The organism is Streptomyces sp. NPDC017993, assembly GCF_044328065.1.
GTDB lineage: Bacteria > Actinomycetota > Actinomycetes > Streptomycetales > Streptomycetaceae > Streptomyces.
On record NZ_JBIRGO010000002.1, the window covers coordinates 400,329 to 457,999 of the forward strand.

The 57,671-nt window shown below is 71.2% G+C and carries 46 protein-coding genes, 1 tRNA gene and 2 pseudogenes (1 of these 49 only partly in view); 30 read left to right on the plus strand and 19 right to left on the minus strand.

Annotated features, from left to right (window positions below):
• Positions 1-405: 405 nt before the first annotated feature.
• The 5 genes from ACH4FH_RS04800 (at position 406) to ACH4FH_RS04820 (ending at position 3,539) form a co-directional block, all read left to right on the plus strand.
• On the plus strand, positions 406-660 hold the full coding sequence (locus ACH4FH_RS04800; protein WP_398554287.1) for a hypothetical protein: 255 nt from the start codon (positions 406-408) through the stop codon (positions 658-660).
• A gap of 3 nt (positions 661-663) precedes the next feature.
• A complete protein-coding gene (locus ACH4FH_RS04805) occupies positions 664-1,035 on the plus strand; it encodes a hypothetical protein (protein ID WP_398554288.1) in 372 nt (123 codons plus the stop codon).
• 297 nt (positions 1,036-1,332) lie between these two features.
• Positions 1,333-2,220, plus strand: a complete 888-nt coding sequence (locus ACH4FH_RS04810; RefSeq protein ID WP_398554412.1) for an acyl-CoA desaturase — start codon at positions 1,333-1,335, stop codon at positions 2,218-2,220.
• Between the two features lie 96 nt (positions 2,221-2,316).
• On the plus strand, positions 2,317-2,736 hold the full coding sequence (locus ACH4FH_RS04815) for a DUF5994 family protein (protein ID WP_398554289.1): 420 nt from the start codon (positions 2,317-2,319) through the stop codon (positions 2,734-2,736).
• A 329-nt stretch (positions 2,737-3,065) separates the two neighbouring features.
• Positions 3,066-3,539: a DUF6344 domain-containing protein gene (locus ACH4FH_RS04820; protein WP_398554290.1), complete on the plus strand. Its 474-nt coding sequence runs from the start codon at positions 3,066-3,068 to the stop codon at positions 3,537-3,539.
• 429 nt (positions 3,540-3,968) lie between these two features.
• On the opposite strand, the pseudogene ACH4FH_RS04825 reads toward ACH4FH_RS04820, so the two are convergent.
• Positions 3,969-5,278: pseudogene (locus tag ACH4FH_RS04825) on the minus strand (phosphoribosyltransferase family protein).
• A gap of 132 nt (positions 5,279-5,410) precedes the next feature.
• On the opposite strand from ACH4FH_RS04825, the pseudogene ACH4FH_RS04830 reads away from it, so the two are divergent.
• Positions 5,411-6,200 (plus strand): annotated as a pseudogene (locus ACH4FH_RS04830) (TIGR01458 family HAD-type hydrolase).
• A 60-nt stretch (positions 6,201-6,260) separates the two neighbouring features.
• On the opposite strand, the gene ACH4FH_RS04835 reads toward ACH4FH_RS04830, so the two are convergent.
• The gene (locus ACH4FH_RS04835) at positions 6,261-6,974 is read right to left on the minus strand and encodes a histone deacetylase (RefSeq protein WP_398554291.1); all 714 of its coding nucleotides are present in this window, start codon (positions 6,972-6,974) and stop codon (positions 6,261-6,263) included.
• A 238-nt stretch (positions 6,975-7,212) separates the two neighbouring features.
• Here ACH4FH_RS04835 and ACH4FH_RS04840 point away from each other — a divergent pair, with 238 nt between their 5' ends.
• Positions 7,213-8,811, plus strand: a complete 1,599-nt coding sequence (locus ACH4FH_RS04840; protein ID WP_398554292.1) for an alpha/beta hydrolase — start codon at positions 7,213-7,215, stop codon at positions 8,809-8,811.
• Positions 8,812-8,874: 63 nt separating this feature from the next.
• Here ACH4FH_RS04840 and ACH4FH_RS04845 read toward each other — a convergent pair whose 3' ends face one another.
• The gene (locus tag ACH4FH_RS04845; protein WP_398554293.1) at positions 8,875-9,405 is read right to left on the minus strand and encodes a DUF5994 family protein; all 531 of its coding nucleotides are present in this window, start codon (positions 9,403-9,405) and stop codon (positions 8,875-8,877) included.
• Positions 9,406-9,902: 497 nt separating this feature from the next.
• The gene (locus tag ACH4FH_RS04850; RefSeq protein WP_398554294.1) at positions 9,903-10,847 is read right to left on the minus strand and encodes an endonuclease/exonuclease/phosphatase family protein; all 945 of its coding nucleotides are present in this window, start codon (positions 10,845-10,847) and stop codon (positions 9,903-9,905) included.
• 382 nt (positions 10,848-11,229) lie between these two features.
• On the opposite strand from ACH4FH_RS04850, the gene ACH4FH_RS04855 reads away from it, so the two are divergent.
• Complete coding sequence (locus ACH4FH_RS04855; protein WP_398554295.1) at positions 11,230-12,789, plus strand: serine/threonine-protein kinase; 1,560 nt, start codon at positions 11,230-11,232, stop codon at positions 12,787-12,789.
• Positions 12,790-12,872: 83 nt separating this feature from the next.
• Here ACH4FH_RS04855 and ACH4FH_RS04860 read toward each other — a convergent pair whose 3' ends face one another.
• Positions 12,873-13,277 (minus strand): MerR family transcriptional regulator, encoded by a 405-nt coding sequence (locus tag ACH4FH_RS04860; RefSeq protein ID WP_398554296.1) that lies wholly within the window; start codon positions 13,275-13,277, stop codon positions 12,873-12,875.
• A gap of 345 nt (positions 13,278-13,622) precedes the next feature.
• On the opposite strand from ACH4FH_RS04860, the gene ACH4FH_RS04865 reads away from it, so the two are divergent.
• On the plus strand, positions 13,623-15,122 hold the full coding sequence (locus tag ACH4FH_RS04865; RefSeq protein ID WP_398554297.1) for a SulP family inorganic anion transporter: 1,500 nt from the start codon (positions 13,623-13,625) through the stop codon (positions 15,120-15,122).
• Positions 15,123-15,443: 321 nt separating this feature from the next.
• Positions 15,444-16,127, plus strand: a complete 684-nt coding sequence (locus ACH4FH_RS04870) for a TetR/AcrR family transcriptional regulator (RefSeq protein WP_398554298.1) — start codon at positions 15,444-15,446, stop codon at positions 16,125-16,127.
• Between the two features lie 139 nt (positions 16,128-16,266).
• Here ACH4FH_RS04870 and ACH4FH_RS04875 read toward each other — a convergent pair whose 3' ends face one another.
• Together ACH4FH_RS04875 and ACH4FH_RS04880 are read right to left on the minus strand one after the other, a co-directional pair.
• Positions 16,267-16,698, minus strand: coding sequence for a DUF6640 family protein (locus ACH4FH_RS04875; protein ID WP_398554299.1), 432 nt, complete (start codon positions 16,696-16,698; stop codon positions 16,267-16,269).
• Between the two features lie 212 nt (positions 16,699-16,910).
• Complete coding sequence (locus ACH4FH_RS04880; protein ID WP_398554300.1) at positions 16,911-17,399, minus strand: luciferase family protein; 489 nt, start codon at positions 17,397-17,399, stop codon at positions 16,911-16,913.
• A 178-nt stretch (positions 17,400-17,577) separates the two neighbouring features.
• Between ACH4FH_RS04880 and ACH4FH_RS04885 the strand changes: the two genes are divergently transcribed.
• The 3 genes from ACH4FH_RS04885 (at position 17,578) to ACH4FH_RS04895 (ending at position 20,068) form a co-directional block, all read left to right on the plus strand.
• Complete coding sequence (locus ACH4FH_RS04885) at positions 17,578-17,961, plus strand: winged helix-turn-helix transcriptional regulator (RefSeq protein WP_398554301.1); 384 nt, start codon at positions 17,578-17,580, stop codon at positions 17,959-17,961.
• 453 nt (positions 17,962-18,414) lie between these two features.
• Positions 18,415-19,188 carry a LamG domain-containing protein gene (locus ACH4FH_RS04890; RefSeq protein WP_398554302.1) on the plus strand — a complete coding sequence of 258 codons (774 nt, stop codon included), beginning with the start codon at positions 18,415-18,417 and terminating at the stop codon, positions 19,186-19,188.
• A gap of 295 nt (positions 19,189-19,483) precedes the next feature.
• Positions 19,484-20,068 (plus strand): sigma-70 family RNA polymerase sigma factor, encoded by a 585-nt coding sequence (locus ACH4FH_RS04895; protein WP_398554303.1) that lies wholly within the window; start codon positions 19,484-19,486, stop codon positions 20,066-20,068.
• 3 nt (positions 20,069-20,071) lie between these two features.
• On the opposite strand, the gene ACH4FH_RS04900 is transcribed toward ACH4FH_RS04895, so the two are convergent.
• Positions 20,072-21,013 (minus strand): hypothetical protein, encoded by a 942-nt coding sequence (locus ACH4FH_RS04900; RefSeq protein WP_398554304.1) that lies wholly within the window; start codon positions 21,011-21,013, stop codon positions 20,072-20,074.
• Positions 21,014-21,273: 260 nt separating this feature from the next.
• Between ACH4FH_RS04900 and ACH4FH_RS04905 the strand changes: the two genes are divergently transcribed.
• On the plus strand, positions 21,274-25,668 hold the full coding sequence (locus ACH4FH_RS04905; protein WP_398554413.1) for an FtsK/SpoIIIE domain-containing protein: 4,395 nt from the start codon (positions 21,274-21,276) through the stop codon (positions 25,666-25,668).
• 95 nt (positions 25,669-25,763) lie between these two features.
• Here ACH4FH_RS04905 and ACH4FH_RS04910 read toward each other — a convergent pair whose 3' ends face one another.
• The 5 genes from ACH4FH_RS04910 to ACH4FH_RS04930 form a co-directional block, all read right to left on the minus strand.
• Positions 25,764-27,122, minus strand: a complete 1,359-nt coding sequence (locus ACH4FH_RS04910; RefSeq protein ID WP_398554305.1) for a putative T7SS-secreted protein — start codon at positions 27,120-27,122, stop codon at positions 25,764-25,766.
• Between the two features lie 10 nt (positions 27,123-27,132).
• A complete protein-coding gene (locus ACH4FH_RS04915; protein ID WP_398554306.1) occupies positions 27,133-27,801 on the minus strand; it encodes a hypothetical protein in 669 nt (222 codons plus the stop codon).
• A complete protein-coding gene (locus tag ACH4FH_RS04920; protein WP_398554307.1) occupies positions 27,801-28,115 on the minus strand; it encodes a hypothetical protein in 315 nt (104 codons plus the stop codon). Before ACH4FH_RS04920 ends, ACH4FH_RS04915 begins: the two co-directional genes overlap by 1 nt.
• Before the next feature lie 75 nt (positions 28,116-28,190).
• Positions 28,191-28,490 (minus strand): WXG100 family type VII secretion target, encoded by a 300-nt coding sequence (locus ACH4FH_RS04925; RefSeq protein WP_398554308.1) that lies wholly within the window; start codon positions 28,488-28,490, stop codon positions 28,191-28,193.
• Positions 28,491-28,880: 390 nt separating this feature from the next.
• Positions 28,881-28,954, minus strand: a tRNA-Gly gene (locus ACH4FH_RS04930).
• A 546-nt stretch (positions 28,955-29,500) separates the two neighbouring features.
• Between ACH4FH_RS04930 and dcd the strand changes: the two genes are divergently transcribed.
• The 3 genes from dcd (at position 29,501) to ACH4FH_RS04945 (ending at position 32,574) form a co-directional block, all read left to right on the plus strand.
• Positions 29,501-30,076: a dCTP deaminase gene (gene dcd / locus ACH4FH_RS04935; protein ID WP_393893181.1), complete on the plus strand. Its 576-nt coding sequence runs from the start codon at positions 29,501-29,503 to the stop codon at positions 30,074-30,076.
• Between the two features lie 112 nt (positions 30,077-30,188).
• Entirely contained in the window at positions 30,189-30,686 is a 498-nt protein-coding gene (locus ACH4FH_RS04940; RefSeq protein ID WP_398554309.1) for a phosphoribosyltransferase, read from the plus strand.
• A gap of 304 nt (positions 30,687-30,990) precedes the next feature.
• Positions 30,991-32,574: a ricin-type beta-trefoil lectin domain protein gene (locus ACH4FH_RS04945; protein ID WP_398554310.1), complete on the plus strand. Its 1,584-nt coding sequence runs from the start codon at positions 30,991-30,993 to the stop codon at positions 32,572-32,574.
• Between the two features lie 158 nt (positions 32,575-32,732).
• Here ACH4FH_RS04945 and ACH4FH_RS04950 read toward each other — a convergent pair whose 3' ends face one another.
• Together ACH4FH_RS04950 and ACH4FH_RS04955 are read right to left on the minus strand one after the other, a co-directional pair.
• Positions 32,733-33,677 (minus strand): Yip1 family protein, encoded by a 945-nt coding sequence (locus ACH4FH_RS04950; RefSeq protein WP_398554414.1) that lies wholly within the window; start codon positions 33,675-33,677, stop codon positions 32,733-32,735.
• A 479-nt stretch (positions 33,678-34,156) separates the two neighbouring features.
• On the minus strand, positions 34,157-36,439 hold the full coding sequence (locus tag ACH4FH_RS04955; protein ID WP_398554311.1) for a heterodisulfide reductase-related iron-sulfur binding cluster: 2,283 nt from the start codon (positions 36,437-36,439) through the stop codon (positions 34,157-34,159).
• Between the two features lie 320 nt (positions 36,440-36,759).
• On the opposite strand from ACH4FH_RS04955, the gene dnaK reads away from it, so the two are divergent.
• The 4 genes from dnaK to ACH4FH_RS04975 are packed head-to-tail and all read left to right on the plus strand — an operon-like array spanning position 36,760 to position 40,968.
• On the plus strand, positions 36,760-38,619 hold the full coding sequence (gene dnaK, locus ACH4FH_RS04960) for a molecular chaperone DnaK (protein ID WP_398554312.1): 1,860 nt from the start codon (positions 36,760-36,762) through the stop codon (positions 38,617-38,619).
• The gene (grpE, locus tag ACH4FH_RS04965; protein ID WP_398554313.1) at positions 38,616-39,284 is read left to right on the plus strand and encodes a nucleotide exchange factor GrpE; all 669 of its coding nucleotides are present in this window, start codon (positions 38,616-38,618) and stop codon (positions 39,282-39,284) included. The genes dnaK and grpE overlap by 4 nt, the downstream gene beginning before the upstream one ends.
• A gap of 45 nt (positions 39,285-39,329) precedes the next feature.
• Positions 39,330-40,514, plus strand: a complete 1,185-nt coding sequence (gene dnaJ, locus ACH4FH_RS04970; RefSeq protein ID WP_398554314.1) for a molecular chaperone DnaJ — start codon at positions 39,330-39,332, stop codon at positions 40,512-40,514.
• Position 40,515: 1 nt separating this feature from the next.
• Positions 40,516-40,968 carry a heat shock protein transcriptional repressor HspR gene (locus ACH4FH_RS04975; RefSeq protein ID WP_398554315.1) on the plus strand — a complete coding sequence of 151 codons (453 nt, stop codon included), beginning with the start codon at positions 40,516-40,518 and terminating at the stop codon, positions 40,966-40,968.
• Between the two features lie 101 nt (positions 40,969-41,069).
• Here the strand turns inward: ACH4FH_RS04975 and ACH4FH_RS04980 are convergent, their stop codons facing one another.
• Positions 41,070-41,474 carry a hypothetical protein gene (locus ACH4FH_RS04980; protein WP_398554316.1) on the minus strand — a complete coding sequence of 135 codons (405 nt, stop codon included), beginning with the start codon at positions 41,472-41,474 and terminating at the stop codon, positions 41,070-41,072.
• A gap of 451 nt (positions 41,475-41,925) precedes the next feature.
• Positions 41,926-42,330, minus strand: coding sequence for a pyridoxamine 5'-phosphate oxidase family protein (locus ACH4FH_RS04985; protein WP_398554317.1), 405 nt, complete (start codon positions 42,328-42,330; stop codon positions 41,926-41,928).
• A 383-nt stretch (positions 42,331-42,713) separates the two neighbouring features.
• On the opposite strand from ACH4FH_RS04985, the gene clpB reads away from it, so the two are divergent.
• Complete coding sequence (gene clpB / locus ACH4FH_RS04990) at positions 42,714-45,359, plus strand: ATP-dependent chaperone ClpB (protein WP_398554318.1); 2,646 nt, start codon at positions 42,714-42,716, stop codon at positions 45,357-45,359.
• Positions 45,360-45,476: 117 nt separating this feature from the next.
• Positions 45,477-46,007 (plus strand): YbjN domain-containing protein, encoded by a 531-nt coding sequence (locus ACH4FH_RS04995; protein WP_398554319.1) that lies wholly within the window; start codon positions 45,477-45,479, stop codon positions 46,005-46,007.
• A gap of 121 nt (positions 46,008-46,128) precedes the next feature.
• On the opposite strand, the gene ACH4FH_RS05000 is transcribed toward ACH4FH_RS04995, so the two are convergent.
• The gene (locus tag ACH4FH_RS05000; protein WP_398554320.1) at positions 46,129-47,340 is read right to left on the minus strand and encodes a hypothetical protein; all 1,212 of its coding nucleotides are present in this window, start codon (positions 47,338-47,340) and stop codon (positions 46,129-46,131) included.
• 279 nt (positions 47,341-47,619) lie between these two features.
• Positions 47,620-48,798 (minus strand): pyridoxal phosphate-dependent aminotransferase, encoded by a 1,179-nt coding sequence (locus tag ACH4FH_RS05005; protein WP_398554321.1) that lies wholly within the window; start codon positions 48,796-48,798, stop codon positions 47,620-47,622.
• A gap of 832 nt (positions 48,799-49,630) precedes the next feature.
• Here ACH4FH_RS05005 and ACH4FH_RS05010 point away from each other — a divergent pair.
• From ACH4FH_RS05010 to ACH4FH_RS05040, 7 genes are all read left to right on the plus strand, one after another.
• The gene (locus ACH4FH_RS05010; protein WP_398554322.1) at positions 49,631-50,152 is read left to right on the plus strand and encodes a DUF2617 family protein; all 522 of its coding nucleotides are present in this window, start codon (positions 49,631-49,633) and stop codon (positions 50,150-50,152) included.
• A 115-nt stretch (positions 50,153-50,267) separates the two neighbouring features.
• Positions 50,268-52,001 (plus strand): polyamine aminopropyltransferase, encoded by a 1,734-nt coding sequence (locus ACH4FH_RS05015; protein ID WP_398554323.1) that lies wholly within the window; start codon positions 50,268-50,270, stop codon positions 51,999-52,001.
• Between the two features lie 129 nt (positions 52,002-52,130).
• A complete protein-coding gene (locus tag ACH4FH_RS05020; protein WP_398554324.1) occupies positions 52,131-53,183 on the plus strand; it encodes an SRPBCC domain-containing protein in 1,053 nt (350 codons plus the stop codon).
• Between the two features lie 123 nt (positions 53,184-53,306).
• The gene (locus tag ACH4FH_RS05025; protein WP_398554325.1) at positions 53,307-54,209 is read left to right on the plus strand and encodes an aldose 1-epimerase; all 903 of its coding nucleotides are present in this window, start codon (positions 53,307-53,309) and stop codon (positions 54,207-54,209) included.
• A 152-nt stretch (positions 54,210-54,361) separates the two neighbouring features.
• Positions 54,362-54,904, plus strand: coding sequence for an orotate phosphoribosyltransferase (gene pyrE, locus ACH4FH_RS05030; RefSeq protein WP_398554415.1), 543 nt, complete (start codon positions 54,362-54,364; stop codon positions 54,902-54,904).
• Positions 54,905-55,182: 278 nt separating this feature from the next.
• Positions 55,183-56,205, plus strand: coding sequence for a class II fructose-bisphosphate aldolase (gene fbaA, locus ACH4FH_RS05035; protein ID WP_398554326.1), 1,023 nt, complete (start codon positions 55,183-55,185; stop codon positions 56,203-56,205).
• A 151-nt stretch (positions 56,206-56,356) separates the two neighbouring features.
• Positions 56,357-57,671, plus strand: the 5' portion of a protein-coding gene (locus tag ACH4FH_RS05040) for an MFS transporter (protein ID WP_398554327.1). Its footprint extends 212 nt past the window's final position; 1,315 of the gene's 1,527 nt are visible here — the first part of the coding sequence; the start codon lies at positions 56,357-56,359; its stop codon lies off the right edge, out of view.

Sequence of the window (57,671 nt, forward strand, 5' to 3'; positions counted from 1 at the left end):
GGGCTTCCCGCCCATGCCGTCGTCTCCCGTCGCGCCAGGTGCCCCGCTGCCGGGACGTCGGGGCATCCTACTGAGCGTCCGGGCCCCGGCTAAGGGCCCGGACGCGGGGTGTTCGGGGCGCTCGGCGCGGAGGGCCCGGCCGCGGGTGGGCCGGGCGCCGACCGGGCTCGGCCGGGCCCTGGAGGGTTTCCATGCACCTGTAGGGCTTCGTCCCTTCATCGCCGCCTACGAGCAAGTTCATCCGCTATCACCCTCTCGGGCGGATTTCCGGGCCGGGTGCGGAGTACGGTGGAGGAAACCGAGGGGACCCCGTATGTCGGCAGTCACGCCGTCCTCGGCCTCGGATCTCCACAACACCGGGCGCGCAAGGGACCTGCAGCGATCCGCCCGAGTGAGGTGAGCACCATGCAGACTTTGCTGACCGTGATCGTGCTGCTCGCGCTGGTCGCCATGGGGGCACTGTTCCTCATCAAGCTCAACGGCCAGCAGGCCGGACGGCTCGCGACGCACAGGCATCCCGCCCCGCCCCCGCACCGGACCCGCCCGGTCCGCCGCACCTCCCACCGCTTCTGGGTGTCCAAGCCCCCGCAGGGAGACGATTCCGCCCGCCCGGGCAGCCACCCGGCACAGCAACCACCGGGCCCCCAAGACGGACGATGACCTGTGAACACCTATGCCGATCCGCGACCGGCCGCCGACGCGAGCACCCCCCGCTACGACGCGCGGCACCCCGCCCCGCACACCGACCGCCCGCTGCCGGCGCCGGGCCTGGCCGAGGTCCGGATCGTCTCGGCCACACCCGATGCCGCCCGGCAGGTCGCCGAGGTCATCCACCGCGCCTTCACCGGTGAGGAGCCGAGCAGCTACCCCGTCGGTGACGACGGCAGCGGCACGCTGCTGTCCCTCACCGTCGACACCCTGCGCGAGGCCGACGCCTCGCGCGGCCCCGAAACGTCCGCGCCGCAGCGCCGTGTCCCGCCCGGTACCCGGCCCGGCACCCTCAACGGTCGCGTGCACCACAGCGAGCCGGGCTGAGCTCGCGGGCGGCCGTCGCCGCCCTTGCCTCCACCGGCCGACCGACCCACTCACCCCTCCGTCCCCGCCCTCCGTCCGCCCTCGTCCCCGCCCACGGAAGCAGGTCGGCGCCCCGGCCGACGCTCCACCATCCCCGAGGCACCTGGAGTGTCTGTGTCAGCGCATCTCCCCGGATCCACCACCAGCACCGGCCCGGCACAGGGCCCGCGGAAGCAGTCGCCGCGCAAGCAGGAGTACGACGGCACCTCGCCGTTTCCCTCCGACGGCCCCGAGCCCCCGCCCAGTAGCGGGCGGCGGATGTATGTGACGGTGACCGGCATCATCGTCCTCGCCCCGTTCGTCGGCCTGGCCATCGCCATCCCGCTGCTGTGGGGCAAGGTCGTCGGCCCCACCGACCTCGTGCTCGCGGCGGTGTTCTACCTCATCAGCGGCCTGGGAGTCACCGTCGGATTCCACCGCGGCCTGACCCACGGCAGCTACACCGCGAAGCCCGCGCTGCGTGTCGCTCTCGCCCTCGCCGGGTCGCTGAGCTTCCAGGGCGATGTCATCGACTGGGTCGCCACCCACCGTCGCCACCACGCCTTCACCGACCGGCCGGGCGACCCGCACTCCCCCTACCGCTACGGCACCAGCCTGGGCGGGCAGCTGCGCGGCCTGGTGCACTCGCACATCGGCTGGCTGTTCGGCAACGACCCCACCTCGCACGAGCACTACGCACCCGACCTGCTCGCCGACCGCGGGATCCGTGCGGTGGACCGGGCGTTCCCCGTGCTGTGCCTGGTCACCCTCGGCCTGCCGTTCCTGCTGGGCTGGGCCATCGGCGGCTCCTGGGTCGCCGGTCTTACGGCCCTGCTGTGGGCGGGCTTCCTGCGTATCGCCCTGCTGCACCACGTCACCTGGAGCGTCAACTCGCTCTGCCACCTGATCGGCGAGCGGCCGTTCCGCACCCGGCGGCACGACCGGGCGACGAACCTGTGGCCGCTGGCGCTGCTCTCGTTCGGCGAGAGCTGGCACAACCTGCACCACGCCGACCCGACCTGTGCCCGGCACGGCGTCGACCGCGGGCAGATCGATCTCTCCGCCGGACTCATCCGGCTCTTCGAACGCCTCGGCTGGGTGTACGACGTCCGGTGGCCGGACCCGGCACGGGTCGCGGCCCGCCGCATCGAGGCGAGCAGCGCCTAGGAGTCCGGCCATGTGCCGTCCTCTGCTGTGCGGCGACCCGGCACCACGCCACGGCGCCGGGTCGCCGCACCCGTCGCCATCTGTCAGGAGCACACCATGACCACCACCCTCGGGGCCTGGCCGGACCACCACGCCCCGCCGCCCGTGTCCCGGCTGACCATCGCGCCGCCCAGCGGGCTCCCGCGCCGGATAGACGGCGCGTGGTGGCCGCACTCGGCCGACCTGGTCACCGAACTGCCGGAACTGCTGGCCGCGCTCCCCTTCAACTGGCCGCAGATCACCCACGCGACGGTGAGCGGTCCCCTCTGGCCCGCGCTGCCCGGCCGGCTGCTCGTCGCCGGCCACGTCGTCCGGTTGCGCAGAATCGCCGACCGCCCCGGCCCCGACACCATCTGCCTGGTCTCCCACGGCAACGGCCGCTGGGACCTGCTGGTCATCCCGCCCGCGGCACCGGAACCCGAGGCCATACGGATCATGGCCGAGGTGGCGGCGACCACCGACCTCACGTCGGCCTGACCTACACCGGGGCCGCCCGACCCGCCACCGGGCGGCCCGGTCCACCGGCGGGCCGCCCGATCCGACGTCGCGCCGCCCGATGCACCGGGCCCCGGATATCCGGCACGATGCCGGCCGCCGCAACGCGACGCCCGCGGCACGTACTGCGGACGGGTGGCCGACTACTGCGTACGAGTGCTGTTCATCCGAAGAACGCCGATCCAGCGGCGTCGCTCCACGATTCCTCGCATTGCGTACTCATCATAAGAAAACGCAACAGATCCCCCATGGATCCGGTGCCGACCCACCCGTGGATCTCCCGGAGAGATCCCCACCGAAAGCGAGGGACCATGGCTGCGACCAAGGTCATGAAGTTCTGGGCGGTGTGCCTGGCCTTCCTGGGCAAGCTGCTGGCCTCACTGGGGGTCTCCGCCCCGGCCGCGGCGGCCCGCAGAGAAGCCGCGCTGCACGAGGCCACGCCGCGCCCGGCGATCCCCTTCACCCCGGCACAGCGCGGCCCGGACACCCCGCGGGACCCCGGCCCCGGGAACGCGGGCGTTCCCGCGAAGCCCGCGACGCCGCTGTGCGGCCAAGGGAGTTCCATGGTGCGGATGCTCAGCCACCCGCAGCTGCCGCCCACGATCAAGCAGCGCATCCGCGCCGAGGCCCACGGCGCCTCACCGACCTCGCGCACCCGCCTGGCCAAGGGCATCGAGCCGCTGTCCACGCTCTCCGCGGAGGCCGCGCTGCACACCGGCGCCCAGGCGGTTCCCGTGGCCATCCCGGCGCCCCGCCGCCGCGAACACACCCCCTGTGCGCTCTGAGCCCCGACCGCACGCGGCAACAAGCTCGGCGTGACCACGGAGGCGTAGCCACACAGGCACGGCCGGGCACGATCGCGCAGGCGTGACCCACGGAGACGCGACGCGCAGGAGGCCGGACCGCGCACAGTCACAGTCCGGCAGCGGGACACAAAGACGCAGAGCAGCACGGAAGACGCCGAAGCAAGCAAAGACGCCGTAGTCATCAGTCATCAGTAATCAGAGACGCAACAGGACACGGGTAGGTACACGGGCACCAGGAACCAGTCGCAGAGCCCCCGGAGCCGCATCGCCGCAGCGACGCTGAGCCCCAGAGCCACAGAGCCACAGAGACTTCTTCGGCGAGTGCCCAGGGCCCGGCCCTGCCGGCCCGCCGTGCACGACGTGCACCCAGGAGCCGCCCTGCCGCCCGCGCCGCCGCCGGTCGACCCGCTACCGCGCCACCGCCACGAGGTGCCGCGTGAACCAGTCCCGGGCCAGGTCGGCGACCTCGTCCAGGGCTCCCGGCTCCTCGAAGAGGTGAGTCGCGTCCTCGACGACCTCCAGCCGGTTCTCGCAGCGCAGCTCCGCCTGCGCCTGCCGGTTGAGGTCCAGCACCGTCGTGTCGCTGCCGCCCACGATGAGCAGCGTCGGCGCGCGTACGTCGGCGAGCCGTGCCCCGGCGAGGTCGGGGCGGCCGCCGCGCGAGACCACCGCGCCGACATCCGTGTCCGGGTACGTGGCGGCCCGTAGTGCCGCCGCCGCGCCGGTGCTCGCGCCGAAATAGCCGACCGGGACGGCCTGCTGATCGCGCAGCCACCGGGTCGCGCCGGCGAGCCGCTGCGCCAGGGTGCCGATGTCGAAGACGTTCGCCCGGTCCGCTTCCTCCGCGGGCGTGAGCAGGTCGAAGAGCAGCGTGCCCAGACCCGCCCGGTTCAGGGCCGTGGCCACCGCGCGGTTGCGCGGGCTGTGCCGGCTGCTGCCCGAGCCGTGCGCGAACATCACGACCGCCCCGGCGCCTTCCGGCAGGGTCAGGTCACCGGCAAGCCGTACGCCGCCCGCGTCCACGTCCACCGCCGTCACCTCCCTCGTCAGCCCGGCTGCCGGTGGGGGCCGCGCGGGCCCGGCTCGACCTCGGCCCGGGCGAGCAGGGAGACGACCTCCTCATCGGGCGTCTGGGAGAAGTCCGCGTACCACTCGCCGACGGCGGCGAATCCCAGCGGCGTGGACAGGCAGACGACCTCATCCACCTTGGTGCGCAGCCAGGCCACCGCGTCAGGAGGCGCCACGGGGACGGCGAGCACCACGCGCGCCGCGCCCTGCGCCCGCACCACCTCGCACGCGGCGGCGGCCGTGGAGCCGGTCGCGATCCCGTCGTCCACCACGATCGCCGTCCGGCCGTCGAGCGGCAGTCGCGGCCGCCCGGCCCGGAACCGCTGCGCCTGCCGGGCAAGCTCCGCTTCCTCGATCCGCTGGACGGACTCCAGATCCTCGGGGCGGACCCCGCCACGCCGTACGACGTCGTCGCTGATCACCCGCACGCCGCCCTCGCCGATGGCGCCGAAGCCCAGCTCCCGGTGGTAGGGCACGCCGAGCTTGCGGACCACGATCACATCGAGGGGGGCGCGGAGCGCTCTCGCGACCTGGAAAGCCACCGGGACGCCGCCGCGAGGCAGCCCGAGCACCACAGGGTCGTCGCCCGCCAGCCCTTGCAGCGCCTCGGCGAGGCGGCGGCCGGCGTCCGCGCGGTCAGTGAACAACACGGTGGTTCACCCCCTGAGACGGGAGACGGAAACCACGTTCACACCTCCTTCGAAACAACCTCATGTACGGAAATTTTGCAAGTCGGGTCGGCGACGGCGACCTGGTCGGCCCGGCGGGCTACGGTCGCCCGTATGGAACGAATCGGCGCGGTCCTGATCGACATCGACGGCGTGCTCACGATCTCCTGGAAGCCCCTGCCCGGCGCCGTCGAGGCGATGGAACGGCTGCGCGCCGCGGACCTGCCGCTGGCGCTGGTCACCAACCACCTCGCGCAGCCGGGCCGCGATCGCCGAGCAGCTCTCCCGGGCGGGTTTCCCCATCGGCGCCGACGACATCCTGACGGCCCCCGCCGTGACCGCCGGGTATCTGCGGGAGCACCACCCGGGTGCCCGCTGCCTGGTCCTCAGCAGCGGTGACGTCCGCGAGGACCTGGTGGGCGTGACGCTCGTCGAGGACACGGACGCCGGGACACCGGACGTGGTCGTGCTGGGCGGCGCGGGCGAGGAATTCAGCTATCCGGCGCTCAACTCCGTCTTCCGGCATCTCCAACGCGGTGCCCGGCTGGTCGCCATGCACCGCAACCTCTACTGGCGTACGGCGGACGGGCTCGACCTCGACACGGGCGCTTTTCTCCCCGGCCTGGAGCGGGCGGCGCGGGTGGCGGCCGCGGTCACCGGCAAGCCCTCCGCGGAGTTTTTCGCCACGGCGCTGGCGCACCTCGGCGCCTCGCCCGACACCACGCTCATGGTGGGCGACGACATCGAGTCCGACGTGCTGGCGGCCCAACGCAGCGGCATCACCGGCGTCCTCGTCAGGACCGGCAAGTACCGGCCGGAGACCCACGAAGCGGCCGACGGCACTCCCGATCACGTCCTCGACAGCTTCGCCGACCTCCCTGACCTGCTGGAAGGCCGGACGTAAGCGCGGACACCGCCCTGCCGCCCCGGACGCGTCCCGCCCCGCATTCGCCTTGCCCCGGACTCATCCGTGCCCCGCCGGCGGCGCCTCGCCCGCTCCGTCTCCGGCCGTCCCGCCGTCCTCTGCCAACGCGGCGATGCGGGCGGCGGTCCACCGCCCGTCGGCCCCCGGGCAGCTGGCCACGTACTCGGCGGCCCGCCGCACGCTCCAGCCGTGTGCGGCGGTGATCCCGGCGAGGAGGTGTCGCAGATACGCCCCGGAGGGCGCGTTGACCGCGACGTCCGACCGCTGCCAGGGGCAGGTGAAGGTCAGCACCGGGTAGCCGTCCAACTGCCCGGGGCACACCAGCGTTTCGTACCGCCCCGGACCCATCCGCGCCCGGCCCCGCGCGAGCACCTCCGTCAGGTCGAGGTCCTCCCCGGGCTCGCGGTACATCTCCTGAGCGACGATGTCGGAGAACTGCTGGGTGGTCAGCAGGTAGGCACGGCCGGGTACTTCGCCGGCGGATCCGGGATCGTAGAAGGCCCGGCCGCCGGTCCACACCTCCGACTCGGTGGCGAAGTAGATCAGCCCCGGCAGCAGGACCGCCTCCGTACGAGCCGGGCCGCGCGGATCCCGACAGCCGGGAGAGGCCAGCCGCCCGCCCGCCGGCCGGCCCCCGGTGAGGTAGGCGGACAGCCGGTCCAGATGCATGTTGGACCCGTACGCCGCGTACCAGACGTGGCGGACGGGCCCGTGGAACCCGCCGAGAGCTTCGAGACGTCGGGGCCTGATCACGTACGCACTCCGTGGGGACGTCGTGGCATGCCGCTGCCACCGGGCTTGAGCCCTCCCCGTTCCGCCGGGACAGGAAACGCGGACCCGGCGCACCCGGGCCCGGCTGCCGGGCACCGGCCGACGGGCGGGTGGGGCCGGCGAGGACGGAGCCACGGACGGTCGCGCCGGGGGCTACCCCCACCGACGCTGTCCTGCCTGCCGGATGGGCCTCACGCGCCCGCTCAACGAGCCTTGCCACATGCCTACTTACTCCTCTGGCTCATCTGACTCGCCTCGCTCCCCCAGCTCCCCTCGATCTCCCCGCTCCCGTTCCCCGCAGCGAGCCCGGGCCCTGCTCCTCGCGCTCTCCGCCACCGCCGTCGCGGCGACCCTGGCGACCGCCCCCGCCCCGGCCGCCGCCCATGCGGATGCCACGCCCCGCAGTTCCGCCGTACCTGCCGCACCGACCCTCACCTGGCGGCCCTGCGCCCCGTCCACCGGCCCCGCCGAGCTGGAGTGCGCCACCCTGCCCGTGCCGCTCGACCACGCCGACCCGGACGGCCCACAGATCAGCCTCGCGGTGACCCGTCTCCGCAGCGAGCGGCCCGAGGCACGGCGCGGGACGCTGCTGCTGATCCCCGGTGGGCCGGGCGGATCAGGCGTACGACAGCTGGCACAGAAGGGGGCCGCGCTGCGGAAGGAGATGGCCGGGGCGTACGACATGGTCAGCTTCGACCCGCGCGGCGTCGGCGGCAGCACGACAGCGAGCTGCGCGCTCGAACCGGACGACCGGCACCTGGTGACCCTCCGGTCCTGGCCGGGACCGGACGGCGACATCGCGGAGAACGCCGCCAGGTCCCGGCGGATCGCCGACGCGTGCGGCCGGCACGGGGGAGCCGTGCTGCGCAGCCTCTCCACGGCGAACGAGGTACGCGACATCGACCGCTTCCGTCAGGCGCTCGGCGAGCGGAAACTGTCGGCGTGGGCCGTCTCGTACGGGTCCTATGTCGGCGCCGTGTACGCGCAGAAGTACCCGCAGCACACCGACCGTTGGCTGCTGGACAGTACAGGTGACCCCGACCCGGACCGTGTGGAGCGGGGCTGGCTGGCGAACATCGCGGTCGGCGCGGAGGACCGCTTCCCCGACTTCGCCCGGTGGGCAGCGGACCCCGCCCGGGACGACGAAGGGCTGCGGCTGGCGCAACGGGCCGCGGAAATGCGGCCGTTGATCCTGGCGCTGGCGGCGAAGCTGGATCGCGAGCCGAAGGAATCGACCACCGAGGGCGTCCCGCTGACCGGCAACCGGCTGCGGCAGGCCCTCCAGAACGCCCTGTACGGCGACTCCCTCTTTCCCGAGCTGGCCCGCCTCGTCCGGGCGGCCCAGGATCCGGCGGCGAAGCCGGTCCTGCCCGCCGTCCTCGCCGGACCGCTGAGCGACCAGGACGCGGCAGTCACGATGGCCGTCATCTGCAACGATGTGCGCTGGCCAGGGGCGGTGTCCACGTACCGGCGCGCGGTGGCAGAGGACCGCGTCCGCCACCCGCTCACGGCCGGGATGCCGGTCAACGTCACGCCGTGTGCCTTCTGGAAGGACCAGCCGGCGGAGAAGCCCACCCGGATCACCGCCGAGGGCCCGTCCAACATCCTGATGGTCCAGAGCCTGCGCGACCCCAACACCCCCTACGCCGGCGCCCTCAAGATGCGCACCGCACTCGGCGACCGGGCCCGCCTCGTCACGGCCGACCACGGTGGCCACGGTCTCTACCTGGCCAACGGCAGCCCCTGCGCCGACCGCGCCGCCACCACCTTCCTCACCGAGGGCCGACGGCCGCACGAGGACATCTCCTGCGCGGACTGACCCGGGCGGTGGCGACGCGGCGGCCGGACGGGGCGTGCCAGGACATCGCCGTTCGCCTGCCGCTCAGCGGCGGCGTGCCGCGTGGCCGCCCTCGGAGTCCCAGACCGCGACCACCTCCCGCTCCACCTCCTCGGCGGTCCGGCGTTGCTCGGCCGCGGCCATCAGACCGCTCGCCGTGAGGGTGTTCAGCGGATCAGCGGCCTCGGCCATCAACCGGGCCGCATCGGCCGGGCCGGTCTCCGGCGGAATCACCAGCAGGTCCCAGCGGCCGGTGCGGTAGGAGAGCAGCAGCAGTTTGTGCGGGTCCTGTTCGGCCGTGAACCAGCCGACGCGCATCACATGGCCGGCAACAGGCACTTTCCGCGGGATGACCGACCAGAACGCGGGGTTCACCGTGGCGTGCGTGATCCGCCCCCACCGGGGGTCGAGCGCCGCCGCCAGTACGGGGAGTTCCGCCGCGAGGTCGCGGGAGCGGGGCCACCACGCCCCGTCGAGCAGGGCCGGAGAGGTGCCGGCCGGTGCGAGCGTGAGGCGAGGAGGGAGCGAGGAAGTGCGGTCTTCCGTCGCCGGCGTGTACAGATCGGTCGCGGTCATGACGCGAACCCTGCTCCGGGTCGGTTCGAACCCGCCCGGTGTCGTGAATCGCCGAAAACGACACGGGCGTGGAAGCCGATGCGCGAAATATCCTCGGTATTTCCACAATACTCCGGAAAAGGGCTCGCCAGGCCGACGCGAAGCCGGGAATTGCTCGCCCGCATCCAGCAGCCCGAGTGATCGACTCGAAGCGAGCCATCACGTGAATGCGCAGGCAGACGACAACGGCCCCGGCGTATTCAGCACCGGGGCCGCCCTTTCGGGCGGTGACACGTGAGAGTGCACCAACCCGAGTTCAATTCTACTGCGCCGCGCTCCACAATCCTTCAACGAACGTCAGCCAGGGGGCGAGGCGCGCGCATCAGGCGGCTTCGGGACAGGCGGCCGGGGCCGTGGAGGACCACGGCCCCGGCCCGTCGGATGTCCTCCACGCGGCTTTCCGAAGCGGCGGCCGGTACCTGGTCAGGGGATTCGCCGCCGCGAGGTGGGCGGGACGTTCAGAGCTGGAAGGTGGTGAGGACGGCCAGGTGGTCGGAGGGCCAGTCCGAGCCGCCACCGAAGGTGTCGGACGTGGTGGGCTTCAGCGAGCCGCCCCTGTGCAGGATGAAGTCGATGCGGTCCTGCGGCTCCTGCTGATTGCCGTAGTCACTGTTCTTCTTGGTCACGGGTGACCAGGTGTTGCCGGGCGCCTGCCCCGGGCTCGGGTGCAGTTCACGGTAGGAGTCCTCGTACCCCTTGTCCGCGAAGGTCTTCGTCGCGGGCCACTCGACCTCCGAGTCGCAGTGCTCCGCCTTGGTCGCCTTGGTCCAGTCGAGGTGGGAGGGCGTGTTGAAGTCTCCCGCGACGATCGCCGGTGCCGAGCCGGTCCACTCCGCTATGTCCTGGGCCTGGGCCTTGCGGCTCGCCTCGTCCGCGTAGATCTTCTCGTAGCTGTCCTTGTCGAAGCAGGCGTTGTACGGGCCGTACTTCGTGTAGTCGAGGTGAATCGAATACACCCACACGCCCTCGATTTTCGCGGCGATCGCCTTCGCGCCGGAGGACTCCTTCGAGAACGAGTCGGTCTTTTCGAAAGGCTTCTTGCTGATGAGGTCGACGTCCGTGCCGCTGGCCGTGTGGTACTCCCACCCCAGTTTTCCCGCGATCTCCTCGGCCACGGAGCTGGAGGATTCCTGCAGGGCCACGACATCGGCGTCGGAAGCCTTGATCTGGCTCGTGATCTTGTTGACCCCGTCCGAGACCTTCGCGCCACCGTGCCAGGTGTTCAGACTCATCACTTTCAGGGACCGCGCGGACGCGTCCCCGTCCGTGCCGGCCCCGCCGGTGGAGGCCATCGCGGTCGCCGCCACGGCCAGGGCTGCCACTCCGCCGGTCAGGCCGAAGGCCAGGCGCCGCATGTTCCTCGACTTGTGCGGGGCGTCGGAGTGCTTCTCGCTCTTGCTCACGTGGTGCTCATTCCTCTCGGGTGCCGGAAGAACCGGCGGTGTGGGGGGAAGGAGCCGGGTGTTGGACGTGCCGTCCCCCATGAGGCTCCTGTCCGGCGCCCCTTGCCGGAGGCCGGTGACCTAAACCGGCTTCGGCGGCCGGCAAGGGGGTCTGTTGCAGGGCTGTGACAGCCGAACCTCAACGCAACATGTCTGAACAAGTTCTGCACCTGATGTGTGTACGGCGCAGCTGTCGGCGGCGGGTCCCCCATGGGCAGCGAGAGGCGGCGAGGCGCGCGGGGCGGAAGCGGAACGCGGCACCGATGGGCAACCTTGGCTTTTTTTGTCGCAGGTAGAAGGCATGTCATGCTGTCCGCCCGGCTCTGATGCGGTGGGTGTTCCGATGCCCGGCGCAGAGGACACCGCCTTCGAGGACTGCGCCACCGGCCGCCTCGCGCTGACGGGAAACGAGCGCCGAAGCACCGGCGCTGTGCACAACTCCGGACAGCCGGACCGACCCTCCCAGCGCGGTGAGGACCGGCTCCCACGGGCGCTCCGCGACGCCCGCCCCCCCCACGACCAGGAAGCGGACGACATGCGACCGGTAGGCAGTAAGTACCTGCTGGAAGAGCCGCTCGGGCGCGGCGCTTCCGGCACCGTGTGGCGAGCCCGCCCCGCCGGCACACAGGACGAGGCCACCGGCACCGAAGCGTCGGGCGCCACCGTCGCGATCAAGGTGCTCAGGGAAGAACTGGCCGGCGACCCCGACGTGGTCCTGCGCTTCCTCCAGGAACACTCCGCGCTCCGCCGCCTCACCCACGCCAATATCGTGCGCACCCGCGACCTGGTCGTCGAAGGCGATCTGCTCGCCCTCGTCATGGACTTCATCGACGGCCCCGACCTGCACCGGTACCTGCGGGAAGAGGGCCCCATGGAACCGCTGGAAGCGGTCCGGCTCACCGCACAGATAGCGGACGCGCTGGCCGCAAGTCACGCCGACGGTGTGCTGCACCGCGACCTCAAGCCCGCGAACATCATGCTCGCCGACACCCAGGCGGACCACGCCGGTGAAATACGGCCGATGCTCACGGACTTCGGTATCGCCCGGCTGGCCGACGCCCCCGGCCTCACCCGCACCCACGAATTCGTCGGAACGCCCTCCTACATCGCGCCCGAGTCCGCGCTGGGACGTCAGCCGACCTCCGCCGTCGACATCTACAGCGCCGGAATCCTGCTCTACGAACTGATCGCAGGACAGGCGCCCTTCCAGGGCGGCACCGCCCTGGAAATACTCCACCGCCACCAGAGCGAGGAGCCCGAGCGCCCCGCAGGTTTTCCCCAGCCCGTCTGGACCGTCGTCGAGCACTGCCTGCGCAAGGACCCCCTCGAACGTCCCAGCGCCGCCAGCCTCGCCCGTGCCCTGCGCGCCATCACCGCGGAGTCCGACGAACCCGCCCTGCTGCGCGAGTCGACAGCTGATCCCGCCGCGCTCCTGCCACCGGACCCGCAGCCCACCCTCCTTCGCGCCCCGATGCACCCTCTGCGTACGGACACCGTGGTCACCGGGGCGCCACGTGGCGGAGACGCAACGGCGGGCGAGGAAGGCGCCGTGGCGGAGTCGCCTGAGGGCCGACCGCAGTCACACAACGAAGTCGCACCGGACGCACTCTCCTCCAGCCGCTCGCCGAACTGCCCGCATTGCGGAGCCGCCCAGCCGATCCCCCAGTCAGGGTCTGATCCCCAAACACGGTCGGCACGTTCCGGGGAGGGCGGCCGCCCTCGCCGCCGCATCCTTCTCAAAGCCTTGCTCGCACTCGTCGTGCTGATCGTCCTTGCGGGTGTGGCCGTCTGGACCATCCCCCCTTTGCATGACTGGGTGACCGGCGGCGGGAGTTTGCGACACCAGATCGGCCACTGGTACACGAGCCTGAAGCACTGGGCCGGGTCTCTCGGAGGAAGCTGACGCAGGCGGCGACACCTCGGAGTGCCTCGCCTCAGCGGAACCGGCAGGGGAGTTGGCAGACGCGCTGAAGCCGATGGGCCGCCCTAGTGGGCGGGGGTGCCGGTGAGGCGCTCGCTCAGCGTGCCGGCGAATTCTTCCGCCCGCGCGAGCTGTGTGCGCAGGTCCGCCACTCGTTTGTGCGCCGCTTCCTCGAAGCCGCGCACCCGTTCCAGCAGCGCTTCCCGCTCGCCGGCGGGCAGATCCGTTCCGGCGTCGAGGCGGTCGGTGGCATCGAGCAGGTCGTGCATCTCGTCGAGGGTGAACCCGAGCGGCTTCATGCGGCGGATCACCATGAGACGGGCGACGTCCGCCTCCGTGTAGAGGCGAAAGCCCCCCTGGGACCGGGCGGAAGGAATAACCAGCCCCGTCTCCTCGTAGTGGCGGATGGTGCGCAGCGACAGTTCGGTGTGCGTGGTGACCTCGCCGATCTGCGTGTGCTCGCCGTTCACGAGGCGCCTTCCTGTCTGTCGCCGAGGCCAGGATGAGCAGCCTAGAGTTGGAGGAGGCGGGGCTGCCTGACGCTGCTCCGTGTCCGTCGGCGCGACAGTAGAGCGCGCCGGTGCCGTGTCGGGGCCGACGATGCCTCCGGCGAAGTCCGACGCCTGGCAGGAGAGAGCGTGCGCATGCCCATGATGCCCGGCGCCGCTGCCTGCCCACCGTGACCCTTCGCCCCTGAACCAGCGCCGCATCGACTGTCCCGTCCGCCGACAGCGGGCTCCGTGGAGGGCCGCGTCGGCCCCTCCCCGCCTTCCGCACGCCCCTAGGGCGTGTCCGAGCACGACAGGTTTTCTCTCTTGTCCTCTTCCGTACTGTCGTCCGTTGCCCGGCTGCGCGGATCCCGTCCCCCGTGGCTGTCCCCGAAGGTCTTTCGCACCGAGGTCCTCGCCGGGCTGGTCGTCGGCCTGGCGCTCATCCCCGAGGCGATCTCCTTCTCCGTCATTGCCGGCGTCGACCCCAAGGTCGGGCTGTTCGCCGCCTGCACGATGGCCATGGTGATCGCCTTCGTCGGCGGCCGGCCCGCGATGATCTCCGCCTCCACCGGCGCCGTGGCGCTGGTCGTCGCCCCCGTCGCCCGCGAGCACGGTCTGGGCTACCTGATCGCGACCGTCATCCTGGCGGGCCTGTTCCAGATCGTGCTCGGCGCGCTGGGGGTGGCCAAGCTGATGCGGTTCGTGCCGCGCTCGGTGATGGTCGGCTTCGTCAACGCGCTGGGCATCCTGCTGTTCACGGCCCAGATCCCCAACCTGCTCGACGTCCCCTGGGCGGTGTACCCGCTGGTCGCCGCGGGCCTGGCTCTCATGCTGCTCTTCCCCAGGATCACCAAGGCCGTGCCCGCGCCGCTGGTGTCCATCGTCATCCTCACGGTCATCACCCTCGCCGCCGGTATCGCCGTCCCCACCGTCGGGGACAAGGGCAATCTGCCCTCCTCGCTGCCCGTGCCCGGCCTGCCGGACGTCCCCTTCACCCTCCACACCCTGACCGTCATCGCCCCCTACGCACTGGCGATGGCCCTGGTCGGCCTGATGGAGTCGCTGATGACCGCCCAGCTGGTGGACGAGATGACCGACACCCGCTCCCACAAGACCCGCGAGTCGATCGGCCAGGGCATCGCCAACATCGTCACGGGCTTCTTCGGGGGTATGGGCGGCTGCGCGATGATCGGCCAGACGATGATCAACGTCAAGAACGGTGCCCGCACCAGGCTGTCCACGTTCCTCGCCGGGTTCTTCCTGCTCATCCTGTGCATCGCCCTCGGCCCGATCGTCTCCACGATCCCCATGGCCGCACTGGTCGCGGTGATGGTCCTCGTCTCCGTCGGCACCTTCGACTGGCACTCCATCAAGCCGGCCACCCTCAAGCGGCTGCCGATCGGCGAGACGACCGTCATGGTGATCACCGTCGCCGTCGTGGTCGCCACCGCGAACCTGTCCATCGGCGTCGTCGTCGGCTCGCTCACCGCCATGGTCATCTTCGCCCGCCGCGTCGCCCACCTCGCGCACGTCACCGCGGTCACCGACCCCGACGGCACTCAGGTCGTCTACTCCGTCACCGGTGAACTCTTCTTCGCCTCCGTGGGCGATCTGGTCACCCGGTTCCAGTACGCCGACGACCCCGGCAAGGTCGTCATCGACCTCTCCGCCGCCCACATCTGGGACGCCTCGTCCGTCGCAGCACTGGACGCCATCGAGACCAAGTACGCCCAGCGTGGCAAGCACGTCGAGATCATCGGCTTCAACGAGCCCAGCGCCCACCTCCACAAGACACTCAGCGGCGAACTCACCGGCAGCCACTGACCGGGGCGTCCTCATCGGCCGACGCACCGCCGCACCAGGTCTGACCGAGCCGGGCCCCGCTCTCCTCCTCGACCACACCCCCGTGCCCGGTCGAGGTGGAGAGTAAGGCTCCCGCGGACTCGCTGTTGCTCCCCTTGCCTGACCGGCGCCCGGCGCGGCAAGCACTCGGACGTCTTACGTGGGGATTGCGGTGATCCGGCTGACCGTCCCGTTCGGCTCCGGAGCGGGCTGCCTCCGCGCACGACGGATCCCTTCGCGAGTCCTGTGATGCGCATGCCACCCTACTACTAATGCGCAGCCGTGCGCGTTAAGGTGGTGGTTATGCCCCAAAGATCCCCCGTCGGAGTCGTCCGCCCCGGTGGACGCACCTCCCGCACCCGCAACGCCGTCCTCGACGCTGCCACCACGCTCATCGCGGAACACGGCTACGGCCGGCTCACCATCGCCGCCATCGCCGAGCGCTCCGGCGTTCACGGTTCGACCATCCGCCGCCGGTGGCACAGCGTGGAAGCCGTGGTCGCCGACATCCTTCAGGCCAAGTCCCGGACGCTTCCCGTCCCCGACACCGAGGACTTCGGCGCCGACCTGCGGGCTCTCGCCGACGCCATAGCGGCCTTCCACGCCGACATCGCCAACCGCAACCTCATCGAAGGCATGGTGGCCGCAGCCGTGCACGACGATCTCGCCGCCCAGGTCCTGCGCAATTCCTTCCTCAACTGGGCCGAAGCGGCCAGCGACATCGTCCGCCGTGCCGCAGCCCGCGGTGACATCCCCGCCGGGACGCGCGCATCCGACGTCATCGATGCCCTCGCCGCCCCCTTCTGCTACCGGATCATGGTCATACGTCGCCCCATCGACCCCGCCCTGACCGCCGCCACCGCCCGCTGCGTCTACTGGGGCACCGTCAACGGCGCCTATCTTTGCGACCCCGCAACCACCTCGCCGGAGGACGGATCTGAGGGGGGCCAGGAGCCCCGACAGGCCGCCATCGATAGAGCGCAGTGATGGGGCCTGGGGGCAGGGGTGTCAGATGGCGTCGACGGCCCACGGTTCGGGTGCTGCTGCCGCCCGCACAGCTGCGTGGCGCCGGTCTCGGGCCTGTTCCTGGACGACGCACCCCCCGTCAGCCGTCAGCCGTCAGCCGTCAGCCGTCTTCCGACGCGCCGCGCGCAAGTGCCGGCCGGCGCAGCATGGCTGCGGTCACGATGAGGCCGAGCATGACGATCTCGATGACGGCTTGGACGGGGAGCCCGGCGACGTACACGTCGGGCTTGTCGAACTGCGGATCGAAATAGGCGGCCCCGGGGTAGAGGATGGCCACTGCCTGGCTGACCCAGTAGAGGCCGGCAAAGCCGATCGCGGCGTAGAAGCCGGTGCGGGCGTCGCCGCGACGGTTCCAAGTGAAGAACAGGGCGGCGAGGGCGAGCAGAGTTCCCATGGCCATGGTCTGGCCGTTGTGGAAGCGGGCGTGCGGGGACCAGAGCGGGTTCAGTACGTGGGTGTGGTTCCAGTCGGCGACGTAGGGCGAGATCGCCGTGAACACCGCAACCAGGGTGAGCAGGATCTTGCCGGTCACGTCCCGCGTCTCGGTGTTCTTTCCGCGGGGGGCTCCGCTTGTGACGGCGGCGGGCTGTGCGCTGCGGTGCGTGTGCTCGGGGGACGGGGAAGCGGACATGGGTGTGACCTCTCGTTGAGTGGGTGCGGGCGAGCTGCCGGCGAGGGGTGGGCGGTCGGGTCGGGAGTGGGGGCGGTCCGGCAGGCCCCGGTAGGAGGGCGGCCGGTTCCGGGTCATGCCGCGGCGGTGGTCGTGTCCGGGGCGTGCCCGGTCGCGTACCGGTAGGAGGCGGCGATGACCCGCTCGGCCACTGCCAGTTCGGCCCGGTCGCGCGGGGCGTAGAGCATGACGACGTTGATGCCGCGGTCGTGGAGGGGGTGCTTCTCGCCCCATCCGGAGGCCAGGAACCGGGCGTGGTCGCCCGGGTCCAGGGCCAGGTGGAGGCTGCCGTCGGCGTGCAGATGCACGAACTCCGCGTCCCAGCGCGGCGGGAAGAGCAACGCCTCGGGGGCCGGGTTGTTCCGGCCGAGGAAGACCGCCCAGGTGCTGGAGGTGGAGACCTCGCTGTGGCCCGTGGTGATGCCGGGCAGGGTGGTGGCCATCCACTGCCGCAGCTCTTCGCGGATCTGCGGCGGGCTGGTCTGGCTCAGCTGCAGGTGGGGGAGCTCGGGCCCGGTCTCGGGCCGCGGCCCCTCCCGTTCGGGGAGTGTCGGGAGAGTCATGGTGCTGCCTCCTTCGCGTCAGGGGCCGGGTCCGTTGCCGGGGGACTGTCGGCCGTGTGTCCGCGGTCCGGCCGGTGCCGGCCCGCTGTCTCCCTCCACGTTACTTTCCTCGGTATAGTGGTTACCCTGAGGAAAGTGCCCGGTGGTCGTCGGGCCGTACAGCGAGCGAGGAGAGGTCATGGCCGAGCAGACGGAGCAGGCGTGTCCGATCAATCCGGTGGTTGACCTGCTGTTCAGTCGCTGGACCACACCGATCGTGTGGGTGCTCGAACATCACGGACGGCTGCGCTTCAACGAGCTGCAGCGGCTTGTGCCGTCCATCACCCCCAAGGTCCTCACGCAGCGCTTGCGTCAGCTGGAACGGGACGGCCTGGTGATCCGTACGTACCACGCGGAGATCCCGCCGAGGGTCGAGTACGAGATCAGTGACCTGGGCCGCACCCTGGTCCCGGTCTTCCGGACGCTCCATGACTGGTCCGGGGCGCATCTGCCGCAGGTCGCCGCCGCACGCCGTGCCTACGACACCGCGCAGGAGGAAGAGGCGGCCTGGGCGGAGGGCTGATGGGGGCGGGTGCACGTGCGACCGTCAACGCCCTGGCGTCCTGACCTGCCGTTGGGTCGAGGGGCCTGTGGTCCCGGTCGCCGTCAGCCTCCTGACGCACCGTGAGGCAATCCTCCGTGAGGCGGGGCCGGTGCGGCTGCGACGCTTTGCCCGGCCGATCGGCCGTGTGGTGCCTCGGTGGGCTTTCCACAGGGGGTAGTTGAGGCATCCGGCAGGGCATCGCCACGTTCCCGGACGGCGGTGGTCCGCCGCCGGAACGAACGTCCCAACGACCTCTGTCGAGCCGCCCATACCGGGGCGTCGCCGCATGTTCCGCCGCACGTCAGCACATTCAGGGGCGCCCACGGTTGGTGTCCCACCGACCTGCCACAATTCGGGTGTACGTTGAACCATTTCCGGTTCGGGTACGTGGCCACCAGTGACACCTTTATGCCGCACGTCCCGGGGAGCTTCATGACGCGCAGATGGTCGCTCATCACCGCCATCGCCGTACTTGCCATCGCACTGGCCTTCGTCGTCACCCAGCTGGTGCGCGGTCAGGAATCCGGGAAATCCGGGGAGCAGCAGGCCGGGGCGAAACCGGCCTCGCCGAGCTCGGGCGCCGAGTCGCTGCGCGGCGTCGGGTGGTGGCCCCTGCACCGGTCCGGCACCGCGAAGGCGGGTGAGCACGACGCCGTCGTCAACGGCGGCGCGCAGTGGACCGACGGCCCCCAGGGCGGCGCCCTGCGGCTGGACGGCACCAGCGGATACGCGGACACCGGCTCCCGGATCGACACCGCCGGCGAGGACTACTCGGTCGCCGCACGGGTGCGGCTCACCTCCGAGAACCTGAACGGCGTCCACACCGCCGTGTCCCAGGACGGAGACCAGGTCAGCACGTTCTTCCTCCAGTACTCCGGACAGGACCAGAACTTCGCGTTCAGTTTCCCCGGTGCCCGTACCGTCGCGGAGAAGACCGAGCAGCCACAGGCCGGCCGCTGGTACCACCTCACCGGCACGTACAGCCAGAAGGACCACCGGATGCGGATCTACGTGGACGGCCGGCTCGCGGCGAGCAGGGAGGCCGCCGGCAAGGTGAAGCCCACCGGCTCTGTGGTGGTCGGACGCGCCAAGTTCGGCGGGAAGGCGGCCGACCACTGGAAGGGCGACATCTCCGATGTGCACGTCTACGAGCGGGAATTGACGCCCGGCGAGGTGGACTCGCTTTCCTCCCACGAACCGGAGTGACGGCGGGCGTCGGCGCCCGCCACGAGGGCGTCGGCCGCCGACGGGCCGCGCACCGAGCGAGCCGGGACGTGCAACGGGGCGCGTTCCGGCCGCACCTCGCGCCCTGCCGGAACGCGCCCCCGGGCGATGCGCCGCAGCCGCCGGAACGACGGCGGTACCGGGGCGCGTTCACCGCCGCCCACGTGGCTGCGGACATGCCGCACGGAGCGTACGACCGCTCGCGGCGGCGCCCCCCGGGTCTCCCGCAGCCGGCTGAACCCGTCTCCCCACAGACGACCGGAGAGGAAAAAGGCCCTTGTCGGCCAGCGCTTCGACCGAAGACCGAATACCCGGCCCCCACACCAAGGAACTCCTACCCGACGAGTTCCTCAGAGCCCTCTACCAGTTCCACGGCAGCGCGTTGCTGCAGTTCGCCGCACGGCGACTGGAGGGCGACTGGCACCGCGCCGAGGACGTCCTCCAGGAGGTCGCGATCCGCGCCTGGCGCCATGCCGGGGAGCTCGACCCGACCGCGGATTCGGCGCGACCGTGGCTGTTCACCGTGCTGCGCAACCTCGTCATCGACGGTCACCGGGCCCGCCAGGCCAGACCACCGGAGACCGGCGACCCGGAACTCGCCCACCTGCCGGTGTCCGACGACGTGGACCACATCCTCACCTCCCAGGTGCTCGTCGAGGCGATGCGGGACCTGCGGCCGCCGCAGCGCGAGGTCCTGCTGCACGTGCACTACCTGGGACGCAGCGTCAACCAGACGGCCAGGGTCCTCGGTGTGCCGCCGGGCACGGTCAAGTCGCGGACGTACTACGCCGCCCGCGCCCTGCGGGAGGCGCTGCACAGCCGCGGGCTGCGCGCGAACGGCAGTGACCGCGACGCCGGATGAGACTCACGCGAGACGCCCCGCGTGCCGGGTGATCTCCAGGCCCAGCGGCCCGGTGTCGAGCGATCCGCCCGCACCTGCCCGCCAGCGCCACCCCGCGGGCGCGTCGCCGAGCACCAACAGCGCGTCCCCGCGCCGCAGGCCGTCCAACGCCCCCTCCCGCCGCGGGAGCTGTGAGGCGTCCACGACGAACAGGTGCGGCGCCTCGCCCCGGACGGCGATCCGGCTGCTGCCCTCGATCAGCCGGAAGATCTGGGTGACGTCGGACGATCCGGGCTCCGGCTCTCCCTGGCCTGCCGAAGCAGCCCTGGCGAACGCCTCCTCCAGGCTGGCCGCGGTGTGCAGGCGCGAGGTCCGCGGAGTGTCGCCGGGGATGAGCCCGTCGCCGGCCAGGGATCCCACCAGGGTGACCTCGGCGAGAGCTCCCACCGGGCCGGCGAGCGCCTCGGCGACGACGGCCCGTGCCAGGCTGCGCACCTCCTCGTCCGGGCCCGCCACGGAGACGGGGCCCGCCGCCCGGGAGAGGTCGACCAGCACCCGGTCGGCGCCGTCAAGACCCACCGTCACCGTCAGCGCGTACGGCACGGCCGGTTCGCCCTCAGGGCCGGGGCGGTGCAGGTCGTCGGGTGAGACCGTCCAGCGCTCGCCGTCCGCCTCGGCGGTCCAGGGCGCGGGGGCGGCCTCCTCCGCGCCGGCCAGCAGCAGTCCGAGCCGCTCCTCGGAGTAGACGACGGCGTACAGGTCGGGCAGCGACCGACCGGAGCGCAGGCACTCGCCGGTCAGCCGGCGCAGGCCCGCGTTGACCACGTCCAGCGCCTCCCGCCCCATGACGGCGGCCGAGGCGGCGACGGGCTTCGGCGGGCGGGGCCGCCGCTCGGTGACGACCAGTGCGGCCACCGCCCCGATCAGCGCCAGCCCCAGCACCACGGCCAGGACGTACCAGATCATCTTCTGACTCCTTGTCGGGACGCCCCGGCGGCGGAGCCGGGACGGTCGAAAGCGGGGGGCGGCACCGCGGCAGTCGCGGCGCCGTGCACCCGAAGGCCACTACGGGCCGCGGCCGCGGACGGTTCACCGGCGGGTCCCGTGCACCGTCCGTGAACCATCCGGGGGCGGGCTCCGTAGGTCCCGTCAGTGGCGCGGGAGCCGCCGAACACGGCTCCCGCACCCCCGCATTCGCGCCGGCTGGAGGACGTTTCGTGTCGTTGATGTTGACCGTGGTCGAGGGGGAGGGTGACGCGTTCGACGTCCACCTCGACGCCGACCCCGACACGCCCGTGGCGGCCGTCGCGGAGGCGCTGGCCGGAGCGGGTGGTGTCCACCGGCCCCCGGAGGGCCTCGGCCTGTACGCCGGCGACCGGCTGCTGCCCGCGGACATGCGGCTGCGGGACGCGCCGCTCCACCACGCGGCCGTCGTGGGCCTGGGCCGCCCGGCGGGCACCTCGTCCGTAGAACCGGACGGGCTGGTGGAGGTCCGGGTGGTCGGCGGGGCCGGGGCGGGCGCGGTGCACCGGCTCGACATCGGCGAGTACCGGATCGGACTGGCACACGACGGGACCGCCCAGGTGCGGCGCGCCGTACCGCACCGTCCGTTCGCCGTCCTGACGGTGGGCCCCGGAGGACGCTGCCGGGTGGCGCCCGACGCGCCCGCGCCGGACAGCGGCACCCCGCAACTGGACCGCGAGGACCTCGCCGAGGCCACCGCCTGGCCGGCCGGCGCACAGCTCGCTCTTCCAGGGTCTGGCGGCTGCCTGCTCGAACTCGCCATGCCACAGCGGCCGGACGCGGCCGTGGAACCGTCGGAGGACGGCACCGGCTGGGACTACAACCGGCCGCCGCGGCTGCGCCCGGCCGAGAACGCCACCCGCTTCACCCTGCCCTCCCCGCCCGCGTCGCCCGCCGCCCGGCCGCTCCCGTGGATCGCCGCGGCCGTCCCGCTGGTGATGGCGGTGACCGGGGCGCTGATCCTCGACCGCCCGACGATGCTGCTGTTCGGGCTGCTCTCCCCGGTCGCGATCCTCGGCAACTATCTGATGAGCCGGCGCACCGGACGCCAGTCCCACTCCGGCGATGTCGCCGCCTACGAGGAGAAGAAGGCGCGCATCGAGGGCGACGCGCACAAGGCGCTCGCGGCCGAACGCACCGCCCGGCGCCGTGGCTTCCCGGACCCGGCCGAGGTCGCCCTGACCGCCGTCGGCCCCCGGCACCGGCTGTGGGAACGCCGCACCTCGGACGCCGACTTCCTGGAACTGCGCATCGGGACCGCGGACCTGCCCTCCGAGGTGGTGCTCCACGACCCGACCAAGGACGAACACCGCCGCCAGGACCCCTGGACCGCCTACGACGTCCCGGTGACCGTTCCGCTGCGCGAGCACGACGTCGTGGGAATCGCCGGCGAGGGCCCGACCGCACGCGCCGTGGCACGGTGGGCGGTCGCCCAGGCCGCCGTCCTGCACAGCCCCCGTGACCTCCAGATCCACCTGCTGACGACCGGCGAACCGGGCCGGGACGGCTGGTCCTGGCTGCGCTGGCTGCCGCACGTGCGGAAGAAGTCCGGCGACACCCCGGCAAGCATCGGCTACGGCACGGAGACCTGCGCCCGCCGCGTCGCCGAACTCACCGCGCTGATCGCCGAGCGCGCCGGACGGGAGGACCGGCGGAGCCGGACCGCAGGACCCGACGTGCTCGTCGTCCTCGACGGAGCCCGCAGGCTGCGTTCGCTGCCCGGCGTGGCCCAGATCCTGCGCGACGGACCGGCCGTCGGCGTCCGCGCCGTCTGCCTTGACGCCGAGGAGCGGCTGCTGCCCGAGGAGTGCCACGCCGTCGTCGCCGAGGAGCCCGGCGGAACCGTGCGGGTGGGACGCTCCGGGAGGGGCACCGTCGGGGGCATCCGGCCCGACGCGGTGTCCCTGGACTGGTGCCGCTCGCTGGCCCGGGCGATGGGCCCGCTGCGTGACCCGGGCGGGGCCGACGAGGAGGCCGCGGTGCTCCCTGGTTCCGCGCGGCTGCTCGACGTGCTCGCCCTCGACCCGCCGCAGGCCGCCGGCATCCGGGCGCGCTGGAGTGCCGGGGGCCGCTCGACCAGGGCGGCCGTCGGCGTCTCCCTGGACGGCCCGTTCTTCCTGGACCTCAAGCGCGACGGCCCGCACGGGCTGGTCGCCGGCACCACCGGCTCCGGCAAGTCCGAACTCCTCCAGACGCTGGTCGCCTCGCTCGCGGTGGCGAACCGTCCGGACGCGATGACGTTCGTCCTCGTCGACTACAAGGGCGGCTCCGCGTTCAAGGACTGCGTGAACCTGCCGCACACCGTCGGCATGGTCACCGACCTCGACGCCCACCTCGTCGAGCGGGCCCTGGTGTCGCTGACCGCGGAACTCACCCGCCGCGAGCACATCCTCGCCGCGGTCGGCGCCAAGGACATCGAGGACTACGTCGACCTGCTGGAGCGGAACCCGGCGGGCCACGCCCCGATGCCCCGGCTGCTCATCGTCATCGACGAGTTCGCCTCGATGGTGCGTGACCTGCCGGACTTCGTGAAGGGCCTGGTCAACATCGCGCAGCGGGGCCGCAGCCTCGGCATCCACCTGATCCTCGCGACACAACGACCCAGCGGCGTCGTCTCCTCGGAGATCCGCGCCAACACCAATCTGCGCATCGCGCTGCGCGTGACGGACGCCGGCGAGAGCCAGGACGTCATCAACTCCGCCGAGGCCGCCGGGATCTCGCAGGGCACCCCCGGCCGCGCGTACGTACGGCTGGGCCAGAACTCTCTCGTGCCGTTCCAGTCAGGACGGGTCGGCGGCCGCAGGCCGGGCGCCGCGGCGGTCTCGCTGCCGGCTCCCTGGGCGGTGGCGGTCGGCTGGGAGCGGCTCGGCGAGCCGCTGCCGGCCCGGCCGCGCGCCGCGGCCGCGCCCGCCGAGGTGGAGACCGACCTCACCGGACTCGTCACGGCGATCCGCGACGCGGACCGGGAGATGGGCATTCCCGCGCAGCACAGCCCCTGGCTGCCGCCGCTGCCCGAGGTCCTGGTCGCCGGCGAACTCCCGGCGCCCCCGCGCTCGGACTACGACCTCCAGCCCGTCCCGTACGGCGTCGTGGACCTGCCCGCGCAACAGACCCGGCAGCCCCTGGTGATCGACCCGGCGACGCTCGGGCACCTGCACATCATCGGCTCGCCCCGCCAGGGCAGGTCGCAGACGCTGCGCACCATCGCCGGCGCCATGGCCCTCGCCCACTCCGCCGACAAGCTGCACATGTACGGCATCGACTGCGGCAACGGCGCGCTGCTGCCCATCGAGGGACTGCCGCACTGCGGGGCCATCACCCAGCGCACCCAGCCCGACCGGGTGGCCCGGCTGCTCGCCCGGCTGACCGAGGAGCTCGGCCGACGTCAGGAGATGCTCGCCGCGCGCGGCAGCGCCGACCTGGCGGAGCTGCGTCGCGCCCTTCCGGAGTCCGAACGGCCGCCGCACATCGTGCTGTTCATCGACCGGTGGGAGGTATTCGACAAGCAGCTCGGCGAGTACGACTCCGGGAACCTGCTCACCTCCGTGATGAACCTGCTCCGGGACGGCGCGAGCGTCGGCATCCATCTCCTGATGACCGGCGACCGGGCGCTGTTCTCCAGCCGCGTCAACGGCTCCACCGAGGACAAGCTCGTGCTGAAGCTGAACGAGAAGTCCGAGTACGGCATGATCGGCATCACCCAGCGCAACGTGCCCGACGAGATCCCGCCGGGCCGCGCGTTCCGCGCCGCCGACAAGGCCGAGGTGCAAATCGCGCTCCTCACGGAGAACCCGGAAGGCCAGGCGCAGGCGGCGGCGCTCCACCGGATCGCCGAACACTGCCGCGAGCAGTCGGCCGGGCTGCCGCCCGCCACCCGGCCGTTCCGCGTCGACACCCTGCCGGACCGGCTCAGCTTCGAGGAGGCGGCCCGGTTCGTCCCGAGCAGGCGCTCCTCGCGCTGGGCGCTGGCCGGCGTCGGCGGTGACGAACTCACCGCGTTGGGGCCGGACTTCACCGTCACCCCGACGTTCCTTGTCGCCGGGCCCGCCCGATCGGGACGCAGCACCGTCCTGTCGACGCTGGCGGTGGCGCTGCTCGCGGGCGGCACCTCGGTCGTGATCGGGGCCCCGGCCCGCTCGCCGCTGCGCAACCTCGCCGGACGGCCCGGTGTGCTCGCGGTGTTCGACGAGTCCGACATCGACCCCTCGGCCCTGGAGGAGGCGCTGGCCTCCGCGCCCGACGGGGCCGTGGTCCTGCTCGACGACGCCGACCTGCTGCTGAAGACGAAGGCCGAGCCCGTCCTCACCCAGATCGCCAAGTCCGGTGCCGAGACCGGCCGGGGCCTGGTGATCGCCGGTCAGACCGACCGGCTCTCCTCCGGGTTCTCCGGCTGGCACACCGAGGCCCGCCGCAACCGGTGCGGACTGCTGCTGAAGCCGCAGAACATGAGCGATGGCGAGCTGATCGGCGTGAAGGTGCCCCGCAGCCGGCTGGGCGCGACCCGCCCGGGGCGGGCGATCCTGCACCTGGGCGATGGGGTGCTGCGCACGGTGCAGGTGCCGGAGACGGTGCTGGCGGAGCCGGGCGCACCTGCCTGACCCCCGCGCCGGACAGGTCGTCCGCACACGACAGAGGGCTCCCGCCGATGAGGTCGGCGGGAGCCCTCTCGTATGCGGGGCGGGGGTCGGCCGGGTCAGGTCGTCCCGTCGAGATAGCTGGGGTCGTGCGACGGCGGGATCGAGTGCTTCGCGTAGGCCGCCCCACCGTAGATGAGGCCCGCCACCCCCAGGAAGAAGCCCCCCACCTCCGGACGGGACCAGGGCACGGAGGCCCCGAGCAGGCCGGAGACGGTCGGCAGCCTCAGGTTCGCGGGCTTGAAGTTGCGCAGGGCCGCGATCGTCTTCGCCACACTGGTGACCACCGACTGCCCCGGGTTCCGTACGCCCGCAATAACGCTGTCGATCTTGGACCCGAGGCCCTTCGTGGCGTTGATGATGCCACCGAAGCCCCTCTTGACGTCGTTGAAGACGATGCTGGTGTTGTGGGGCAGAGTCTTGGTGAGAGCCTCGGGAATCAACTTGATCTCGGCTCCGAGCCCCTTGATCCCGCTGCCGATCGCGCCGGCGCCGCCGACCTTGATCGCGTTCACCATCCCCTTGACGCCCTTCACGATCGGGGCCACGCCACCGGCCAGGCCGATGACGCTGAGGACGATGTCGAGCGGATCCCACTCCCCCGTCTCCGCGCTCTTGGCGATGTTGATCCCGAACGCCGCCGCGCTGAACGCGAAGCTGCCGATCGTCAGGGCGAGGCCGAGGCCCTGAAGGCCGGGGATCAGCATGGCCAGGACGCCCAGCACGCCGCCGATGATGCCGAAGGCGAGGCTGAGCTTGTCGCGGATCTTCTCCCAGATGCTCTTGCCCGCGACCGCCTCGTCCCGCGCCTCGTCCAGGGCCCTGGCGGCCGTGGCGGCGTCCTCCTCGCGCACGCTGCGCGCGTCCTCCGCGAGCGCGCGGGCGGCGTCGAGATCCGCCTGGGCGTCGTCGACATTGTGCCGGGCCGAGGAATGGTTGCTCTCGGCTTCGTCCAGGGCACGCCTCGTACTACGCCGTGTCGCGTCGTCGTCCGGCGGGATCACGGTCGAGTCCAGGTGGCTGATGGTGTCCGCGAGCGCACTCACCACCGAAGTGGCCGAATCGAGGCGCTCCTTGGCCTCCCGCCCGTTCGAGAGCGCGTTGTCGGCCTTGGTCTGCATATCGCGCAGTGAGGTCACATACGTGTCCAGCGCCCCGGCGGCCTGGTCGTACGAACTGTGCAGCTTGCGCACCTGTTTGGCCAGATCGCCGAGCTTGTCCCGGAGCTTCTCCATCGACTTGCCCTCGCCCACCTGCTGGTTCTCCAGCTGCGATACGAGAGGGAGGGCGTCGCCGGCATCATTGGCCACGGAGCGGTAGCTGCGCGCGAGCCTCCCGAGCATGTCCGCGTCGCCCGGAGTCGGGTCGTCGGTGAACCCGAAGACCGACTCCCATTCGGATACCGCTGGCCGCACCATGGTCGCGACCTCACTTTCCGTTTTCTTCGTCGTCCACGCCATCGAAATGGAACGACGCGGCGATCGCGTCGAAGACCTCGTAGAACTGCTCCGCCAGATGCACATTGGGGGTCGAGCAGGCGAGCACCAGATAGTCCCGGCTGTTCGGCACCGGAATCAGGGTGTGCCGCATCGCCGTGGGGGTCCGCTGCCCCTTGAGCTCCACCTCCTCGATCCTGGTGATCCGCCCGACCGAACCCACCAGCGGCAGGTCCACCAACTCGACCTCGCCCGGCGGCAGTCCGGAGCCCTCCGAGTCGGCGCCGACCTGCAGTCCCGCCGCGACGACGAGGTCGGCCAGATCCTCCGACTGCTCCTCGGGCACGGACACCCGCAGCACGAGCGCCGTGGCGCTGAGCACCAGAGGCCCGTTACCGGCGCTGAGGATCCGGAGCATCCCCGACGCCTGCAGCGCGCCCTGCGCGTGTGCGTCGCGGGCGGTGCGTCGGGTGCTGCGGATCAAGTCGTCGACCTGCTCGCGGGAGAGCTGCGGGGCGCTCTTCACCTGGGACTCGATCTTGCGGCGGATCGAAGCGTCCCGGGTGTTCGGGTCCAGGTCGAGATGCCACCAGGTACCGGGGAACCTCAGCTTGTAGCCCGCGGGAGCGCCCGCTGGCCGCTCGGTGACCGGCTGCGTCATCACGCGTCCTTCTTGGGATCGTCAAGGGAGTTGGAACTGTCTTCGTCCGTCTTCGTGAAGTTCTCGGCGATCTTGTCCGTGTTCTCCACGAACACCTTCACGTTGTCCTCGACCTTTTCGTGCCCCGCCACCCACGCCTTGTCGAACTCGTCGAGAGCCGTCGCGAGAGTGGAATCGCCGACGAAGCTCTTGAACGAGCCCGCGTCACCCGCGGCGTGGAAGAGCGTCGCGGAGTTTCCGATCAGTTCCCCGATGTTCTGGAGTTCCTTTGCCGTGTCCTTCAGATCCTGCACGGGAACGCTGATGCGACCCATCGGTGTCTCCTCTTCTGCTCCGGCGCTCCGGCCCCGCCCTCACAGGGAGAGCGGGGCCGGACGATGCGGGGCACGTCAGCCGATGGCGCCGGACGTCTGGTCGTCGGTGTCGACGAACGCGTCGGCGACCTGCTTGATGAACTCGCTGACGCCGTGCAGGCCCTCGATCGCCTCCTGGGTGCCGTTCTTGTACTCCTCCCAGTACGGGCGGAACTTCGTCTCGGAACCCGGGGTGGCGTAGGCCGCCTCGACCATCTCGTCCATCTTGGTGTTGGCCTCGTGCAGGCTCTGCTGCATCAGCTCTTTCTGGTTCTGCAGCCAGGTCGCAGCCTCCCGCATCTCGTCCGGGCTGATCTGGATGTTGCCGCCGGCCATGTCGATTCCTTCCCTCGCTGCGTATCGTCGCGGCCGGTGGGCCGCACACACCCGGCTGTACGGGGCACCTGCCGGGGCGGTTCACGCCTGTTGCGGAACGGTGACAGAGCCATCAGGACCGCGCGCCGACCGGAACCGCGGCCGCCGGCACGGCGCCGCGCTTCGGGCCGACGCCCCAAGGCCCGGTTGCAGGCCACCGAGCCGGGACGCTCCAGGGGCGGACGGACCAGCAGGGTGCAGCTCGCGGGCGACGGGCGCTGCAGCCGGAGACAGGACGGCCTCCACCACGGCAAGGCGGATCAGCGGCCCTGTGGTGCGGATCTGGTGCGAGACGCCTGACCTGGTCCAGACAACAAGAAAGGCCCGGGTCTATGACCTGGGCCTCAACTATGGAGCGGGTGACGGGAATCGAACCCGCGCTCTGAGCTTGGGAAGCTCATGTTCTACCATTAAACTACACCCGCGCGAGCCGCCTCCGATGGAGAGCGGAGCATCGTCGCACACTCTACCCCATGGCCGTCCTGCGGTGCATTTGGTGTGGCCAGAGGGTGTTGACGCGGGTGTTGAGGCCGGCGTGAGGCGGGTGTGGCCGCCGGGGCTCGTGGGGTGGGATGCGGGTGTGGGGTAAGGGAGTTGGGGCGTACGGTGGGGCCCCGGAGTGCCGCGTGGAGTGGCGCCCAGTTCATCCCCTAATGTGGCTTTTGTTGTCCACGCAGTTGGGAGAGGGACTTGATGGAGCGCACCGTCGTACGTTGTGCCGAGGGGCATGTGTTCAGCACCGCTTCGTTCCCGATGCAGACCACCGACCGGCTCGGTCCCGGAAGGCTGTTGCGCTGCCCGCGCTGCGCGCGCCTGCGGCATTCGGTGCCCGTGGAGCACGCCAAGCGGTAGTGAGCGGAGCGGTAGCAGGCGGTAGCGAGAGAAGTCTGTGAGTGAGGGCCCGGTTCCCCCTGGTGGGGCCGGGCCCTCGCCGTGCGAGGGGGCCGGTCCGGACGCGTATCCTCATCTGCGTGCTTCTCTCAGACAAGGACATCCGGGCCGAGATCGATGCAGGTCGGGTGCGCATCGACCCCTACGATGAGTCGATGGTGCAGCCGTCCAGCATTGACGTGCGGCTCGACCGCTATTTCCGGGTGTTCGAGAACCACCGCTACCCGCACATCGATCCCGCGGTGGAGCAGCTGGATCTGACCCGCGAGGTGGTGCCGGAGGGCGACGAGGCGTTCATCCTCCACCCCGGTGAGTTCGTGCTCGCCTCGACGTACGAGGTCATCACGCTGCCGGACGATCTGGCCTCCCGGCTCGAGGGCAAGAGCTCGCTGGGGCGGCTGGGACTGCTGACGCACTCCACCGCCGGGTTCATCGACCCGGGGTTCAGCGGGCACGTGACGCTGGAGCTGAGCAATGTCGCGACGCTGCCGATAAAGCTGTGGCCGGGGATGAAGATCGGCCAGCTGTGCATGTTCCGGCTGACCTCGCCGGCCGAGCACTCCTACGGCTCCGCGCACTACGGCTCCCGCTACCAGGGGCAGCGCGGCCCGACGCCGTCCCGGTCCTTCATGAACTTTCACCGTACGCAGGTCTGACGGATGCGACGGGCCCGGCGGATCCGATGGTCCGGCGAGCCCGAAGAGTACGAGCAGGTGTGGGGAAGCGCCGATAGGTGGCGTGTGGACAGCGAAGGTCTGAGAGAGATACGTGAGTGACGTGCGGGAGAACCTGACGTACGAGCGCTTCGGCGGCGCGATCCGCGAGCTGGCGCAGACGATCGCGGACGACGGGTACGAGCCCGATGTCGTGCTGTCGATCGCCCGGGGCGGCGTCTTCGTCGCGGGCGGCCTGGCGTACGCCCTGGACTGCAAGAACATCCACCTCGTGAACGTGGAGTTCTACACCGGCGTCGGTACGACGCTGGAGATGCCGGTCATGCTCGCGCCGGTCCCGAACGTGATCGACTTCTCGCAGAAGAAGGTGCTGATCGCGGATGACGTCGCGGACACCGGCAAGACGCTGAAGCTGGTGCACGACTTCTGCCAGGGCACCGTCGCCGAGGTGCGCAGTGCGGTCATATACGAGAAGCCGCATTCGCTGGTGAAGTGCGAGTACGTGTGGAAGCGCACGGACGACTGGATCAACTTCCCGTGGAGCGTCGAGCCGCCGGTGGTGCGCCGGGAGAACCAGGTGCTCGACGCCTGAGGTCCTGAGGTGGGGCGGCCGCTCTCGGCTCTCCGCCGGGACTCTCCGCTCTCCGCAGGGGCTCTCCGGCCTTCGTCGTGTCCGCCGGCGTTCGCCGGTCCTGTCCCGGCCGACGGGTGGCGCCATCCCTGACTGCCGCCCCGCCATGTCAGCTGATGAGTCATCAGCAGTCCTGCCATGCACGGCAGTTGGCGAATGACCCCGTCCCCTTGCGCGCCTTTCGGCCAATCCCGTTCCGGGTGTTCCGCCGGTGGCTACCTCCGAGTAGAAACCGGCGGTAACAGCAGACCGGAGGGGAGCCCCAATGGTGCGTGCGAGACGTGAGTGGCCGGCAGATGAGCGGCGGCGGTGGCGCGGTCGACGGCCGCGGCCGGGCTTGGTGGCCGTGGTCGCGGCCTTGACGGTGGCGTTCACCGGGGCGGTGGGCGCGGCGGGGTCCGCCGCCGCGGTCCCGGCCGCTGCCGGGGCCGGCGCGGGGGTGGCGGCCAAGCCGCTGCCGCCCGAACTGGAGAAGGTGCGGGCCCAGCAGGCGGCGAAGCTCTACGGCGACCCGGCCGTGCGGCCCGCCGACGAGCGCAAGACCTCGTTGATCTCGCTGGGTGACAGCGAGATCTCCGGCGAGGGCGTCGGGACGTACGAGGCGGGGACGGACGGGCCCGACAACTGGTGCCACCGGTCCCCGGACGCGGCCATCCACCGGACCGGGATCGCGGCCGATGTGACGTACAACGCGGCCTGCTCGGGCGCCTACAGCGGCAATATCCGGATCGGCGGCAGCAAGCAGTACGCCGACGAATTGGTGCAGAGCGACAGCCTCGCCATCGCGGCCCGCAACACTCGGCTGAAGATGGTCCTGCTGGTGGCCGGGGCCAACGACGACCTGCAGTTCGGCCCGGTGATGACGGACTGCGTCACCCGCTGGTTCCTGCTGCAGGGCACCTGCGAGCCGAAGTACCGGCCCGGGTGGCAGGCCCGGGTCGACGGGCTGGCCCCCAAGGTCGAGCAGACGGTCGGCGACCTGCGGACGGTGATGCGGGACGCGGGCTACGCGGACGGCGACTACCGGCTCGTGGTGATGTCGTACCCCAGCCCCATCGGGCCGGACGTGGAGGACAACCCGTCCTACCCGGGGAAGCTGCCGGGCGGGTGCACGGGCTACACCTCCGACTCGGCCTGGGGGCGCAACAGCGCCGTGCCGGGCTTCGAGAAGGGCATGCGGAAGGCCGCGCGGGACACCGGAGCCACCTACCTCGACGCCTCGCGGCTCTTCCACGGGCACGAGGTGTGCATGGAGGAGACCTGGGCGCGCGGGCTGTACGTGGACCTCACCAACCCGTTCCCGCCCGACTCGAACTCGGTGCGCCAGTCCTTCCACCCCAACGCGCGTGGCCACGGCGCCTTCGCGTCGTGCCTGACGCAGCTGTACGCGTCGGGGCTGCGTGAGGCGTCCTGCGCCGATCCGGCGAGCACCGGGCAGCCCAAGCTCTTCGCGGGGGCGTGGGACGACGTGTACCGGCCGCTGAAGAACGCCGGCACGGGCAGCTGCGTGGATGCGACCGGCGGCAGCAGCCGCAACGGTACGGCGGTCGTCGGCTGGGACTGCAACGGTGAGCGCCATCAGAGCTGGTGGTACGACCCGCAGCAGCGGTCGGTGCGTGTGGAGCTGACGCACGACCGGTGCCTGGACGTGCCGGGCGGCCGCTACGAGCCAGGGGCGGCCCTGGTGCTGTGGAACTGCTCGGGCGCGGCCCATCAGCAGTTCGTCCGGGCGGCAGGCGACACGCTCCGGCCGGCCGCGGCCCCGTCACTGTGCCTGACGCTGGACGCGGCGAAGGATCCGCTGCGGCTGCGGGCGTGCGACGGGTCGGCGGCGCAGCGGTTCGTCTGACGAAGGCGCAGCGGTTCGTCTGATGGTGGTGCGTCGCGGGCGGTCCGACCAGGGTCGCCGCGCCTCCCCCCCCGGATGAGCGCCGTGGCACGGCGAAGGGCCCCGCTCGCAGGTCGGAGCGGGGCCCTTCGGCGTACGGCCGGTCGAGACCGGAACGGCTACAGGGTGCCGAGCTTCACCAGGGCCAGCAGCGCGACCAGCTGGATCGCGGAGGCGCCCAGCGCCTTGGGCCAGGGCAGGTCGTGCGACTTGTTGACCATGGTGGTCAGCAGGAAACCGGTCGCCAGCCAGGTCAGCCAGCCCAGTACCTGGACCAGGGTGCTGTCGCCGCCGAGGAACATCGCGAACAGCAGCCGGGGCGCGTCCGAGACCGTCATGATCAGCATCGACAGGCCGATGGTCGGCGCCCAGGCGCCGTCGCCGCCGAGCTGGCGCGCCAGGGTGTGGGTGACCGTGCCCAGGATCAGGCTGCCGATGACGAACATCACGCCGGTCATCAGCACCCACGGGATGCTGTTGGAGAGGGTGGCGTTCAGCACGTCCTCGCGGGCCTTGTCGAAGCCGAAGACCGCGAGCAGGCCGTAGACGAAGCTGACGGTCAGGGCCGGGGCCCACACCGAGTGGTCACGCATCTGCCAGAACGTGGCCGAGGGGCGCAGCACCATGCCGGAGAGGAGCTGCTTCCAGTGCAGCCGGGGGCCGGTCGGTGCCGTCGTCCGGCCGGCGCGGTAGACGCCGCCGTCGGCGTACTGCCCGTCCTGGCCGTCGTCGTATCCGCCCTGCGGGCCGTAGGCGTCAGGGGCCTCCCCGACGCTGAACTGCTGTGTGTGGCCCGGGTTGTTGTCGTTGGTGTACGGCGCGAACGACTGCGGTGGTGGGTAGCCGTCCCCGAAGTACTCGGGCTCGCCGTGCTGCGCCTGCGGGCGGCTCTGCGGCTGCGTCTGCGGCCGGCCCCCGTAGTGCTGCTGCGGCTGCGGCGACTGCTGCCACTGCCCGTGCGGAGGCGGGGGCTGCTGTCCGTACGGCCCTTGCTGCCCGTACGGCATCTGCTGCCCCTGCTGCTGTCCGTCCTGCGCGGCGCGGGCATCCCGTCCGCGACCCATCCTGAATCCAGCCACATCATCGAAAGTACCTGGTCTGGGTGGCTTCGGTGGCGGAGCCGGCCACTGGGCGGGGGTTTGCTGCTGACCTGTGACATCCCCTAAGGGGGTCCCCGAGGGGCACGGCGGCGGTGGTGGTGGTGCCGGTCCGGCCCAGGTCCGCGGCGGGCGGCGGAGGGGCAGCTGCGGCAGTCGCCGCCTGTCGTCCCTGCTGGTGGCGGCGTCGAGCGCCACGAAATCCTGCTGTGCCAAGAACTGCCGTGCGGCGGTGTCGAGTTGGCAGCGTGGGGGCGGGCATGAGCCCGAGGTGTGGCACGGACTGCGCGATCAGGGTGGCAGACGCCACATGGCGGCCTTCCGGCCCCGGGCCCCGGCAACCGTGACCTCCGTCGCCCGTCATCGCCGGTCGCCGGGGCGCCCGCGAAACGCCGACGGCCGGCCCCGCGCAGTGCGGGACCGGCCGTGGTGCGGAGCGTGGGCCGTTACTTCACCGGCTCGGGCTCGGGCGCGTCCTCGGTCTCGGTTTCGCCCGCGGGGTCCGCGGGGGCCTTGACGGAGTCCAGCAGGAGCTGGGCGACGTCGACGACCTGGACCGATTCCTTGGCCTTGCCGTCGTTCTTCTTGCCGTTGACGGAGTCGGTGAGCATGACCAGGCAGAAGGGGCAGGCGGTGGAGACGATGTCGGGGTTGAGGGAGAGTGCTTCGTCGACGCGCTCGTTGTTGATGCGCTTGCCGATTCGCTCCTCCATCCACATCCGCGCGCCGCCGGCGCCGCAGCAGAAGCCGCGTTCCTTGTGGCGGTGCATCTCCTCGTTGCGCAGGCCCGGCACCTTGGCGATGATCTCGCGCGGCGGCGTGTAGACCTTGTTGTGGCGGCCCAGGTAGCAGGGGTCGTGGTAGGTGATCAGACCCTCGACCGGGTTGACGGGGATGAGCTTGCCCTCGTCGACGAGGTGCTGCAGCAGCTGCGTGTGGTGGATGACCTCGTACTCGCCGCCCAGCTGCGGGTACTCGTTCGCGATGGTGTTGAAGCAGTGCGGGCAGGTCGCGACGATCTTCTTCGACGACTTCGGCTTCTTGGTCGTCTCGTCCACCTCGCCCTCCTCGTTGAGGGACTCGCCGAAGGCCGCGTTCAGCGTGGCGACGTTCTCCGCGCCGAGCTGCTGGAAGAGGAATTCGTTGCCCAGGCGGCGCGGCGAGTCACCGGTGCACTTCTCGTCGCCGCCCATGATCGCGAAGTTGACGCCCGCGATGTGCAGCAGCTCCGCGAAGGCCTTGGTGGTCTTCTTGGCGCGGTCCTCCAGGGCGCCGGCGCAGCCGACCCAGTAGAGGTACTCGACCTCGGTGAGGTCCTCGACGTCCTGGCCGACGACCGGAATCTCGAAGTCCACCTCCTTGGTCCAGGCGAGCCGCTGCTTCTTGGCCAGGCCCCAGGGGTTGCCCTTCTTCTCCAGGTTCTTCAGCATCGTGCCGGCCTCGCTGGGGAAGCTGGACTCGATCATGACCTGGTAGCGACGCATGTCGACGATGTGGTCGATGTGCTCGATGTCGACGGGGCACTGCTCGACGCACGCGCCGCAGGTGGTGCACGACCACAGCACGTCGGGGTCGATGACGCCGTTCTCCTCCAGCGTGCCGATCAGGGGCCGCTCGGCCTCGGCGAGGGCGGCGGCGGGCACGTCGGCGAGCTGCTCGGCAGTCGCCTTCTCGTTGCCCTCCTCGTCCTTGCCGCCGCCCGCCAGGAGGTAGGGGGCCTTGGCGTGCGTGTGGTCGCGCAGCGCCATGATCAGCAGCTTGGGCGACAGCGGCTTGCCGGTGTTCCAGGCGGGGCACTGCGACTGGCAGCGGCCGCACTCGGTGCAGGTGGAGAAGTCGAGGATGCCCTTCCAGGAGAAGTGCTCGACCTGGGAGACGCCGAACTGGTCGTCCTCGCCCGGGTCCTCGAAGTCGATCGGCTTGCCCGCACTCGTCATCGGCTGCAGCGCGCCGAGGGCGACGTCGCCGTCGGCCTCGCGCTTGAACCAGATGTTGGGGAAGGCCAGGAAACGGTGCCAGGCGACGCCCATGTCCGTCTTCAGCGCGACCGTGATCATCCAGATGAAGGACGTCGCGATCTTCAGGCCGGCGAAGAAGTAGGTGAGGTTCTGGAGCGTCGAGACGTCCATGCCCTCCAGCCACGAGATCACCGGGTACGAGATGAAGAACGACGCGTCGTAGCCGGCCACGTGGTGCTGGGCACCCTCCAGCGCGTGCAGCATGAAGATGCAGACGCCGACGATGAGGATGACCGCCTCGACGAAGTACGCCTGGCCGACGTTGGAGCCCGCGAAGCGGGACTTGCGGCCCGCGCCGCCCGGCCTGCTCAGCTGTCGGATGACGATCAGGGTCAGGATGCCGACGACCGTCATCGTGCCGATGAACTCGACGAAGACGTTGTAGGGCGCCCACTCACCGATGACGGGCAGCAGCCAGTCCGCCTTGAAGAGCTGGCCGATGGCGTTGACGATGGTCAGCAGCAGCGAGAAGAAGCCCACGGCCACGAACCAGTGAGCCACACCGACGATGCCCCAGCGGTTCATCCGGGTGTGGCCGAGGAACTCCTTGGCGACGGTGACGGTGCGCTGCGCGGGTTCGTCCGTGCGGGTGCCTGCGGGTACGGGCTGGCCCAGCCGTACGAAGTTGTAGATCTGCAGGATGGCACGGCCGAACAGCGCGACGCCGACCGCGATTAGGACCAGCGACACGATGATCGCGGCGAGTTGCATTGGGGGCTCCTCGAACCTGCGAGAGCGGAAAACTGGAGACAGCTGAGCGGGACTACTAAGCGGTAACTTTTTGGGTCTGCGGCTGAGGTTACCCAGTATCCCCGGCGCCATGAAGCCGCCCGGCCGGTGATCTGCGTCGCGCAAGGCAACCCTCTGTGGGCCTCTATGGGCCCCCGAACGGCCCTTCGCGGCCTCGCTGAGGGTCAGTGACGATAAGCGCGACATAAAAGTTGAGCGCGCCCCACTCAGGTCTGTTGACAGGTTTCGCTCGGTGTTGCACGCTTGAGCCTGTTCCACTCAAGTCAGCTGGAGGAATTGAAATGGCACGTGCGGTCGGCATCGACCTGGGCACGACGAACTCCGTCGTCAGTGTTCTCGAAGGCGGTGAGCCCACCGTCATCACCAACGCCGAGGGCGCCAGGACCACGCCGTCCGTTGTCGCCTTCGCCAAGAACGGCGAGGTGCTGGTCGGCGAGGTCGCCAAGCGCCAGGCGGTCACGAACGTCGACAGGACCATCCGGTCGGTCAAGCGCCACATGGGCACCGACTGGAAGATCGACATCGACGACAAGGGCTTCAACCCGCAGCAGATGAGCGCCTTCATCCTGCAGAAGCTCAAGCGTGACGCCGAGTCGTACCTGGGCGAGAAGGTCGTGGACGCGGTCATCACCGTCCCGGCCTACTTCAACGACTCCGAGCGCCAGGCGACGAAGGAGGCCGGCGAGATCGCGGGCCTCAACGTCCTGCGCATCGTCAACGAGCCCACCGCGGCGGCGCTGGCGTACGGCCTGGAGAAGGACGACCAGACCATTCTGGTCTTCGACCTCGGTGGCGGCACCTTCGACGTCTCGCTGCTGGAGATCGGCGACGGCGTCGTCGAGGTGAAGGCCACCAACGGTGACAACCACCTCGGTGGTGACGACTGGGACCAGCGCGTCGTCGACTACCTCGTCAAGCAGTTCCAGAACGGCCACGGCGTCGACCTGGCCAAGGACAAGATGGCGCTGCAGCGTCTGCGCGAGGCCGCCGAGAAGGCGAAGATCGAGCTGTCGTCCTCCACCGAGACGACGATCAACCTTCCCTACATCACCGCCTCCGCCGAGGGCCCGCTGCACCTGGACGAGAAGCTCACGCGCTCGCAGTTCCAGCAGCTCACCTCGGACCTCCTGGACCGCTGCAAGACGCCGTTCCACAACGTCATCAAGGACGCCGGCATCCAGCTGTCCGAGATCGACCACGTGGTCCTGGTCGGCGGCTCGACCCGTATGCCGGCCGTCGCCGAGCTCGTCAAGGAGCTGACCGGTGGCAAGGACGCCAACAAGGGCGTCAACCCGGACGAGGTCGTCGCCATCGGCGCCACCCTCCAGGCCGGTGTCCTCAAGGGTGAGGTCAAGGACGTCCTCCTGCTGGACGTCACCCCGCTGTCCCTCGGTATCGAGACCAAGGGCGGCATCATGACCAAGCTCATCGAGCGGAACACGACGATCCCGACCAAGCGGTCCGAGATCTTCACCACCGCCGAGGACAACCAGCCGTCCGTGCAGATCCAGGTCTACCAGGGCGAGCGCGAGATCGCGGCGTACAACAAGAAGCTCGGGATGTTCGAGCTGACGGGCCTGCCGCCGGCCCCGCGTGGCGTCCCGCAGATCGAGGTCTCCTTCGACATCGACGCCAACGGCATCATGCACGTGACCGCGAAGGACCTGGGCACGGGCAAGGAGCAGAAGATGACCGTCACCGGCGGCTCCTCGCTGCCGAAGGACGAGGTCGACCGCATGCGCCAGGAGGCGGAGCAGTACGCGGACGAGGACACCAAGCGTCGCGAGGCCGCGGAGACCCGCAACCAGGCCGAGCAGCTCGTCTACCAGACGGAGAAGTTCCTCAAGGACAACGAGGAAAAGGTCCCCGGTGAGATCAAGACCGAGGTCGAGGAAGCCGTCACCGAGCTGAAGGAAAAGCTCAAGGGCGAGGACACCGCCGAGATCCGCACCGCCACGGAGAAGGTCGCGGCCGTCTCCCAGAAGCTGGGCCAGGCCATGTACGCCGACGCCCAGGCCGCGGGTGGCGCCGAGGGCGCGGCCCCCGGTGGCGAGCAGGCCCAGTCGGCGGACAACGCCGATGACGTCGTGGACGCGGAGATCGTGGACGACGAGAAGCCGAAGAAGGATGGTGCCGCGTGACGGAGGAGACCCCGGGCTTCGACGAGAAGCCCGACGTCCCCTCCGACACCGAGTCCGCAGGAAACCCTGACGACACGGCGCAGAGTGCCGAGTCCGCCGAAACGGCGGGCTCGGCCCCGGCCGGGGACGACAACCAGGCGACAGCTCTCACGGCGCAGCTGGACCAGGTGCGTACGGCGCTCAACGAGCGCACGGCGGACCTCCAGCGGCTCCAGGCGGAGTACCAGAACTACCGCCGTCGGGTGGAGCGGGACCGGATCACGGTCAAGGAGATCGCCGCGGCGAACCTCCTGTCCGAGCTCCTTCCCACCCTCGACGACGTCGGCCGCGCCCGCGAGCACGGCGAACTGGTCGGCGGCTTCAAGTCGGTGGCCGAGTCGCTGGAGACCGCGGTCGCCAAGCTGGGTCTGCAGCAGTTCGGCAAGGAGGGCGAGCCCTTTGATCCGACGATCCACGAAGCGCTGATGCACTCCTACGCACCGGACGTCACCGAGACGACGTGCGTGGCGATCCTGCAGCCCGGGTATCGCATCGGTGAGCGAACGATCCGCCCCGCGCGGGTCGCCGTCGCCGAGCCGCAGCCGGGCACGCAGACCACCAAGTCCGCCTCCGAAGAGGACGCCAAGGCTTCGGACGAGGAGAACGGTGGCCCGGAAGAGGGCTGACGTGAGGACAGGAAAGAAAACCGCGCGGAAGGAGGGACGTCGGGGATGAGCACGAAGGATTTCGTGGAGAAGGACTACTACAAGGTCCTCGGCGTCCCGAAGGACGCGACCGAAGCGGAGATCAAGAAGGCGTACCGCAAGCTCGCCCGCGAGTTCCACCCGGACGCCAACAAGGGTGACGCCAAGGCCGAGGAGCGCTTCAAGGAGATCTCCGAGGCGAACGACATCCTCGGTGACCCCAAGCGCCGCAAGGAGTACGACGAGGCCCGGACGCTGTTCGGCAACGGCGGCTACCGGCCCGGCCCCGGCGGGGGCGGCGGCAACTTCAACTTCGACCTGGGCGACCTCTTCGGGGGCTCGCCGGGTCAGAGTGGGGGCGCCGGCGGCTTCGGCGGCGGTCTCGGGGACGTCTTCGGCGGCCTGTTCAACCGCGGTGGCGGTGGCGGTGCCGGGACGCGTACGCAGCCGCGCCGCGGCCAGGACGTCGAGTCCGAGGTGACGCTCAGCTTCACCGAGGCCGTCGACGGGGCCACGGTCCCGTTGCGGATGTCCAGCCAGGCGCCCTGCAAGGCGTGTTCGGGCACCGGCGACAAGCACGGTACGCCGCGGGTCTGCCCGACCTGTGTGGGCACCGGTCAGGTCAGCCGGGGCGCGGGCGGCGGCTTCTCGCTCACCGACCCGTGTGCCGACTGCAAGGGCCGGGGCCTGATCGCCCAGGACCCCTGCGAGGTCTGCAAGGGCAGCGGCCGGGCGACGAGTTCACGCACCATGCAGGTCCGTATCCCCGCGGGCGTCTCCAACGGGCAGCGCATCAGACTGCGCGGCAAGGGCGCCCCGGGCGAGCAGGGCGGCCCGGCGGGCGACCTCTATGTCGTGGTGCATGTCGATGCCCACCCCGTCTTCGGCCGCAAGGGCGACAACCTCACCGTCACGGTGCCGGTCTCCTTCCCGGAGGCCGCGCTCGGCGGCGAGGTGAAGGTGCCCACGCTGGGCGGCCCGCCGGTCACGCTGAAGCTGCCGGCCGGCACGCCCAACGGACGCACCATGAGGGCCCGTGGCAAGGGAGCGGCCCGCAAGGACGGCACCCGGGGTGACCTGCTGGTCACCATCGAGGTGATCGTCCCCAAGGACCTCGGCGACAAGGCGAGAGAGTCGCTGGAGACGTATCGCGAGGCGACCGCGGGAGAGGACCCGCGGGCGGAGCTGTTCCAGGCCGCGAAGGGAGCTTGAGATGGACAGCCGGGGCGGACATCGTCGTAATCCGTACGAACTGACCGAAGAGTCGCCGGTGTACGTCATCTCCGTCGCGGCTCAGCTCTCCGGCCTGCATCCGCAGACCTTGCGGCAGTACGACCGGCTCGGCCTGGTCTCGCCCGACCGTACGGCCGGGCGGGGCCGTCGCTACTCGGCCCGGGACATCGAACTCCTGCGCACCGTGCAGCAGTTGTCCCAGGACGAGGGCATCAACCTCGCCGGCATCAAGCGCATCATCGAGCTGGAGAACCAGGTCGCGGCCCTGCAGCAGCGGGTCGCCGAACTCCAGGGCGCCCTGGAGGGCGCGGCCAGCGCGATGCAGCAGCGGGAGGCCGCGGTGCACGCGTCCTACCGCCGCGACCTGGTGCCGTATCAGGATGTGCAGCAGACCAGCGCGTTGGTGGTGTGGCGGCCCAAGCGGTCCGAGTAACGGGCGGCTTCGGCTCCGGCCGGTACGCAGTCAGCCACCTCGCGCAGAGGTGGGGAAAAGGGCCGGTTCACCCGGCCCTTTTTCGCGTGCGGAGGGCGGCGTCAGCAGCCGTTGTAGCCGGCCGTCGGCATCGACAGGCGGCGGTGCACGTGCGACTTCATCGCCAGGTTGTAGACCGGCTCGTCGAGGTCGGCGGTCTCCAGGCGGACGCCCGCCGCGGCGCAGCGTGCGGTGAACTCGTCGGCACCGCTGATGGCGTTCTCCAGGGCCCGCCGGTTGGGCGTCACGAACACATCGACCAGCCCCGCCTGTACGTCGCTCCACAGGGCCTGGTGATCGGCGCGCAGGCGGTGCAGGCTGAGCCGGCAGGTCAGGCGGTAGTCACGGGCTGCCGCCCACTGTTTGCACATGTCGTGCTGGGTGCGGTCGTCGACCAGGAACGGATCCTCGTCCAGCTCGGACAGCGGCATCAGGCAGGCGATCGCCGTCACTCGGACCGGGTTCATCGTGCCCTCCGGGGCGTGGCGAGTGTGGGGGCGACGATACCCCCGCGAAGGGCCCGGGGTGGAGGGGCGGCGCCGGGTGGCGAGGCGTAACCACAGGCGTGGCAGATCTTCCATCCGTCCTGGTTGACGGCGAGTTGGCCGCCGCAGCGCGGGCAGAGCTCGGCGCGGGGGCGTGGCAGGCCCGGGCCGGGGTGGCGGGGAACGGTCGGGGTGGGGTGTGCTGCCGACGCCATGCGGCCTCCAGCTGCCGTCTGTTGCCCGTTTTCGCCCGAAGCGAGGTGGGGGAGGTGGGGGTGTGAGGGGTACGGGCGATGCCGAGTGATCGGTACGGACCGCTTCGGGTGCGGATCTGTTCGACACCGACCGGTCCTGGGTACCAGGTAGACGGCCGGCGGCGGAGGCGCAGGGGCAGTTTTCGGTCAGGTACGGGCTCGCCGGCGGCGTGCGCGGATCAGGCGCGGCCGAGGGCCTTGTTCACCGCGATCTCGATCATGACGCGGTCGGGGTTCGGCGAAGGCGTCCGGCCGTAGCGCTCGGCATAGCGGCGTACGGCGTCCGCCACCGACGCGTCGTCCGTACGCACTCGCGCGATGCCCTCCAGCGTCGCCCAGCGGCCGCGGTCGACCTGGCACACGGCGACGGTCGCGCCCTCGGCGCCGGCGGTCAGGACGTTCTTGACCTTGGTGCTGTCCTTGCGCGTGATGATGCGCGCGATCCGCTCCTCGGCGTCGTAGGTGACGCCCACCGGGACGACATGCGGCGTGCCGTTCGCCCGCAGGGTGGTCAGCGTGGGCATGAGGTACTCGCCCCAGAAGGCGAGGTACTCCGGGCTGAGGGCGGCGAGGTCATGGGCCATGGGAGGAAGGGTAGTCCGGGCGCGGCGGGGTGGAGCGGGCCGGAGGTCGCGGATCGAAGGAAGCGAAGGGATCGAAGGGATCGAAGGGGGGCCCGGCGGTTGTCGGTAACGGCGGTGCGTGCGGGGCGGTTCGGCCTGCCGGAGAGACTGTGGAGGGGGATCGGCGGGCCCCCGATTCTGCCTTGAGTGGAATAGACTCAACTTATCGCACGTTGGGGTGAGCAGATTTGGCACACTGGGCTTACGGGTGGGGCGTCGGCCGGACAGGCGCCGCGGCCTCATGAGTCCCGCCGGCCCCCAGCCCGTAGAACTCAGTAAGCCGAGTAAGCCGAGTAAGCAGAAGTAAGCCGAAGCAGGCCGAGCAAGAGGAGGAGCGCGCCGACGTGGACGCCGAGCTGACGAACAAGAGCCGGGAGGCGCTGAGCGCCGCCAACGACCGGGCGGTCACCGCCGGGCACGCGGACATGACGTCCGCTCATCTGCTGCTCGCGCTGCTGGCCGGGCAGGACAACGAGAACATCACCGACCTGCTGGCGGCCGTCGAGGCCGACGCGGCGGTGCTGCGTTCGGGTGCCGAGCGGCAGCTCGCCGCGCTGCCCAGCGTGCAGGGCTCGACCGTCGCGCCGCCGCAGCCGGACCGCGTCCTGCTCGCCGTCATCGCGGACGCCGCGCAGCGCGCCAAGGAGCTCGGGGACGCGTACGTCTCTACCGAGCACCTCCTCATCGGTATCGCGGCCAAGGGCGGCAAGACCGGTGAGCTGCTGGCGCAGCAGGGCGCCACGGCCAAGAAGCTGCTGGCCACATTCGAAGCGACGAGAGGCGGGCAGCGGGTGACCACGGCGGACCCGGAGGGCACGTACAAGGCGCTGGAGAAGTTCGGTACGGACTTCACGGCGGCCGCCCGAGAGGGCAGGCTCGACCCGGTCATCGGGCGGGACCAGGAGATCCGCCGGGTGGTGCAGGTCCTCTCCCGGCGTACGAAGAACAATCCGGTGCTGATCGGCGAGCCCGGCGTCGGCAAGACCGCCGTCGTCGAGGGGCTCGCGCAGCGCATCGTCAAGGGCGATGTGCCCGAGTCGCTGCGCGACAAGCGGTTGGTGGCGCTCGACCTGGGCGCGATGGTGGCGGGCGCGAAGTACCGCGGTGAGTTCGAGGAGCGGCTCAAGACCGTCCTGGCGGAGATCAAGTCCAGCGACGGCCAGATCATCACCTTCATCGACGAGCTGCACACCGTCGTGGGCGCGGGCGCCGGCGGCGACAGCGCGATGGACGCGGGCAACATGCTCAAGCCGATGCTGGCCCGCGGTGAGCTGCGGATGGTCGGCGCGACGACGCTCGACGAGTACCGCGAGCGGATCGAGAAGGACGCGGCGCTGGAGCGGCGCTTCCAGCAGGTGCTGGTCGCCGAGCCCACCGTCGAGGACACCGTCGCGATCCTGCGCGGCCTCAAGGGGCGCTACGAGGCGCACCACAAGGTGCAGATCGCCGACTCCGCCCTGGTCGCCGCGGCTGCCCTCTCCGACCGCTACATCACCTCCCGCTTCCTGCCCGACAAGGCCATCGACCTCGTCGACGAGGCCGCGTCCCGGCTGCGGATGGAGATCGACTCCTCGCCGGTCGAGATCGATGAACTCCAGCGCGCCGTCGACCGGCTGAAGATGGAGGAGCTGGCCCTCAAGAACGAGACCGACGCCGGATCCGTCCAGCGCCTGGAGAAGCTGCGCAAGGACCTCGCCGACAAGGAGGAGGAGCTGCGCGGCCTGACCGCCCGCTGGGAGAAGGAGAAGCAGGGCCTCAACCGCGTCGGTGAGCTGAAGGAACAGCTCGACGACCTGCGTGGCCAGGCCGAACGCGCGCAGCGCGACGGCGACTTCGACACCGCATCCAAGCTGCTGTACGGCGAGATTCCGGGCCTGGAGCGGGAGTTGGAGGAGGCCGCCGAGGCGGAGGCGGAGCAGGAGGCTACCAAGGAGACCAAGAGCTCCATGGTCAAGGAGGAGGTCGGCCCCGACGACATCGCGGACGTGGTCGGCTCCTGGACCGGCATTCCCGCCGGCCGTCTCCTCGAAGGCGAGACGCAGAAGCTGCTGCGGATGGAGGAGGAGCTCGGCAAGCGGCTGATCGGCCAGGACGAGGCGGTCCGCGCCGTCTCGGACGCCGTACGGCGCTCGCGGGCCGGTATCGCCGACCCCGACCGGCCCACCGGGTCGTTCCTCTTCCTGGGCCCCACCGGCGTCGGCAAGACCGAGCTGGCCAAGTCCCTCGCGGACTTCCTCTTCGACGACGAGCGGGCGATGGTCCGCATCGACATGAGCGAGTACGGCGAGAAGCACAGCGTCGCCCGGCTGGTGGGCGCGCCGCCCGGCTACGTGGGGTACGAGGAGGGCGGACAGCTGACCGAGGCCGTCCGGCGCCGCCCCTACAGCGTCGTGCTGCTGGACGAGGTGGAGAAGGCGCACCACGAGGTCTTCGACGTGCTGCTACAGGTCCTCGACGACGGCCGGCTCACCGACGGCCAGGGCCGCACGGTCGACTTCCGCAACACCATCCTGATCCTGACCTCCAACCTCGGCTCGAATGTCCTGATGGACCCGCTGCTGAAGGAGGAGCAGAAGAAGGAGAAGGTGCTGGAGACCGTCCGGGCGTCCTTCCGGCCCGAATTCCTCAACCGGCTGGACGACCTGGTGGTCTTCCACCCGCTCGGCACCGACCAGCTCCAGCACATCGCCCGTATCCAGGTCGACCACCTCCAGCGCCGCCTCGCCGACCGCCGCCTCACCCTGGACGTCAGCGACCGGGCGCTGACCTGGCTCGCCTGGCTCGGGCAGGAGCCGGCCATCGACGCCCCGAGCACCTCGATGCCGGACCTGTCCTACGGTGCCCGCCCGCTGCGCCGCCTCGTCCAGACGGCCATCGGCGACCAGCTCGCCCGCGCCATCCTCGCCGGCGAGGTGCTGGACGGGGACACGGTCCGGGTGGATGTCGACGGCGATCACCTCTCCGTGGAAGCGGTCGGGCCGGTGGCCTGACCGGCGGCGCGTCGCCCCGTGCGGATGCCGCCGCGCTCCGCCCCGTCCGGCCGGGCTTGCCAGGACGGGGCGGAGATGGGGGAGGATGGCAAAAGACCATACGAAGGGAATTCCACGGTGAGCATCGACCCGTCCTCGATTCCGAATTTCGGGGGCCAACCCGAACCGCAGCCGTCGGGGCCTGAGGGTCCCGTCGTGCCCGACCAGGATCTCGTCAAGCAGCTCCTCGACCAGATGGAGCTGAAGTACGTGGTCGACGAGGAGGGGGACCTCGCCGCCCCGTGGGAGCAGTTCCGCACGTACTTCATGTTCCGGGGCGAGGAGGAGCAGCAGATCTTCTCCGTCCGTACCTTCTACGACCGTTCCCACGGCATCGACGACAAGTCGAAGCTGCTGGAGGCGATCGACGACTGGAACCGTCGGACCCTGTGGCCCAAGGCCTACACCCACACCCACGACGACGGCACCGTTCGCCTGATCGGTGAGGCGTCGATGCTGATCGGCGTCGGCGTCTCGCTCGAACACTTCGTGTCGAGCACGGTCAGCTGGGTGCGCGCGTCCATCGAGTTCGACAAGTGGATCGTCGAGCAGCTCGGCCTGGAGGCCGAGATCGAAGGCGACGACAAGCCGGGTGACGACGAGGCCTGAGCCTCACCGGAACCTGCTGCGCGGGCCCCTGGAGCATCGGCTCCGGGGGCCCGCGTCCGTGTGTCTGCCACCGTGTGTCCGGGTTCGTGTGGCCGGCGTCCCCGTGACCGCCGCCCTCGGGCTACAGGGGCAGATCCGCGATCATCAGGAGATAGACCCCGTATCCCAGGGTGAGGCTGCCCAGGGAGCCTGTGACCAGCAGGAGCGTGCGGGTGCGCGCCCGGGACAGCGCCAGCGCCAACGGCAGGAGGAGCGGGAAGGCCGGCAGCAGGAAACGCGGCTTGGACGCGAAATAGCCGGTGCCGCCCAGCGCGATCACGACGAGGACCGTGGTGTAGACGAGCAGCGCCGCGGGCGGGCGGTCGAGCACCAGCAAGGCGTAGAGCAGCAGGGACACCGAGAGGACCGCGACGACCATGAAATGGGCCGGCGGGTCGCCGTACAGCACGAGGTGTTTGACGGAGCGCAGCGTGTCGTGGCCGAAGTCGAAGCGTGAGCCCCACAGCTCCTGTACCTGGAAGTAGCCGAGCGGGCCGATGCCCGCGCGCGCCCCCACCCACAGGACGTAACCCAGCCAGCCGAGCGGGGCGAGCAGGGCGGCGGCCCACAGGCGCAGAGGCAGAGGCCCGGGACGGTGCCAGGTGTGGGTGACGGCGACCGCGCCGACCGCCGCCACAATGGCCAGAGCACTGGGGCGGGCAAGTCCCGCGAGCACCGCGAGCGCTCCCGCGGCCAGGAAGCGGCGGGTCAGCAACGCGTACAGGGACCAGGCACACAGCGCGGTCAGCAGGGACTCGGTGTAGGCGAGCGACTCGATGATGCTGTGCGGCAGCAGCGCCCACAGCACCACGAGCAGGGTGCCGACGCGCCGGTCGTACAGATGCGCGCCGACGGCGAAGATCCCCCAGGCGGCCAGCCCGGCCGAGGCCCAGGTCACCAGGAGGCCGGCGTTCAGCAGGCCGACGGGTATGAGGCTTCCGACGATTCGCGCCAGCCAGGGGTAGAGCGGGAAGAACGCCAGGTCGGCGAGGGGCAGGTCGGGCCACATCCCGGCGGGCGGGGGCGCGCCGTAACCGTGGCGGGCGATGCTCAGATACCACCGGGAGTCCCAGGAGGCGCCCAGCAGCGTGCGCGGGTGCCGGCCGGTGTGCCAGGCCCACAGCGCCGTGCTCACCATCCCGGCGAGTCGGATCGTGGCGAACAGGGCGAGGGCGGGCGTGGCGCGGCGCAGCGCCGCGCGGACCCGAACGCGGCTGGGAAGGGGGGTGTCCGGTGTCCCGGCCCGGCCGGGGGGAGCGGCCCCGGCCGGTGTGTCGACGGTCTCGGCGGACACGGAACACCTCCGGTGCGGGGGCGGGCCTCCGCGCCGGAGGCAGGGACGAGGGCTACCGGACCGACCCCCCTGTCCGGCGGACAGGCTCGTGGCCCGCTCCCCCGACTCTGTGCGGCCCCCGTGCCACGCGCTACCGCAGTCGGCCGATCGGGTGGACCGGCGACGGGGCGTCCCGTCCGGCAGAACCCGCGCCGTGGCCGGTGCGGCTGAGGGTGCAACTGCCGGTGCCGGTGCCGGTGCAGGTGCGAGCGCGGGTGCAGGTGCAGGTGCCCGTGTGCCTCAGAGCGCCTTCAGTCGGCTGACGGCTTCCTCCAGGACGTTGACGCTCTTGCAGAAGGCGAAGCGGACGAACGGTGTGCCCTGGTCCTTGTGGTCGTAGAAGACGGCGTTGGGGATGGCGACGACGCCGGCGCGTTCGGGCAGGGCGCGGCAGAAGGCGAAGCCGTCGGATTCGCCGAGGGGGCGGATGTCGGTGGTGATGAAGTAGGTGCCGGCGGGGCGGAAGACCTGGAAGCCGGCGTCGGCGAGGCCGCCGGCGAGGACATCGCGCTGGGTGCGCAGGGTGTCGCGCAGCCCGGTGTAGTAGCTGTCCGGGAGGGCGAGGGCCTCGGCGATGGCGTACTGGAAGGGGCCGGCGGAGACGTAGGTCAGGAACTGCTTGGCCGAGCGGACCGCGGCGACGAGTTCGGGGGCGGCGGTCACCCAGCCGACCTTCCAGCCGGTGAAGGAGAAGGTCTTGCCCGACGAGCTGATGGTGACGGTGCGCTCGCGCATGCCGGGGAACGAGGCGAGCGGGAGGTGCTCGCCCTCGAACACGAGGTGTTCGTAGACCTCGTCGGTGATGACGAGCAGATCGCGTTCGCAGGCCAGCCGGGCGACCTCGGCGAGCTCTTCGCGGGTGAGGACGGTGCCGGTGGGGTTGTGCGGGGTGTTGAGGAGGATGAGGCGGGTGCGGTCGGTGACGGCGTTGCGCAGTTCGTCCGGGTCGAGGGTGTACGAGCCGGTCGCCGCGTCCGGCCGCAGGGTCACCGGGACGCGGGTGCCGCCCGCCATCGCGATGCAGGCGGCGTAGGAGTCGTAGTACGGCTCCAGCGCGATCACCTCGTCCCCGGGCTCCAGCAGCGCGAGCAGCGAGGCGGCGATGGCCTCGGTGGCGCCGGCGGTGACCAGGACCTCGGTCTCGGGGTCGTAGGAGAGGCCGAGGTGGCCGTAGAAGCGCTCCTGGTGCGCGGCGACGGCGCCGCGCAGCTCGGGGATCCCGGGGCCCGGCGGATATTGGTTGCCGCGGCCGTCGCGCAGGGCGCGCACCGCCGCCTCCCGTACCTCTTCGGGGCCGTCGGTGTCGGGGAACCCCTGGCCGAGGTTGATGGAGCCGGTCCGGACGGCGAGTGCCGACATCTCGGCAAAGATCGTCGTGCCGAATTCGGCGAGGCGGCGGTTGAGCAGCGGTCGGTCCATGGGCGCCATCCTGCGCCGAACCTCTGGAGTTCCTCAACTGTGCTTTGAGTCCTTTCGGGCCAGGGCATCAGGCCGTCACGACAGAAAAGGACGGCCGCTGACGGCAGCGGCCTGCGGCGCCGGACGGTGCCGGAGCGGCGCACGGGGCGCCGGACGGAGCGGAAGCCTCGCTTCGGGGGAACGAAAGGAGTGTGAGGCAGATGGGAATCGTCATTTTCCTGGTCATCTGCGCGGTGGTCATCGGTCTGGTGGCCCTGGCGTCGCGGGGTGGAGCCGGCACGGGACGCGGACGCGGCGGTGGGTACACGGGTGCGGGCGGCGGCGGTTGGTGGGCCGGCGGCGGTGGCTCCGGATCGAGCGGCGGGCACCACGGCGGGCACTCCTGTGGAGGGGGCTCCTCCTGTGGCGGCGGCTCCTCGTGCGGGGGCGGCGGCGGTGGGGGCGGCTGTGGCGGTGGTGGCGGGGGTTCCTGACCCTGCCGGGGCAGCTCCGTACGTCCGTGTCCACACCCGTACGGAGCTCCCCCGGGCGGCACACATGCACGCGGCTCATGCCTGCTCGCATATGCACGGTGGCAGTGGCCCGAGCTGCATCAACGCGCCTCAGGGGCTTGGTTGTTGAACAACTGAACTGGTGGGCCCTCTAGGGGATGGAAACCCGGAGAAGATGGGTAAAAACGCTGTGGGCGACGGGGCATTCATGATTCCCTCTCCCTTGAGAATCCCCCAGTTCTCGGACCCCACGTGGCACGAGCCGGCAGGCAGTCATACATCCCTGAATCCTTCTAGGGCGGGCCGGCCCACCATCCACTGCGTGCTTGCGGAGCCGACCCATGCTCAGGACCCTGACAACGGCCTATACCGATACCCGTGCATCCGACCTCGCCTGGGCGCTGGGCAGGGAACCCCTGCCGGCCCTCGCGGTGTTGGATCTTCAACTCGATGACGCCCAGGTGCAGTTGAGACTGCTCGGGGCTTCCCATCAAGTGCTCCTCGAAGAGGAGCACGGCACCTGTTCCGAAACGGTCGCCTGCATGCCCGGGAGCAGTACGCCGCTCCCGCTGGGCGTGGCCAAGCGGCTGGGGGACTGGGAGTACGAATTCGCCGCCCATGTGGAGACGCTCTCCCGTGGCTCGTTCGCGGGGCGCGCCCAGGAATTGCTCGCGCTGGTGGCGGAACATCCTTACGGGCTGGCCGGGACGTTCCCCGGCTCGCCGCACGCCTTCACCGCGATGCTGGCACAGCGTCAGCAAGGGCAGGTGCGCTGGCGGACCTGGCACGCCTACCCGCAGGAGGGCCGCCTGGTGGCCACCCGCACCCGCGTCGGGGTGCGGGCGGCGGTCGCGGCGGCCTGACGGTGCGGGGCTCCGTGGGCGGCATCCGAATTGATGTCGCCCACGGGGTGTAGAGCGGAGAGTGCACTCTTGTGGGTGACAAAGGGGCACGGAACCGTCACGTAGCGTTCATTTCATGATCGAGCCGTCAGAGCCCGCTGCCACCGGTGTCCTAGGGCCGCCGGAGGACGTGAAGCCGGCACGGCTGCCCGTGCCGTGCGGGCTCGGCCGTGTGCTCGTCCTCGCCGTCGTCTTCGTCTGCGCCGCCTGCGGCCTGGTCTACGAACTCGAACTGGTCGCGCTGGCCACCTACTTGGTGGGTGACTCCGTCACCCAGGCATCCGTCGTGCTGTCCGTGATGGTCTTCGCGATGGGCATCGGCGCCCTGCTCGCCAAGCAGTTGCGCTGCCGGGCGGCGGTCGGCTTCGGCGCGGTCGAGGCGGCACTGGCACTGGTCGGCGGCACCTCCGCGATGGCCCTCTACGCCGCGTTCGCCTGGTTGGGCCAGTCGCGCTCCGCGCTCATCGGTTTCTCGCTGGCGATCGGCGTGCTGATCGGCGCCGAGGTGCCGCTGCTGATGACGCTGATCCAGCGGGTCCGCCGGCAGGACGCCGGCGGTGCGGTCGCCGATCTCTTCGCCGCGGATTACGTCGGCGCCCTGGTCGGCGGCCTGGCCTTCCCCTTTCTGCTGCTGCCCTGCCTGGGCCAGTTGACCGGCGCCCTGGTCACCGGCGGCGTCAACGCCGTGGCCGGGGGCGCGCTCGTGCTGTGGCTGTTCCGCCGGGATCTGAGCGTCCGCGCGCGCTGGGCACTGCTCACCGCGAATGTCGTGGTGCTGGCCCTGCTCGTCGCGGGCGCGGTCCTCGCCACGCCGTTCGAACGGGCGGCCCGGAAGGCGGTGTACGGCTCGGCGGCGCGGGTCGCGGTGCAGACCGGTGTCCAGGAAGTGGTGATGACCGGGGGCACCGGCGCGGGAGCCCGTGCGGGACGCGGGAGGAAAGGTTCCGGCCGGCCGCTGGCGCTCTATTTGGACGGGCGGTTGCGGGTCAGCGCGGACACCGAATTCCGCTACCACGAGGCGTTGGTGCACCCGGCGATGGCGGGCGGCCCGCACGGCCGGGTGCTGGTCCTCGGCGGCGGCGACGGTCTCGCGGTGCGCGAGGTGCTCCGCTACCGCTCGGTCCGCTCGGTGACCGTCGTCGAACTCGACCCCGGCCTGATGCGGTTGGCGCGCACCGACCCCGGCCTGTCCGCCCTCAACCGCCATTCCCTGAGCGACCCCCGGGTGCGGACCGTCACCGCGGACGCCTTCACCTGGCTGCGCGAGCACGGCGCGGCCGGCGGCCGGGGGGCGGCGCGGTACGACGTCATCGTCTCCGATCTGCCCGACCCCGGGATCACCGCGAGCACCAAGCTCTACTCGCAGGAGTTCTACGGGCTCGCGGTGCGGATGCTGGCGGGCGACGGACGTCTGGTGGTGCACGCCGGGCCGCCGGTCGCCCGGCGGAGGTCCTTCTGGACGGTGGACGCGACGCTGCGGTCGGTGGGTCTGCGGACCGTCCCCTACCGCTTCCCGGGCAGGTTCACGGACTTCTCCGGCGGCCCGGACCGCGCAGTGGGCCTGATCGGTCCTCTCGCGCCGGACGCGTCCACCCCCGGGGGTGCGCTCGCCGCGCAGGCGACAGGGCAAAGGCAGCACTGGGGCTTTCTGCTGGCCGCGCGGCAGCCGCTGAGGCCGGGCGTGGCCACCGACGCGCCTCCGCTCGTCACCGTCACCGCCGCTGCCCTCCGCGCCGCCGAGCGCGAGGCCACCCACGACCGCATCACCGGCCTGCTGCCATCGACGCTGATGCACCCGCGCTACCGGTGATGGGGCCGTGGCCGACCGGTGGGACGGGGCCGCACGCGGGGGGCCTGGGCGGGTGGCTCCGGCGGGGCGGGAAGAAAGTTACGCGGGAGCGGGCACGTGTCCTGGGGGCGCTGGGTAGGCTCCCATGTCATGGAGCATGAGGTGTACGTTCCGTTTCCCGTCGGGACCGTGCGGCAGGCGCTCACCGAGCCGGCGCGCGTGGCGCGCTGCGTCCCAGGAGTGCAGCTCGACGCCGACGCGGCCCCGCAGAGCCCGGAGGGCCGGCTGCGGCTGCGTGTCGGCAGCGCCACCATCACCTACCGCGGCACGCTGAAGGTCACCGTCGGGAAGCCGAACGGCGCCGGCGACGCGGACCCGGCCGACCCGGTGACCGTCGAGGTTCAGGGGACGGAGGCCCGGGGCGACGGCTCCGCCACGCTGATGCTGACCGTACGGCTGTCGTCGGTCACCGAGCCCGATCCCGGCACCACCCTGACCTGCGCCGGAAAGGTCAGCAGGGACGGCCGGCTCGCCGAGGTCACCGACCAGGCGGCCCGGACCGCTGGACGCCGCCTGCTGGACCGGTTCGCGGAGAACCTGGCGGCGGACCTGGAGAAGCGGCCGGTGGACGGGACCGCGCGGACGGCGACCGCTGCCGCGTCCGGCGCGGAAGGAGTATCCGGCCCGGAAGCCTCCGAGGAAGCTCCCGGTGAGCCGACGGACCCCGGAGCGGCCGGGCAGGCCGAGCCCTCCGGCGGGCCCGAGGCGGCCGGTGGCTCCGACGAGCACGGCGAGGGCACGCCGCCCGAGGGCGGGGAGGCAGCCGGGCGCGGGGTGTTCGACACCGAGGTGCCGCCGCCGTCGCTCGACCCGCTCAGCGATGCGGACAGCACGATCGGCGCCTTCGACGTCGGTGATGCCGATGAGGTCGACGACGTGGGCGATGTGGAGGAGGGCGAGGGCTATGACGGCTATGACGATGACGTCGACGGCACTCCCGCGGAAGCCGCGCACGCGCGCCGCACGATGATCGGGCGCAGCGCGGAGGAGGTCGACCACGCCCCGCCGCGCGGTCGGTACGCGCCGGTGCCGGCCCCCGAGGCGAACGCGACGTCGGCGACGTTGCGCTGGGCGGCGCCCGCCGCCGCGGTGGTGCTGGCTTCCGCCGTGGTCGTCGGCCGGGTGCTGCGCCGCCGCCGCTGAGTCGGGCGAGGGACGAGGCCCCACCGCTCGGCCCACCGGATCCGGCTCGATCAGGGCGGGGCGGGCGCATGCGATGAGAGGCATCAGGCGCGGGGCGGGGGAGGCACCGTTAGGGTCGGTTCCGTGAGCACCGACAACACCGCGCAGAGCGCGTCGCAGACGCTGGGCGGCGTGCGACTGGCCGCCGGGGACACCGAACTGACCGTTCATCCGGACAACGGCTGCCGTATCGGCAGCCTCCGTGTCGGCGGTACGGAGCTGCTGCGGCAGGGCGCCAAGTACGGCTGCTTCCCGATGGTTCCCTGGTGCGGACGGCTCGACAAGGGGCAGTTCCGCAGCGGGGTCTCCGTGGGCGGTCCGGGGCAACGCCACGGCGCACTGCACCAGATGCCGATCAACGCCGCCCCGCACGCCATCCACGGAACGGGCCGCAACCTTCGCTGGCGCACCGCGCGGGCGACGGCGACGGCCGCCGCGTTCACCTACGACCTCGCCGATCCGGCGGCCCCGTGGCCGTACCCGGGAATGGTCACCCAGCTCGTGGAGCTGGCCGAGGACGGGCAGTCGCTCACCCTCACCATGGGCGTCGAGGCGGCCGGTGACTCCTTCCCCGCGCAGGCCGGCTGGCACCCGTGGTTCGTACGCCACCTCGGCGGCCCGGAGGGCGGCGGGCCGGCTGAGGGCACCGGGGCGGAGGTGCGGCTCGACTTCACTGCCGAATGGCAGGAGGAGCGGGGCGAGGACCACCTCCCGACGGGGCGGCGGCTCCCTCCGCAGCCGGGGCCCTGGGACGACTGCTTCGGCATGCCGCAGGGCGTGGACGTCACCCTCACCTGGCCAGGCCGGCTGGAGCTGAAGGTGGCCGGCCGCGCGGAGTGGGTGGTGATCTATGACGAGCAGGAGGCGGCGGTGTGCGTCGAGCCGCAGTCGGGTCCGCCCAACGGTCTGAACACCCGGCCGCGTCTGGTCACCCCCATCGACCCGCTGGAGATCTCCACGACGTGGAGCTGGCGCTCCCTGGCCTGAGCTGCCGGACAGCGCCTGCCGGAGAGCCCGACCGCCTCGGACGTGCCGCCGCTCAGGTGGCAAGGCCGGGCGGTGACCCAAGCCCCGGGCCGGGCCCCGGCGTCTTGAGCTGGCCTAAGCTCATGCGCATGAGCGAGGACGTCAACGAAGTAATGCCGGCCGACACACGCGGCGCGCTGCTGCAGCAGATCAAGGACAAGGCCGTGGTGCACGGCCGGGTGACGCTGTCCTCCGGCAAGGAGGCCGATTACTACATCGACCTGCGCCGGATCACCCTGGACGGCGAGGCCGCGCCGCTGGTGGGCCGGCTGATGCTGGACCTCACCGCGGACCTGGACTACGACGCGGTCGGCGGGCTGACGCTCGGCGCCGACCCCGTCGCGACGTCGATGCTGCATGCCTCCGCCGCGCGCGGTGAGCGGCTGGACGCCTTCGTCGTGCGCAAGGCCCAGAAGGCGCACGGTATGCAGCGCCGTATCGAGGGACCGGACATCACGGGCCGCCGGGTGCTGATCGTCGAGGACACCTCGACCACCGGTGGCTCGCCGCTGACCGCCGTCGAGGCGGCCCGCGAGGCGGGCGCCGAAGTCGTTGCGGTCGCGACGATCGTCGACCGGGGCGCCGCCTCCGCCATCGCCGAGGCCGGTCTGCCGTACCTCACCGGTTACCAGCTCGGTGACCTCGGCCTGGGCTGAGACCTGGCGGCCGGCCGTCGCGCACACCGGGGCGGACGGTGCCGTGAGCGAGCGGCAATGAAGTCGTGATGTCGGGCGGCGAAATGCGCACGCGCCGCCCTGACCAGTGGCTTTTCCAAGGGGTGGACGGTTTCACGTGAAACCGTCCACCCCTTGGTCATGCGTGCCGTGCTAGGGATGTGGAGCAATCGGCCGAGTCTGGGAAGATGAGCCAGGCGAAGTCGTCGCCCCCTGGTCAGGGCCAAGAACGCACACCCGCATACACAAGGAGCGGACAGATGCCCATCGCAACTCCCGAGGTCTACAACGAGATGCTGGACCGGGCGAAGGCAGGCAAGTTCGCCTACCCGGCCATCAACGTGACCTCGACGCAGACTCTGCACGCAGCGCTGCGTGGTTTCGCCGAGGCCGAGAGCGACGGCATCATCCAGATCTCCACCGGTGGTGCGGAGTTCCTGGGCGGCCAGTACAACAAGGACATGGTGACCGGCGCTGTCGCGCTCGCCGAGTTCGCGCACATCGTGGCCGACAAGTACGACATCACCGTCGCGCTGCACACCGACCACTGCCCCAAGGACAAGCTCGACGGGTATGTACGCCCGCTGATCGACGTCTCCGCGGAGCGCGTCGCCAAGGGCCTCAACCCGCTCTTCCAGTCCCACATGTGGGACGGCTCGGCCGAGACCCTCGCGGACAACCTGTCCATCGGCCAGGAGCTGCTCGCCAAGGCCGCCGCCGCCAAGATCATCCTTGAGGTCGAGATCACCCCGACCGGTGGCGAGGAGGACGGCGTCACCCACGAGATCAACGACGAGCTCTACACCACGGTCGACGACGCGCTGCGCACCGCCGAGGCGCTGGGCCTGGGCGACAAGGGCCGCTACCTTCTCGCCGCCTCCTTCGGCAACGTGCACGGCGTCTACAAGCCCGGCAACGTCGTGCTGCGCCCCGAGCTGCTGAAGGACCTCCAGGAGGGCGTCGGCGCCAAGTACGGCAAGACCGCTCCGTTCGACTTCGTCTTCCACGGCGGCTCCGGCTCCACCGAGCAGGAGATCGCCACCGCGCTGGAGAACGGCGTGGTCAAGATGAACCTGGACACCGACACCCAGTACGCCTTCACCCGCCCGGTCGCGGACCACATGTTCCGCAACTACGACGGCGTGCTGAAGGTCGACGGCGAGGTCGGCAACAAGAAGACCTACGACCCGCGCAGCTGGGGCAAGCTGGCCGAGGCCGGCATGGCCAAGCGTGTGACCGAGGCCTGCGGGAACCTGCGCTCCACGGGCACCAGGATCAAGTAGTTCACGGCGGGCAGGGGCGGCGGATCCGCGCCGCTTCGACCCCTCGGGAAGGGCTCCGCACCGCAAGGTGTGGAGCCCTTCCGCGTGTTCGGCCGGGGTCAGGCCCGAAGCACAGGGGGCGAGCGGCGCTTTGTGCGGGCATGCTCTGCGTATGAGTGAGCCGAGCACGTCCGGCGCGATCCGTCTGTCCTCGCCCCAGGGCCGCTGGGTGCTGCTGACGGCGGTGCTGGGTTCCGGCATGGCGATGCTCGACAGCACGGTCGTCAATGTGGCGCTGCCCAGGATCGGCGAGGACCTGGACGCCGATCTGGCGGTCCTGCAGTGGACGGTCTCCGCCTACATGCTCACCCTCGCCGCGCTGATCCTGCTGGGCGGGGCGCTGGGGGACCGCTACGGACGGCGCCGGGTCTTCGTCATCGGCGTGGTGTGGTTCGCCGCGGCCTCGCTGCTGTGCGGACTGGCGCCGAACGCCGGGGTGCTGATCGCGGCCCGCGGCCTGCAGGGCGTCGGCGGGGCACTGCTCACTCCGGGCTCGCTGGCGCTGATGCAGGCCGTCTTCCACCCGGAGGACCGGGCACGGGCGGTCGGCGCCTGGTCGGGACTGGGCGGTGTGGCCGCGGCGGTCGGGCCCTTCCTCGGTGGCTGGCTGGTGGACGGACCCGGATGGCGCTGGGTGTTCTTCGTGAATGTGCCGCTGGCGGCGGTGTGTGTCCCGGTCGCGCTGCGGAACGTACCGGAGACCCGGGAGCGGGATGCGAAGGAGCACCGGGGCTTCGACGTGCCGGGTGCGGCCCTGGGCGCGCTGTCCCTGGCCGGCGTCACCTATGCGCTGATCGCCGCGCCCGAGCGGGGCGCCACACCGGGGGTGATCGCTCCGGCGGTGGCCGGGGTGCTGCTCGGGGTGCTCTTCCTGCACGTCGAGCGGCGGCGGCAGGATCCGATGATGCCACCGTCGATCTTCGCCATCCGCCAGTTCACCGCCATCAACGCGGTCACCGTGTGTGTCTACGCGGCGTTCGGCGGATTCTTCTTCCTCGCCGTGCTCCAGCTCCAGGTCGTGGTGGGTTACTCGGCGCTGGCGGCCGGTACGGCGCTGCTGCCCACCACCGTGATGATGCTGCTGCTCTCCGCCCGTTCCGGGGAGCTGGGCCAGCGGATCGGGCCGCGGATCCCGCTCACCGTCGGGCCCGTCCTGTGTGCCGCCGGGATGCTGCTGATGCTGCGGGTCGGGGTCGGCGCCTCCTACCTGGCGGATGTGCTGCCCGCCCTGGTGGTGCTGGGCGCCGGGATGGTGGCGCTGGTGGCGCCCCTGACCGCGACCGTCCTGGCGTCCGTGGACGTGGACCGTGCGGGCCTGGCCAGCGGCATCAACAACGCCGCGGCGCGCGCCGCGGGGCTCGTCGCGGTGGCCGCGCTGCCGCTGCTGGTGGGCATGGGCCCGGAGTCGTACCGCTCGGCGGACGAGT

Coding starts and splice junctions, on each gene's coding strand:
- ACH4FH_RS04890 (WP_398554302.1), top strand. CDS start 18,415: ATGACGCGCAGATGGTCGCTCATCACCGCCATCGCCGTACTTGCCATC.
- ACH4FH_RS04870 (WP_398554298.1), top strand. CDS start 15,444: ATGCCCCAAAGATCCCCCGTCGGAGTCGTCCGCCCCGGTGGACGCACC.
- ACH4FH_RS05020 (WP_398554324.1), top strand. CDS start 52,131: ATGGAGCATGAGGTGTACGTTCCGTTTCCCGTCGGGACCGTGCGGCAG.
- ACH4FH_RS04820 (WP_398554290.1), top strand. CDS start 3,066: ATGGCTGCGACCAAGGTCATGAAGTTCTGGGCGGTGTGCCTGGCCTTC.
- ACH4FH_RS04950 (WP_398554414.1), bottom strand. CDS start 33,677: ATGGGTCGCGGACGGGATGCCCGCGCCGCGCAGGACGGACAGCAGCAG.
- dnaK (WP_398554312.1), top strand. CDS start 36,760: ATGGCACGTGCGGTCGGCATCGACCTGGGCACGACGAACTCCGTCGTC.
- ACH4FH_RS04910 (WP_398554305.1), bottom strand. CDS start 27,122: ATGGTGCGGCCAGCGGTATCCGAATGGGAGTCGGTCTTCGGGTTCACC.
- ACH4FH_RS04915 (WP_398554306.1), bottom strand. CDS start 27,801: ATGACGCAGCCGGTCACCGAGCGGCCAGCGGGCGCTCCCGCGGGCTAC.
- ACH4FH_RS04880 (WP_398554300.1), bottom strand. CDS start 17,399: ATGACTCTCCCGACACTCCCCGAACGGGAGGGGCCGCGGCCCGAGACC.
- ACH4FH_RS04900 (WP_398554304.1), bottom strand. CDS start 21,013: ATGATCTGGTACGTCCTGGCCGTGGTGCTGGGGCTGGCGCTGATCGGG.
- ACH4FH_RS04855 (WP_398554295.1), top strand. CDS start 11,230: ATGCCCGGCGCAGAGGACACCGCCTTCGAGGACTGCGCCACCGGCCGC.
- ACH4FH_RS04980 (WP_398554316.1), bottom strand. CDS start 41,474: ATGAACCCGGTCCGAGTGACGGCGATCGCCTGCCTGATGCCGCTGTCC.
- ACH4FH_RS04905 (WP_398554413.1), top strand. CDS start 21,274: ATGTTGACCGTGGTCGAGGGGGAGGGTGACGCGTTCGACGTCCACCTC.
- pyrE (WP_398554415.1), top strand. CDS start 54,362: ATGCCGGCCGACACACGCGGCGCGCTGCTGCAGCAGATCAAGGACAAG.
- ACH4FH_RS04985 (WP_398554317.1), bottom strand. CDS start 42,330: ATGGCCCATGACCTCGCCGCCCTCAGCCCGGAGTACCTCGCCTTCTGG.
- ACH4FH_RS04810 (WP_398554412.1), top strand. CDS start 1,333: ATGTATGTGACGGTGACCGGCATCATCGTCCTCGCCCCGTTCGTCGGC.
- ACH4FH_RS04800 (WP_398554287.1), top strand. CDS start 406: ATGCAGACTTTGCTGACCGTGATCGTGCTGCTCGCGCTGGTCGCCATG.
- ACH4FH_RS04885 (WP_398554301.1), top strand. CDS start 17,578: ATGGCCGAGCAGACGGAGCAGGCGTGTCCGATCAATCCGGTGGTTGAC.
- ACH4FH_RS04920 (WP_398554307.1), bottom strand. CDS start 28,115: ATGGGTCGCATCAGCGTTCCCGTGCAGGATCTGAAGGACACGGCAAAG.
- fbaA (WP_398554326.1), top strand. CDS start 55,183: ATGCCCATCGCAACTCCCGAGGTCTACAACGAGATGCTGGACCGGGCG.
- ACH4FH_RS04840 (WP_398554292.1), top strand. CDS start 7,213: ATGCCTACTTACTCCTCTGGCTCATCTGACTCGCCTCGCTCCCCCAGC.
- ACH4FH_RS04945 (WP_398554310.1), top strand. CDS start 30,991: ATGGTGCGTGCGAGACGTGAGTGGCCGGCAGATGAGCGGCGGCGGTGG.
- ACH4FH_RS04845 (WP_398554293.1), bottom strand. CDS start 9,405: ATGACCGCGACCGATCTGTACACGCCGGCGACGGAAGACCGCACTTCC.
- dnaJ (WP_398554314.1), top strand. CDS start 39,330: ATGAGCACGAAGGATTTCGTGGAGAAGGACTACTACAAGGTCCTCGGC.
- ACH4FH_RS04925 (WP_398554308.1), bottom strand. CDS start 28,490: ATGGCCGGCGGCAACATCCAGATCAGCCCGGACGAGATGCGGGAGGCT.
- ACH4FH_RS04815 (WP_398554289.1), top strand. CDS start 2,317: ATGACCACCACCCTCGGGGCCTGGCCGGACCACCACGCCCCGCCGCCC.
- ACH4FH_RS04975 (WP_398554315.1), top strand. CDS start 40,516: ATGGACAGCCGGGGCGGACATCGTCGTAATCCGTACGAACTGACCGAA.
- ACH4FH_RS05010 (WP_398554322.1), top strand. CDS start 49,631: ATGCTCAGGACCCTGACAACGGCCTATACCGATACCCGTGCATCCGAC.
- ACH4FH_RS05015 (WP_398554323.1), top strand. CDS start 50,268: ATGATCGAGCCGTCAGAGCCCGCTGCCACCGGTGTCCTAGGGCCGCCG.
- ACH4FH_RS05005 (WP_398554321.1), bottom strand. CDS start 48,798: ATGGACCGACCGCTGCTCAACCGCCGCCTCGCCGAATTCGGCACGACG.
- ACH4FH_RS04955 (WP_398554311.1), bottom strand. CDS start 36,439: ATGCAACTCGCCGCGATCATCGTGTCGCTGGTCCTAATCGCGGTCGGC.